The organism is Blautia sp. MSK.20.85 (genome assembly GCF_013317245.1).
GTDB lineage: Bacteria > Bacillota > Clostridia > Lachnospirales > Lachnospiraceae > Blautia_A.
The window spans coordinates 57,672-115,342 of record NZ_JAAIUN010000004.1 but is presented as its reverse complement, the minus strand read 5'-3'; the positions used below and the strand labels follow the sequence as shown (position 1 = coordinate 115,342).

59 protein-coding genes, 1 tRNA gene and 1 pseudogene (1 of these 61 only partly in view) are annotated in these 57,671 nt (G+C 44.0%); 8 read left to right on the top strand and 53 right to left on the bottom strand.

Annotation, left to right across the window (positions count from 1 at the left end; genetic code table 11):
• Positions 1–16: 16 nt before the first annotated feature.
• The 7 genes from G5B12_RS03625 to G5B12_RS03595 form a co-directional block, all read right to left on the bottom strand.
• On the bottom strand, positions 17–196 hold the full coding sequence (locus tag G5B12_RS03625; RefSeq protein ID WP_021977359.1) for a Flp1 family type IVb pilin: 180 nt from the start codon (positions 194–196) through the stop codon (positions 17–19).
• Between the two features lie 34 nt (positions 197–230).
• Positions 231–1,262 carry a type II secretion system F family protein gene (locus G5B12_RS03620; protein WP_021977358.1) on the bottom strand — a complete coding sequence of 344 codons (1,032 nt, stop codon included), beginning with the start codon at positions 1,260–1,262 and terminating at the stop codon, positions 231–233.
• Positions 1,263–1,271: 9 nt separating this feature from the next.
• Positions 1,272–2,054 carry a type II secretion system F family protein gene (locus G5B12_RS03615; protein ID WP_118071302.1) on the bottom strand — a complete coding sequence of 261 codons (783 nt, stop codon included), beginning with the start codon at positions 2,052–2,054 and terminating at the stop codon, positions 1,272–1,274.
• Entirely contained in the window at positions 2,051–3,241 is a 1,191-nt protein-coding gene (locus G5B12_RS03610) for a CpaF family protein (protein ID WP_021977356.1), read from the bottom strand. Before G5B12_RS03610 ends, G5B12_RS03615 begins: the two co-directional genes overlap by 4 nt.
• Positions 3,238–4,251: a hypothetical protein gene (locus G5B12_RS03605; protein ID WP_021977355.1), complete on the bottom strand. Its 1,014-nt coding sequence runs from the start codon at positions 4,249–4,251 to the stop codon at positions 3,238–3,240. The genes G5B12_RS03610 and G5B12_RS03605 overlap by 4 nt, the downstream gene beginning before the upstream one ends.
• The gene (locus G5B12_RS03600; RefSeq protein ID WP_021977354.1) at positions 4,248–4,754 is read right to left on the bottom strand and encodes an A24 family peptidase; all 507 of its coding nucleotides are present in this window, start codon (positions 4,752–4,754) and stop codon (positions 4,248–4,250) included. Before G5B12_RS03600 ends, G5B12_RS03605 begins: the two co-directional genes overlap by 4 nt.
• Before the next feature lie 298 nt (positions 4,755–5,052).
• Positions 5,053–5,124 (bottom strand) — tRNA-Glu (locus G5B12_RS03595).
• 225 nt (positions 5,125–5,349) lie between these two features.
• Here G5B12_RS03595 and G5B12_RS03590 point away from each other — a divergent pair.
• The 4 genes from G5B12_RS03590 to G5B12_RS03575 all read left to right on the top strand — a co-directional run bounded on the left by G5B12_RS03590 (position 5,350) and on the right by G5B12_RS03575 (position 8,263).
• The gene (locus tag G5B12_RS03590) at positions 5,350–5,976 is read left to right on the top strand and encodes an SGNH/GDSL hydrolase family protein (protein ID WP_174087756.1); all 627 of its coding nucleotides are present in this window, start codon (positions 5,350–5,352) and stop codon (positions 5,974–5,976) included.
• 4 nt (positions 5,977–5,980) lie between these two features.
• Positions 5,981–6,745 (top strand): GNAT family N-acetyltransferase, encoded by a 765-nt coding sequence (locus G5B12_RS03585; RefSeq protein WP_021977352.1) that lies wholly within the window; start codon positions 5,981–5,983, stop codon positions 6,743–6,745.
• A 127-nt stretch (positions 6,746–6,872) separates the two neighbouring features.
• Positions 6,873–7,073, top strand: coding sequence for a hypothetical protein (locus G5B12_RS03580; protein ID WP_021977351.1), 201 nt, complete (start codon positions 6,873–6,875; stop codon positions 7,071–7,073).
• 26 nt (positions 7,074–7,099) lie between these two features.
• Positions 7,100–8,263, top strand: a complete 1,164-nt coding sequence (locus G5B12_RS03575; protein ID WP_118071306.1) for a hypothetical protein — start codon at positions 7,100–7,102, stop codon at positions 8,261–8,263.
• On the opposite strand, the gene G5B12_RS03570 is transcribed toward G5B12_RS03575, so the two are convergent.
• The gene (locus G5B12_RS03570; RefSeq protein ID WP_174087755.1) at positions 8,233–9,123 is read right to left on the bottom strand and encodes an amidohydrolase family protein; all 891 of its coding nucleotides are present in this window, start codon (positions 9,121–9,123) and stop codon (positions 8,233–8,235) included. The genes G5B12_RS03575 and G5B12_RS03570 overlap by 31 nt on opposite strands.
• A 5-nt stretch (positions 9,124–9,128) precedes the next feature.
• Entirely contained in the window at positions 9,129–10,331 is a 1,203-nt protein-coding gene (locus G5B12_RS03565) for an alanyl-tRNA editing protein (protein ID WP_255493858.1), read from the bottom strand.
• A 64-nt stretch (positions 10,332–10,395) separates the two neighbouring features.
• Here G5B12_RS03565 and G5B12_RS03560 point away from each other — a divergent pair, with 64 nt between their 5' ends.
• From G5B12_RS03560 to G5B12_RS03550, 3 genes are read left to right on the top strand one after another with little or no spacing between them, the layout of a single operon-like run.
• Positions 10,396–10,953: an RNA polymerase sigma factor gene (locus G5B12_RS03560; protein WP_330597604.1), complete on the top strand. Its 558-nt coding sequence runs from the start codon at positions 10,396–10,398 to the stop codon at positions 10,951–10,953.
• Positions 10,954–11,448, top strand: a complete 495-nt coding sequence (locus tag G5B12_RS03555) for a hypothetical protein (RefSeq protein WP_021977346.1) — start codon at positions 10,954–10,956, stop codon at positions 11,446–11,448.
• A gap of 3 nt (positions 11,449–11,451) precedes the next feature.
• Positions 11,452–12,165 carry a hypothetical protein gene (locus tag G5B12_RS03550; protein ID WP_174087753.1) on the top strand — a complete coding sequence of 238 codons (714 nt, stop codon included), beginning with the start codon at positions 11,452–11,454 and terminating at the stop codon, positions 12,163–12,165.
• 56 nt (positions 12,166–12,221) lie between these two features.
• Here the strand turns inward: G5B12_RS03550 and G5B12_RS03545 are convergent, their stop codons facing one another.
• From G5B12_RS03545 to G5B12_RS03460, 18 genes and pseudogenes are all read right to left on the bottom strand, one after another.
• A complete protein-coding gene (locus G5B12_RS03545; RefSeq protein WP_174087752.1) occupies positions 12,222–13,070 on the bottom strand; it encodes a hypothetical protein in 849 nt (282 codons plus the stop codon).
• 186 nt (positions 13,071–13,256) lie between these two features.
• Complete coding sequence (gene atpC / locus G5B12_RS03540; RefSeq protein ID WP_021977343.1) at positions 13,257–13,664, bottom strand: ATP synthase F1 subunit epsilon; 408 nt, start codon at positions 13,662–13,664, stop codon at positions 13,257–13,259.
• 9 nt (positions 13,665–13,673) lie between these two features.
• Complete coding sequence (atpD, locus tag G5B12_RS03535; RefSeq protein WP_021977342.1) at positions 13,674–15,071, bottom strand: F0F1 ATP synthase subunit beta; 1,398 nt, start codon at positions 15,069–15,071, stop codon at positions 13,674–13,676.
• A 5-nt stretch (positions 15,072–15,076) separates the two neighbouring features.
• The gene (gene atpG, locus G5B12_RS03530) at positions 15,077–15,967 is read right to left on the bottom strand and encodes an ATP synthase F1 subunit gamma (protein ID WP_021977341.1); all 891 of its coding nucleotides are present in this window, start codon (positions 15,965–15,967) and stop codon (positions 15,077–15,079) included.
• 8 nt (positions 15,968–15,975) lie between these two features.
• Positions 15,976–17,484 (bottom strand): F0F1 ATP synthase subunit alpha, encoded by a 1,509-nt coding sequence (gene atpA, locus G5B12_RS03525; RefSeq protein ID WP_174087751.1) that lies wholly within the window; start codon positions 17,482–17,484, stop codon positions 15,976–15,978.
• A gap of 7 nt (positions 17,485–17,491) precedes the next feature.
• Positions 17,492–17,995 carry an ATP synthase F1 subunit delta gene (gene atpH / locus G5B12_RS03520; protein WP_015525579.1) on the bottom strand — a complete coding sequence of 168 codons (504 nt, stop codon included), beginning with the start codon at positions 17,993–17,995 and terminating at the stop codon, positions 17,492–17,494.
• The gene (gene atpF / locus G5B12_RS03515) at positions 17,976–18,476 is read right to left on the bottom strand and encodes a F0F1 ATP synthase subunit B (RefSeq protein WP_021977339.1); all 501 of its coding nucleotides are present in this window, start codon (positions 18,474–18,476) and stop codon (positions 17,976–17,978) included. Before atpF ends, atpH begins: the two co-directional genes overlap by 20 nt.
• Positions 18,477–18,526: 50 nt before the next feature.
• The gene (gene atpE / locus G5B12_RS03510; protein WP_021652814.1) at positions 18,527–18,745 is read right to left on the bottom strand and encodes an ATP synthase F0 subunit C; all 219 of its coding nucleotides are present in this window, start codon (positions 18,743–18,745) and stop codon (positions 18,527–18,529) included.
• Between the two features lie 63 nt (positions 18,746–18,808).
• Positions 18,809–19,474, bottom strand: a complete 666-nt coding sequence (locus G5B12_RS03505; protein ID WP_118062399.1) for a F0F1 ATP synthase subunit A — start codon at positions 19,472–19,474, stop codon at positions 18,809–18,811.
• A 182-nt stretch (positions 19,475–19,656) separates the two neighbouring features.
• Positions 19,657–20,661: a biotin--[acetyl-CoA-carboxylase] ligase gene (locus G5B12_RS03500; protein WP_021977337.1), complete on the bottom strand. Its 1,005-nt coding sequence runs from the start codon at positions 20,659–20,661 to the stop codon at positions 19,657–19,659.
• A 261-nt stretch (positions 20,662–20,922) separates the two neighbouring features.
• A complete protein-coding gene (locus G5B12_RS03495) occupies positions 20,923–21,909 on the bottom strand; it encodes a helix-turn-helix transcriptional regulator (RefSeq protein WP_021977336.1) in 987 nt (328 codons plus the stop codon).
• A gap of 15 nt (positions 21,910–21,924) precedes the next feature.
• The gene (locus G5B12_RS03490; protein ID WP_021977335.1) at positions 21,925–22,179 is read right to left on the bottom strand and encodes a hypothetical protein; all 255 of its coding nucleotides are present in this window, start codon (positions 22,177–22,179) and stop codon (positions 21,925–21,927) included.
• 232 nt (positions 22,180–22,411) lie between these two features.
• The gene (locus tag G5B12_RS03485; protein WP_021977334.1) at positions 22,412–23,104 is read right to left on the bottom strand and encodes an LrgB family protein; all 693 of its coding nucleotides are present in this window, start codon (positions 23,102–23,104) and stop codon (positions 22,412–22,414) included.
• Entirely contained in the window at positions 23,101–23,463 is a 363-nt protein-coding gene (locus G5B12_RS03480) for a CidA/LrgA family protein (protein ID WP_174087750.1), read from the bottom strand. Before G5B12_RS03480 ends, G5B12_RS03485 begins: the two co-directional genes overlap by 4 nt.
• A 247-nt stretch (positions 23,464–23,710) precedes the next feature.
• Entirely contained in the window at positions 23,711–24,178 is a 468-nt protein-coding gene (locus tag G5B12_RS03475; RefSeq protein ID WP_021977332.1) for a metallophosphoesterase family protein, read from the bottom strand.
• Between the two features lie 14 nt (positions 24,179–24,192).
• Positions 24,193–25,452 (bottom strand): annotated as a pseudogene (locus tag G5B12_RS03470) (endonuclease Q family protein); the annotation flags it as partial.
• A 130-nt stretch (positions 25,453–25,582) separates the two neighbouring features.
• Positions 25,583–26,356, bottom strand: a complete 774-nt coding sequence (locus G5B12_RS03465; RefSeq protein WP_021977330.1) for a hypothetical protein — start codon at positions 26,354–26,356, stop codon at positions 25,583–25,585.
• 93 nt (positions 26,357–26,449) lie between these two features.
• Complete coding sequence (locus tag G5B12_RS03460) at positions 26,450–26,845, bottom strand: hypothetical protein (RefSeq protein ID WP_118062351.1); 396 nt, start codon at positions 26,843–26,845, stop codon at positions 26,450–26,452.
• A 317-nt stretch (positions 26,846–27,162) separates the two neighbouring features.
• Between G5B12_RS03460 and G5B12_RS03455 the strand changes: the two genes are divergently transcribed.
• Positions 27,163–27,969 carry a hypothetical protein gene (locus tag G5B12_RS03455; protein WP_174087749.1) on the top strand — a complete coding sequence of 269 codons (807 nt, stop codon included), beginning with the start codon at positions 27,163–27,165 and terminating at the stop codon, positions 27,967–27,969.
• 43 nt (positions 27,970–28,012) lie between these two features.
• Here G5B12_RS03455 and G5B12_RS17790 read toward each other — a convergent pair whose 3' ends face one another.
• From G5B12_RS17790 to G5B12_RS03330, 26 genes are all read right to left on the bottom strand, one after another.
• The gene (locus G5B12_RS17790) at positions 28,013–28,147 is read right to left on the bottom strand and encodes a hypothetical protein (RefSeq protein ID WP_021977327.1); all 135 of its coding nucleotides are present in this window, start codon (positions 28,145–28,147) and stop codon (positions 28,013–28,015) included.
• 10 nt (positions 28,148–28,157) lie between these two features.
• Positions 28,158–30,188, bottom strand: a complete 2,031-nt coding sequence (locus G5B12_RS03450) for a serine/threonine-protein kinase (RefSeq protein WP_174087748.1) — start codon at positions 30,186–30,188, stop codon at positions 28,158–28,160.
• 21 nt (positions 30,189–30,209) lie between these two features.
• Complete coding sequence (locus G5B12_RS03445) at positions 30,210–32,171, bottom strand: tetratricopeptide repeat protein (RefSeq protein ID WP_174087747.1); 1,962 nt, start codon at positions 32,169–32,171, stop codon at positions 30,210–30,212.
• Entirely contained in the window at positions 32,168–33,838 is a 1,671-nt protein-coding gene (locus G5B12_RS03440) for an FHA domain-containing protein (protein ID WP_174087746.1), read from the bottom strand. The genes G5B12_RS03445 and G5B12_RS03440 overlap by 4 nt, the downstream gene beginning before the upstream one ends.
• A gap of 18 nt (positions 33,839–33,856) precedes the next feature.
• Positions 33,857–35,146, bottom strand: coding sequence for a WG repeat-containing protein (locus G5B12_RS03435; protein ID WP_021977323.1), 1,290 nt, complete (start codon positions 35,144–35,146; stop codon positions 33,857–33,859).
• 15 nt (positions 35,147–35,161) lie between these two features.
• The gene (locus G5B12_RS03430; protein WP_118071317.1) at positions 35,162–35,722 is read right to left on the bottom strand and encodes a prepilin peptidase; all 561 of its coding nucleotides are present in this window, start codon (positions 35,720–35,722) and stop codon (positions 35,162–35,164) included.
• Between the two features lie 21 nt (positions 35,723–35,743).
• Positions 35,744–36,454: a TadE/TadG family type IV pilus assembly protein gene (locus G5B12_RS03425; RefSeq protein WP_021977321.1), complete on the bottom strand. Its 711-nt coding sequence runs from the start codon at positions 36,452–36,454 to the stop codon at positions 35,744–35,746.
• An 11-nt stretch (positions 36,455–36,465) separates the two neighbouring features.
• Positions 36,466–38,973 carry a DUF5702 domain-containing protein gene (locus G5B12_RS03420; RefSeq protein ID WP_174087745.1) on the bottom strand — a complete coding sequence of 836 codons (2,508 nt, stop codon included), beginning with the start codon at positions 38,971–38,973 and terminating at the stop codon, positions 36,466–36,468.
• Between the two features lie 16 nt (positions 38,974–38,989).
• Positions 38,990–39,682 (bottom strand): TadE/TadG family type IV pilus assembly protein, encoded by a 693-nt coding sequence (locus G5B12_RS03415; RefSeq protein ID WP_021977189.1) that lies wholly within the window; start codon positions 39,680–39,682, stop codon positions 38,990–38,992.
• A gap of 3 nt (positions 39,683–39,685) precedes the next feature.
• Positions 39,686–39,904, bottom strand: a complete 219-nt coding sequence (locus G5B12_RS03410) for a Flp1 family type IVb pilin (RefSeq protein WP_174087744.1) — start codon at positions 39,902–39,904, stop codon at positions 39,686–39,688.
• A gap of 68 nt (positions 39,905–39,972) precedes the next feature.
• Positions 39,973–40,836: a type II secretion system F family protein gene (locus tag G5B12_RS17985; protein ID WP_174087743.1), complete on the bottom strand. Its 864-nt coding sequence runs from the start codon at positions 40,834–40,836 to the stop codon at positions 39,973–39,975.
• 13 nt (positions 40,837–40,849) lie between these two features.
• Positions 40,850–41,710, bottom strand: coding sequence for a type II secretion system F family protein (locus G5B12_RS03400; protein ID WP_174087742.1), 861 nt, complete (start codon positions 41,708–41,710; stop codon positions 40,850–40,852).
• Positions 41,711–41,733: 23 nt separating this feature from the next.
• Entirely contained in the window at positions 41,734–42,963 is a 1,230-nt protein-coding gene (locus G5B12_RS03395) for a CpaF family protein (protein ID WP_118062397.1), read from the bottom strand.
• Between the two features lie 38 nt (positions 42,964–43,001).
• Complete coding sequence (locus tag G5B12_RS03390) at positions 43,002–44,276, bottom strand: YARHG domain-containing protein (protein WP_021977184.1); 1,275 nt, start codon at positions 44,274–44,276, stop codon at positions 43,002–43,004.
• A gap of 162 nt (positions 44,277–44,438) precedes the next feature.
• A complete protein-coding gene (locus tag G5B12_RS03385; protein WP_244096027.1) occupies positions 44,439–45,767 on the bottom strand; it encodes an MBL fold metallo-hydrolase in 1,329 nt (442 codons plus the stop codon).
• 61 nt (positions 45,768–45,828) lie between these two features.
• Positions 45,829–46,323: a GNAT family N-acetyltransferase gene (locus G5B12_RS03380; RefSeq protein ID WP_021977182.1), complete on the bottom strand. Its 495-nt coding sequence runs from the start codon at positions 46,321–46,323 to the stop codon at positions 45,829–45,831.
• Positions 46,324–46,483: 160 nt separating this feature from the next.
• Positions 46,484–47,242, bottom strand: a complete 759-nt coding sequence (locus tag G5B12_RS03375) for an ABC transporter ATP-binding protein (protein WP_174087741.1) — start codon at positions 47,240–47,242, stop codon at positions 46,484–46,486.
• Positions 47,242–48,045 carry an ABC transporter ATP-binding protein gene (locus G5B12_RS03370; RefSeq protein WP_174087740.1) on the bottom strand — a complete coding sequence of 268 codons (804 nt, stop codon included), beginning with the start codon at positions 48,043–48,045 and terminating at the stop codon, positions 47,242–47,244. Before G5B12_RS03370 ends, G5B12_RS03375 begins: the two co-directional genes overlap by 1 nt.
• Positions 48,046–48,145: 100 nt before the next feature.
• Positions 48,146–49,702 (bottom strand): ABC transporter substrate-binding protein, encoded by a 1,557-nt coding sequence (locus G5B12_RS03365; RefSeq protein ID WP_174087739.1) that lies wholly within the window; start codon positions 49,700–49,702, stop codon positions 48,146–48,148.
• A gap of 46 nt (positions 49,703–49,748) precedes the next feature.
• Positions 49,749–50,618: a nickel transporter permease gene (gene nikC, locus G5B12_RS03360; protein ID WP_118071326.1), complete on the bottom strand. Its 870-nt coding sequence runs from the start codon at positions 50,616–50,618 to the stop codon at positions 49,749–49,751.
• The gene (gene nikB / locus G5B12_RS03355; protein ID WP_021977177.1) at positions 50,615–51,559 is read right to left on the bottom strand and encodes a nickel ABC transporter permease; all 945 of its coding nucleotides are present in this window, start codon (positions 51,557–51,559) and stop codon (positions 50,615–50,617) included. The genes nikC and nikB overlap by 4 nt, the downstream gene beginning before the upstream one ends.
• Positions 51,560–51,691: 132 nt before the next feature.
• Complete coding sequence (locus G5B12_RS17905) at positions 51,692–53,641, bottom strand: dipeptide ABC transporter ATP-binding protein (RefSeq protein WP_278278409.1); 1,950 nt, start codon at positions 53,639–53,641, stop codon at positions 51,692–51,694.
• A gap of 25 nt (positions 53,642–53,666) precedes the next feature.
• Positions 53,667–55,253, bottom strand: coding sequence for an ABC transporter substrate-binding protein (locus G5B12_RS03345; protein ID WP_174087738.1), 1,587 nt, complete (start codon positions 55,251–55,253; stop codon positions 53,667–53,669).
• A 93-nt stretch (positions 55,254–55,346) separates the two neighbouring features.
• Positions 55,347–56,264 (bottom strand): ABC transporter permease, encoded by a 918-nt coding sequence (locus G5B12_RS03340; RefSeq protein WP_118368493.1) that lies wholly within the window; start codon positions 56,262–56,264, stop codon positions 55,347–55,349.
• Positions 56,258–57,250: an ABC transporter permease gene (locus G5B12_RS03335; protein WP_174087737.1), complete on the bottom strand. Its 993-nt coding sequence runs from the start codon at positions 57,248–57,250 to the stop codon at positions 56,258–56,260. The genes G5B12_RS03340 and G5B12_RS03335 overlap by 7 nt, the downstream gene beginning before the upstream one ends.
• Before the next feature lie 416 nt (positions 57,251–57,666).
• Positions 57,667–57,671, bottom strand: partial view of a LysR family transcriptional regulator gene (locus tag G5B12_RS03330; RefSeq protein WP_174087736.1) — the 3' portion only. It continues 904 nt past the right edge of the window; 5 of the gene's 909 nt are visible here — the last part of the coding sequence; its start codon lies off the right edge, out of view; its stop codon occupies positions 57,667–57,669.

The following is a 57,671-nucleotide window of genomic DNA, read 5'->3' as shown; positions in this document are numbered from 1 at the left end:
CCGTTTTTTCTTATTCTCAGATTGCATTACTTTGTTTTGTGATTTTTGCAAGAATTTTTTTGACAAGAGCGGTAAGCTGTTCCTTAAAGATGACGACCAGACTGATCAGAACCACCAGAATCAGGATAATTTCCACAACTCCTACCGCATCTTCTTCTATCGCAAATTCTTTCACACATCTCCATATATTTTTCATTTGTCACCTCGCATTTCTGTTGCCCTGTGCTTTTTTATCCTCCATAAAAGGAAAGACCCGCAGGCAGCATAATTACTGCCATTACCACCAGCAGCATCAGTACCATTGGCAAAAGCAGTTTCGTTGCTGCCGCTTCGCCAAGTACTCTTGCTTTTCTTTTTCTTTCTTCCCATGCTTCCACAGATTCTTTTTCCAGCAGATCCGACAGATGCCTGCTTCCTTTCTGAAGATTCTGGATCAGCAGTGTTGCAAGTGTTTTATATTTTACCTGTCCACATCGCTCTCCAAATCTTCGATATGCCTCTGCCTCAGAAATTCCACTGTCCATTTCATAACATGTTGTCCGGATTTCTTCATAAGCCGCCCGCTCTTTTCCATTTTCTTTTTTTCCATAGTCCAGAGCGATCTTCTGAAATGCCTTTCTTGCAGTTAAACCAGCCTGTACCAGAAGTGTAAATTTCATGATCAGACCGGGATAATCCATCAGCATCTGCTCTTTTCTTTTTGCCTGGACAGTCTGCTTTTCCCTCTCTTTGCCAATTACCACCGCAAGTGCGGCTACCAGGCCAAGTGCGGCGATCAGATTTCCTTTCGTATCTTTCGGCTGCTCCCATTCCAGATGTTTTCCATTCCACGTATCCGGGAGATAATAATATTCCGGATCATTCTTTTTCTGGTTATACTGTGCGATCATATCCTGCAGTTCTTTCTCGCGCTGCTGTTCTTCGCTCAGTTCTTTTTCCGGCTCTGTCTCTTCTCCGGTATCTTCCGTTTCTTTCTCCGGTACCTGTACATACAGAGAACCAGATTCTTTTCCGTCTACAGATACTATGAATTTCTCTTCGTAAGCACCTGTCTCCTCTTTTTCCATACGGTAACCGGATGAATACACCGTGCCTCCTCCACTTTGTAATGTCAGGAGCATTCCGACGATGTTTCCGGCAAGTGCCACCAGGATAAAAAGTTTCTGTCCTTCCGTATTTTCTGCCCATGGCGGAAGCCGCCCCAGTTTTCCGGCAAGAACTGCCCCCAGAATAACCATAAATATCACAATATGTACCCACATCTCACACACCTACACTTCTATATCTACAATTTTCACACCCAGCCAGTATGACAACCCATAGATTCCCATACATACTGTCATTGCACAGATACCAAAAGGATTTCCATAAAGCACATCCAGAAATCCTGGCGATGTCAGTTTCAGATAACAGATGATTCCTGCCGGCATAATGCTCATAACCATCTGTTCTGCTTTTTTTGTAGCCAGTGTTGCCTCAATTTCTTTTTTAACTTCAATCTTGTCTCCAAGCATTCGTGCTACTTTCTGAAGCACCTGTGTCATATCTCCTCCTGTCCGTTTCGCGGTATAAAATACTGCCGCAAAATTTTCAATATCTTCCACTCCACTGCGCTTTCCCAGGTCCAGAAATAATTCTTCAACCGGAACGCTTAAACGCAGCTGACTTTCGATATAGCGGAATTCATCCAGAATATCACTTCCTTTTTCATAAAGTCTTGCCAGATCCTTCACTGTAGCACGTACCGCGTTTTCTGCGGAATACCCTGCCTGCACCGCCACATTCATAGACGTCAGTGCATCACGGAACTGATAATTCAGATTTCTTTTCTGGCGAACAATGCATTTCTTTTTCTGTATTTTCAGAAAAAGTACCGGCAGGGGAAGCATAAACAGCAGTACCAGCAGGCTCTGATAAAACAGATAATCGACTGCTGCGCAGATGACAGCTCCTTCCAGAAGATATTTCGCTGCTTCTTTCACCGTAAATTGATACTTCCTGTAATCTTTCCTCGTAAATTCCCATTTCTGATTCTTTCCTTTCTGCTTTTTCATAATCTGATTCCCGCCCGTTCCATTTTTTCACGATGTAAAAGTTCTCCGGCCTTTACAAGCCCTTTTCCTTCTTCCCAACGGTAAAGAGGTCTGGTCTGAATCTCTCCGTTCTGGAATCCACACACCTCTGTAACTTCCAGCAGTTTTCTGCTTCTGTCCCTCATACGTCCGAGATGTACCAGAATATCCACCCCTGATGCAATCTGTCGCCGTATTGCTTCCAGCGGAAGATCAATTCCCATCAGTGTCATTGTTTCAATTCTGGACAACATATCACGGCTGCTGTTTGCATGAAGTGTGGAAAGACTCCCATCATGGCCAGTATTCAGACTCTGCAGCATATCCATGGCCTCTCCGCCTCGTACTTCTCCGACTATTATCCGGTCCGGCCTCATTCGAAGAGCCGATTTGATCAGATCACGAATTGTTACAGATACAGCCCCTGTCATATTCGCCATCTTTGCTTCCAGACACACAAGATTGTCAATTCCTCGGATCTTAAGTTCCGCATTATCTTCAATTGTGATCAGTCGTTCATCTTTCGGGATATATTCCGCAACAGCACCAAGAAAGGTTGTTTTTCCGCTGCCTGTACCACCACCGATCACAATGGAATATCTGGCCTGCACCAGTTTTTTCAGAAATTGTGCACATTCCTCTGTAATACTACCCAAAGAAATCAGCTTTTCCATAGTTATCGGATCGTCAGGAAAACGCCGGATCGTCAGGATCGGACCATTTAACGCTACCGGATAAACAACTACATTGACACGTGCGCCGTTTTCCAGTCTTGCATCCACAATCGGCATGGATTCATTTACAACACGGTTACACCTCCCCACAATCTGCTGTATCACGTCCTCCAGCTTTTCTTTCGAGGTGAAAGTTTTATTCCATCTGGTAAGTTTTCCGGCCCTCTCCACAAAGATATTGTCCGGTCCGTTTACCATGATCTCCGTTACGCTTTCATCTTCGATCAGTTCCTGTAGAACATCCAGCTTTCGCACAGAACAGAACAGTTCCTGCCGAAGCCCCACTTTTTCTTTCAGGGAAAAAAACAACTCTTTTGACTGATTCAGTATCAGTTCATCGATCACCTCCAGGATTTCCTCATCAGACAGTTCCCTGGATACATCCAGCTGCTCCATAAGCAGATCATGTATTTCTCTGAATTTTTCTCTGTTCATGACCGCTCCTTTCTCAGAAGACTACGGATATAATCTCCCAGTTCACTCCAGACCAGCTGTTCTACATAAGTCTCGGAAGATATGTTATCCATATGAAAAGGCAAATGCACTTTTTCTGTTTTTTCCAGAATTTTTTCTTTATTCCAGATCTTCAGCAGATTTTCAAACTGCGTCATTTTGCATACAGAAACTGTATCATTCAGGACCGGCATATAAATTCTGCTGCACAGATCCAGAAGCTGAAAATTTTCATCTACATTTCCTCCCATATCCAGGATCAGCACTTCGTAGGAACTGTGCAACGTTATTTCCTGCAGAAGACGTTCCCAGTCTTCCCAGCATACCGTACGGATATCTGAAGGCATCCGCACAGGAGGTATAAAGTCCAGATTATTGATCGTCTGGATCATTCCGTTCATCCTGTGGATCAGATTCTCGTTTCCCTGTCTTACATAGTAAAAAAGATCGCTCAGATTCGTGGAAAATGATTTCCCAAGCAGTTCTTCAAATCCGGAATACTCTTCAAGATTCAAATAAAGAACAGCTCGTTCTCTGGCCAAAATCTGTCCAAGCGCAAGAGAAAACGATGTCTTCAGACATCTTCCAAGGGGTGAAAAAACACCTACGATCTCCATTGTTTTCTTCAGGGCCGGAAACGCTACCGGATTCAGCGCTTTCTCTTCTCCATAACAGGCCATTACTTCCCGTATTACATCTGCAGAAGACTGGTATTTATACACACTTGAATACTGATCCAGTTCCGGTGGGTGTACTCCCTCCGAAAGAATGATGATCTTCCCTATTCCGATCTCACGGATTTCTTTCCGCATAGCCTTATCGGAAATCAGCAGCAACTCAATATGATTTTCTTTTCCATAGGCAAGCAGACTCTCCGCTGTTGTAAATGCCTGGATTTCAAAAGGAAGATTTCTTTTCTGGTTCAGATAGTCCATGAAATTGAATGCATAATCCACCTCCAGATCACAGACTGCAAATATGTTTTTCTTCAATACACACCTCCTGCATAAAGCAATGCACTCAAAAAGATCGGCACTGTAAAATGAAAATTCTCCGGATGCTTCATTCCTTTTCTGTAATAAGGACGGATTTCGCCTGTACAGTAAAATTCATTCATATACTGATATAAATAGAGGATTCGCTGGCGGATACCGCCTGTAGAAATAAGAATTGCCAGAGAAATGCCTGCACCTGCAAGCAATGAATAAACGATACATTCTGTAACTGTCCGTGGACCCATGATTCCACCCAGAGCACACAAAATCTTAACATCTCCCGCTCCAAGCATCCGGAATATAAACAGAATTCCGAGAAGAATAAGTGGAACTGCTGCTCCTGTCAGGAATATGATCATGCCTTTCGGCCCCTTTTCCAAAAGCTGTAGTAAAAAACCTGCCATAATCGAAAAAAGTACCCAGCTATTATCCACAGCTTCCTCTCTGAGATCCATCCAGACGGCCATCGCAGAGATTACTACGGATAAAAAACCACCCAAAGATATACATGCCTCCTTCCATAAAATATATGTTTATTCAGTTATCATAAATGTGGAATTTCCCACCTGACCTGGCGGTGATCGATACCAGAAGATCTCTGGTGAAACTTATTATAGGATTCTTAAAAGCTTTTGTCCAGCATTTTCGTTCGACAAATTCTGACATTCGGACAGATCTCTGCAACACACCTCTGCGCCGGATATCCTGATGACATTTTTGATGACACCCTGGTTCTTTAACGCTTTTCAAACAACGAAAAAAGCAGTTAGAATAAGGTTTCTAACTGCTTTCAGCTAATAGCCAGTACGGGAATCGAACCCGTGTTTCCGCCGTGAGAGGGCGGCGTCTTAGCCCCTTGACCAACTGGCCATGTTCATTTGTTTCTGTCGTTTAAGTTGTTTCCCTCAACCGACTTCGTTAGTATATAACACTTCTTTTCAAAATGCAAGTACTTTTTTTAATTTTTTTAAAAAAATTTCATGTTTTTCACGTTTATTCGTTTTTTACCCATTTTCCGATATTTCATGCGCTTGACCACTGTGAGTGTAAGTGCTACTATCAAAGCACGAAATGTTACAGAAAGAAGGAACTTTTATGCCCCGTCTCCTGTGTCTTGGCGACAGCATCACAGACTGTGGCCGACTTTTTTCCGCAGATCCGTCTGGAAAAGGATATGTGAAGATTCTCTCCGGCCTCCTTCATAATGCCGGCTATGATTTTTCCATGGAAAACAGAGGAATTGATGGTTTTACCCTGGAACGGCTTCTTCAGAACATGGATTCCTGGCTGGAAGCCTCTGATCCGGATATTGTTACTGTGCTGATCGGAATCAACGATATTGGAATCATGATGAACACCCGCCGTTCGTCCGCACAACAGCAGGATTTAATGGAAATATTCGCAGCCCGGTATGAACAGCTTGCCCGAAAGCTCTCCGGCACAGGCTCCCGGAAACGGAAGCTTTTTTTCCTGGAGCCATTTGTTTTCCCATGGCCACGCTGCTACGCTTCCTGGTTCCCCCTTCTTTCTCAGATGTCCGTCCATATCCGAACAATCAGTCAAAAATACGGCGCCGTTTTTGTCCCGCTGCAAGACGACCTGAATCAGAAAGCTTCTCTGCATGGAATGTCAGCCATAACGGAAGACGGCATTCATCTTACCAGGCAGGGACACCGGATTCTGGCTGAAAAACTTTATACATTGATTACAGCAGAAAGGTAATGTTATGGAAAAAGCAATCAAAAAAATTGAAGATATGTCACTGAATGCATGGCCCTCCCATAAAATGGAACTTTATGACGGATGGATTCTACGTTTTTCTTACTTTTATACTCACAGAACCAACAGCGTGGAACAGTTTGGAACGTCCACCCTTCCATGGCGGGAAAAAATCCCCTACTGCGAGCAGGTCTATAAGCGCCTTGGAACTCCTGCGATCTTCAAGATCAGTCCACTTGTATCTCAGGATTTTGACTACATGCTGGAAAACCGTGGCTATTCCATTCAGCATGTGACCAATGTCATGACTGTAGATCTGGCCCAGGCTGTTCTGGACACGCCTGTCACCGATGTGCTCTTTACCAATGAAATTCCTGATTTCTGGATCCACAGTCTTTTTGACCTGAAAAAAACTACGAATCCGATCCACAGGAGTGTGGTTCCTTCCATGTACCGTGCAATTCTTAAAGAAACCGTCTGTGCTTCCATCACAAAAAACGGCCAGATCATTGCCACAGGGCTTGGAATTCTGGATCGTGATTATATCGGTATCTATGCGATCCATGTGCGTGAAGATTACCGCCGCAGAGGATACGCCCGTCAGATCTGCACCGGTCTACTTAATGAAGGCAAAAAAAGAGGCGCAAGCCACGCCTATCTCCAGGTGGTAAAGAACAATGATTCCGCTGAAAAGCTTTACAGTTCTCTTGGTTTCCGGTATTTTTACACTTACTGGTTCCGCGTCCAGCCTGTTGGAACACGCTTTCAGTAAATACGGGGATTTTCCAAAAATCCCTGTAGAAATCAAAAAATCTTTTTGCTATAATACTTTTAACATGTATAAAATCTTTCCTGCTTTCATATACTGATCCTTATCAATCAATAAGGAGACTGATCCCATGAATGATCCGCAGGAAAAAAACACAAAAAATCCCTATCATATTAATTACAAAAATTATCTGGATACCAATGCCTGTACTGAATGCACGGGTCTGATCAACCATGGAATAGACAGCCGTGAGCAATGGGAATCCTTCCGCCAGATCTTTGATTTTATGCCGGTACCGGAATCCCAGGACCTTACAGATAAACAGGACTGACCGTTATCCCAGGTCGGAGGACACAAATGAAAAAACTGTCTGCTGCATGTATGATTCTGGGCCTTTCCCTGTTTGTGGGCGGCTGCAGCAATGATCAGATCGATGATCACATTATTTCCCTTCAGGATAAAATTTCAGATGCCACATCTTCAGATCCCACCTCCCGGGAAGCATCGGATTCTTCCCTGGAAGAACGGGTTTATATGGATGAAATTACCGGCACACTGCAGAATTTTGACGGCACAAATATGACTATTTCCAGCGACGGAGAAACTTATGTATTTGACGTTTCCAGGACAAGACTGGAATGTAAATACGGTGTTGTATTCAGCGACCAGGTCAGCGTAATCTATCAGGGGCAGCTTTCCGGAACAGATATCAGCACCATTTCTCCGATCAAAGTAACTGACAAATATCATAACGAAACCCCTCTGGAAAATCGCACACTGAAGGGAAAAGTAAAAAAACTTACTTCCAATGCACTCGTTATCGTTACAGAAAAAGGAAATACCGTAACTTTTCCTGTCACCGGTGTCAGACAATACTATAAAAAAGGAATCAAAGCCGGCAGGTGGGTCTATGTCCATTTTCGCGGCAAATTCATTAACGAAACCATAGTTGGTGATAAACAGTACGATGGCAGTTTCACAAAAGTAATCAGTGTCTCTGATACCGATCCACTGAAAGTACCTGCGGCAACTCCCACCCCTTCTCCGGCACCGAAGAAAAAAGAACAGCATCTCCGGGCAAAAATTGTAAGTGTCAGCACCAGTACCATGACTGTTGTCCCTCAGACTACGGGGTCGGAACTGACTGTTCCACTCACTTCTGTTCCTGTATACTTTAAAGGCGGCATGGCTCCTGGTTCTTATGTAAATATTATTTATACCGGTAAATTTAATGGGGAATCCACTAACGGCATGAAAATCCGCGGAATTACAGGTGAAGATCCGGATACACTTTCTATCCGCAATATTTCTTCCACTGTAACCGGTACAATCCTCGGTACAACCGCCAATACTGTGCTGATCCAGACTTATGATGGAGTAAAAATCCTCTGCAGCCGTGAAAATGTCCAGGATCTTTCCACAAGCGGAATGGAAGAAGGTGCGGATCTCCGGGTTACCTTTAACCCTGCGAAATCACGCACCTCCAATATTTATACCTGTATTAAATTCGAAGACCCGTGACGGAAGAGAGTTCGGATTCTTTCTTCCCCCTCTTCCATCCAGGCGCATACCTCCGGTGTCTCACCCAAAATGTCAAAAAAAGCTCTGCATTCATCTTCCGTACCTTTTCCGTGAAGAACCTTAAATGCACCGGCATCACTGCCTACTGCCACATGCACTTTTTTCCTGAAAGCTTTTTTCAGATTTTCCTCGCCTGTCCGGATAATAGAGGACAGAATCTCATTTTCGAATCTTCCACAATCCATCAGATTCCGGACCGTCACAAGAGTAGGTACCCACACACTTCTGCTGTCTGCCAGCATGGAAAGCGTTTCTTCATCCATGTAATTGGCGTGTTCAATGCTGTCAACACCGGCTTCAACTGCAGCCTGCACTCCATAATTCCCATTGGTATGGCTCATCACTGCAAAGCCTTCTTCATGTGCAATATGTACCATTTCTTTTACTTCTGCCGCTGAAAGCGGAGTTCCCGTGATCTTTCCATGATCCTCAAAATCCAGAAGGCCGGTAGTCATGATCTTGATAAAATCCGCCCCTTCCTCAGCAGCTTCCAGAACCCTGCGGTGATATTCCTTCATATTCGAAAAACTTTTTCCGACAATTTTTCCATAATGCTCTTCTTTATAAATGGCAAAAACCGGCGTGCGGTAATCAATTCCATATTCACCGGCCAACTGTGCGGTTCTTCTGGAAACACCATAATGATCTCCTCCGTCTCTTACAAAACGGATTCCTCTTTTCTGATATTCCTTAAGATGACTTCGGATCAGCGCATCCTGGGGCCCGTTTTTCTGTGTCTCAACGGCTTTCCGGTAATCGTAGCCGTTAAGAAATATATGTGCATGACATTCTCCAAACATTTTCATCACTGCTCAAAAAATCTTCGAATCTCTTCCTCTGTTGCCTGTACAGATCCCTGTACAAAGAATGGCTTTCCGCCTCCCCGTCCGTTTAATTTTGCATTCATTTCTTTTGTAAATTGGCGGAGATCACCGTCTTTTTCACCCATTGCGTACTTGAAACTTCCATCTGCATTTTTGGAGAATACCGCACAGCAGCCCTGACAGGTCTGTGTTACGGCATCCGCAAGTTTCCGCACACTGTCCGCATCCATTCCGTCCATAAAGATAAGAACACTTCCGCTTCCTGCATAGCGCTCTGCCTCTTTACGGCACATGTCATCCACCATCTGGCCAACCTGTCCCTTCAGGCGGAAATTCTCTTCCTGAAGACGTTCCACTGCCTGCGCGGTCTTGTCCATCTTTGCGGAAAGTTTTACAGAAATCTGATGGTTCTGATCGTTGACCATATTCAGATAATCCAGAACACGTTTTCCACAGATCATCTCAATACGGACACCTTCACGGAATTTTTCCACAGAAAGAAGCTTCACCATACCGATCTCTCCGGTATGTGTCACATGGGTTCCGCAACATGCACAGATATCCACGCCCGGAAATTCCACAATACGCACCTGGCCGGTAAGTTCTTTTTTACTTCGGTAATCAATTTTTTCCAGTTCTTCAGCTGTAGGATATAAGATTTTCACCTCAGTGTCTTCCCAGATCTTTTCATTTGTTTTCTGCTCGATCTCGGCAAGCTGTGTCTCATCCAATGGACCATTCAGGTCTACAGTGATGGTATCGCTGCCCATATGAAAGCCCACATTATCATATCCATAGGCCTCATGAATCAGGCCGCTGACCATATGCTCACCGGAATGCTGCTGCATCAGATCAAATCTTCTTGCCCAGTCGATACGACCCTGTACTTCTGTTCCTGCTTCCAGCGGTTTATCTGTATAATGAAGAAGTTCTCCATCTTTTTCATGTACTTCTTTCACTTTCACGTCGTTCAGATATCCGGCATCACTTGGCTGTCCGCCGCCTTCCGGATAAAAGGCACTCTCGTCCAGAATAATGTGAAAGCCTTTTTTTGCTTCTCTGCACTCCAGGACTTTGGCTGTGAATTCTTTTTTATATACATCTTCATAATATAAGCGTTTTGTCTCTGTCATCTGTCTCATCCTTTCTGCATCTCTGCTTTGACGTTTTATAGTATAGACCAATTTGGGGTTCCCTGCTATAAGAATTCTATTTTTTTCAAAAAATTGCTTTTAAAACTGAAGTTTTATCTCTGTCTTACGCGTTATAATAAGTGAACGGGCTGAGAAAGGAGCTGATCACATCACACGGGAAGAATATCTGGAATATCTGATACATACATACCAAAATTTAATATTTTCCATTTGTCTGAAATCGGTGGGCAATCCTTTTGACGCCGAGGATCTGACACAGGATGTTTTTCTTTCCGCCTACAAAAATCTCTCCCGTTTTGACGGTACTTACGAAAAAGCCTGGCTCAGCAAGATCGCAGTCCACAAGTGCCTGGATCATCTGAAAGCTGCCGGCAGACGTACCATCCCTACAGAGGATACTTATTTTGAACAGCTCCATGATAAAGAATCCTCCCCGGAAGAAGCATTTCTGGACAAAGATTTCCAGAATCAGATCCGGCATTTGTGTTCAGATCTGAAAAGTCCCTACAGGGAAGTAGCCACCGCACATTTCTGCGAAGAAAAAACTGCCGCAGAGATTGCAAAAGCGCAGAACAAAAATACCAAAACAGTCCAGACGCAGATTTACCGTGCAAGATCCATGCTGAAGGCACTGCTGGAAAGGAGCGATTAGATGCATATACCACAGGATGAATTACAGAAATTTCAAAGCGGAACTATGGATACTGAAGAAATGATCCATTTTCTGGAACATATGGAGCAATGTGATTTTTGCCTCGACCAGCTGCTTCAGGAGGAAGAGACTGCTTCTGCACCTGCCCCTTCTTATCTGCAGGAAGAAATTATGAAAAAAGCTTCTTCACCGGAGGTAACTGCTTCCAGAAAAATCCGCGAAACCGCTTACTGGTTCCGGCTTCTCTGTGCAGGTTTACGTACCGCTGTTGGAATGGGTGTGGCACTGATCATGCTTTTTTCTGTATCACAGAGTGATTTTACCACTTTACGACCTTCCCGGGAAACCCGGACAAAAATCTCTTCATCTTTTAACATCGGGTCCGGACTGAACTGGATTTCTGAACAGGTAGGGTCACATCTTTACGAACATTCTCAGAATATCAGTGATAATCTGAATGATCTTACGAATAAAATTATAAACGGAGGCAAATAATTTATGAAAAAACAAAAACATGGTTTCTGGGTATTTATTTTTTCTCTGATCCCCGGTGCCGGGGAAATGTACATGGGATTCAAAAAACAGGGGATCAGCATTATGCTGCTGTTCTGGGGCTCAATCGCGCTGGCTTCCATTACCGGTCTTGGATGGCTGGCCATGTTTCTCCCCGTGATATGGTTCTACAGTTTCTTTAATGTCCATAATCTGAAATCCCTGTCAGAAGAAGAATTTTACTCTATTGATGACAATTACGTTCTTCACATGGATCAGTTTTCCGGTAATATGGGAAAGTTCCTCCAGAAGCACAGAAATGTAACTGCATGGATTCTGATCCTGTTCGGTATCTGTATCCTGTGGAGCCGTTTCACAGCTCTTCTGTACCTCATTATACCGGATAATCTGTCCCACTATGCCTATGAAATCTGCAACAGTCTTCCTCAGATTGCCATTGCTATCGGTATCATTGCTGCAGGTATTTATCTGCTCACTCAACAAAAAAAGAAACTGGAGGAAGAAAAAAATAAAGATGAGCATTATTGGGAACCGTACCGTCCATATCAGCAAATAGCTTCCCCTGATGATAATTCAGAAGCTGCTGAAAAAAATCCTGAGACATTTTCTTCTCAGGACAATATTTCTTCTGAAAATAGTATTCCTTCTGAAAATACTGTCCTTTCCGAAAATAAGGAAGATACCTCTCCCTCTGAATAATCAGTAACTTCAAAAAAAGATCCGAAGTCTTCCGACAACGGATCTTTTTATTTTCATCAGCCTGTATACATAACCCTGGAAAACTGCGGTGACCCTGCATAGCCCTGTGATTCCTTAAATGTTACTGCTTTGATCCAGCCTGTTTTGGAACCATTTTTTACACGGATATACATCTTATTCCCAGCGGTCCAGAAATTCAGAATTTTCACACCCGTATTCTTGCGGATCACAAATGCTTTACTTCCGGAAGTGGGAGTTGTGTACGCCTGTATGTTCTTTGCCGCTGCAAAAAGTCCTGTTCTCTTGTTAGCAGCATTAAGTTTTATATATTTTCCGTAATTGGATGTACGAAGTAATGTTCCTTTCTGATATTTGTATGTAAATTCTGTTGTACAATATCCAAGAGAATATGACATAGCCTCCGTTCTTACACGAACTGTATTACCACTCAGGTAAATTTTCGCTTCATTTACCGGTCGTCCATATGTTTCATTAATGAAATTTACAACCTGAACGATTTTTCCGTTACGGTACTGATAAAGTCCGTGGAATACACTGATATCATTATCCGTACCACCTCTCAGACACAGGAAAGGTTTTCCATTAGATAATGTAATAATACGAATGGACATATCCATAAAAGCTTTATTTATTGCACAGACTTTTGTATTATTTACATAAATATCTGCACCGTTCCAGCACCCATCATACTGACTTTTTTTCCGGACAACCTTAATCCTGTCTTTCTTTCCATCGCCGGTAATATCATACCTTGTCCAGGTTTTTCCCGGCTGAATTGTATACATCCTGGGTGCTGCCGCCTGCACTGGCAGTACGGAAAAGATCATGAGACCCATAAGAAATATACAGATACCCAGTAATTTTTTTGCTCTTCCTTTCTTCATTTTTTCTCCTCCTTTTTCTTTGCATACTCTGGCTTTTTTATATCAGTATAATAAAAAAGCACCTTTTGAATATTCTCTGTACAAAGCGGCTGTTCTCATTCCGCTCTGTCACATGGTCATAAACGTAACCAACTTATGATCTACGTTTATTTTACTATTCAACAGGTGCTTTCTGTAATATATTTTTTACTGCTTATGTGTTACTTTAAGACGTGTCATCGCTCTCGCAAGAGCCATCTGGTTCATATGATACTCCTGAATGCTCTGCTTCTGACGAAGCTGCTCTTCTGCACGCTCCTTGGCTTCCTGTGCACGGCGGATATCAATCTCCTCCGGGCTCTCTACGCTGAGGCAGAACAGCTTGGCACGGTTGTTGATCATCTCAACAAATCCGCTGCTCACCGCAAAAATATGCTCATTGCCCTCTGCATCCGCAAAACGCATCTCACCGGGAATGATAGCTTCTACGACATTCGCATGATGAGCAAGAAATCCCCGCTCACCATCCACTGCCGGAATAATGAGCTTCTGAGCACGTCCTGCATAAGCCAGTTTATTGCTGGCGTAAATTTCCAGGCCAAATGTCTCACTCATAGCCGCTCCTTACTGCCGGTTCTCCTCGGCTTTTGCTTTTGCAATTACGTCATCAATAGTTCCAACATTAAAGAATGCATTCTCAGGATAATCATCCATCTCGCCATCGATGATTGCCTTAAATCCACGGATGGTCTCTTTCAGTGGTACGTATTTACCTTTGATACCGGTGAAGTTCTCAGCTACATGGAATGGCTGGGAAAGGAACTTCTGGATCTTTCTTGCACGGAATACAGTCTGCTTATCTTCCTCTGAAAGCTCTTCCATACCGAGGATAGCAATGATATCCTGCAGTTCTTTATACTTCTGAAGAATCTCCTGTACTCTACGTGCTACTTCATAGTGTTCTTCACCGACAATATCTGCCTCCAGGATACGGGAAGTAGATTCCAGAGGATCTACAGCCGGATAAATACCCTGCTCAACGATCTTACGGGAAAGAACTGTTGTTGCATCCAGATGGGCAAATGTTGTTGCCGGAGCCGGGTCAGTTAAGTCATCGGCCGGTACATATACTGCCTGTACAGATGTAACAGATCCTTCCTTGGTAGATGCGATTCGTTCCTGCAGTTCACCCATCTCAGTTGCCAGTGTAGGCTGATATCCTACTGCGGATGGCATACGTCCAAGCAGAGCGGAAACCTCAGATCCTGCCTGTACAAAACGGAAGATATTATCAATGAAAAGAAGTACGTCTCTGTGTTCCTGATCACGGAAATACTCTGCCATGGTAAGTCCTGTCTCAGCAACACGCATACGTGCTCCGGGCGGCTCGTTCATCTGTCCGAACACTAAGGCTGTCTTCTCAAGAACACCTGATTCCTTCATCTCGGTCCAAAGGTCATTACCTTCACGGGAACGCTCACCGACACCGGTGAAAATAGAATATCCACCATGCTCGGTAGCGATATTCTGGATCAGCTCCTGGATAAGGACTGTCTTACCAACACCGGCACCACCGAACAGACCAATCTTACCACCTTTGGCATATGGTGCAAGAAGGTCGATAACTTTGATACCTGTCTCCAGGATCTCAACTGCCGGTTTCTGTTCTTCAAATGAAGGCGGATCACGATGGATGACCCAATGCTCTTCGCCCTCCAGAGATTCACCACCATCTACGGTATCTCCAAGAACGTTGAACAGACGACCAAGTGTTTTATCTCCAACCGGAACCTTGATGCCGCTTCCGGTAGCTGTTACTTCTCTGTCCCGCTGCAGGCCCTCACTGGCTCCCAGCATGATGCAGCGTACGATATTATTTCCAAGGTGCTGGGACACCTCCATAACGCATCTCTTACCGTTGTTCTCAACTTCAAGCGCATCCTTGATATTCGGAAGCTGTCCGTCTTCAAAAACAACGTCTACAACAGGTCCCATAACCTGTACAATCTTACCTTTATTCATAGTCATCACTTCCTTTTTTGTGCTTTAGCACCGCTGATAACCTCTGTGATCTCCTGCGTGATCGCAGCTTGACGTGCACGGTTGTACTGAATGGAAAGATCCTTCAGCATCGCCTTCGCATTATCTGTAGAGGACTGCATTGCTGTCATTCTCGCATTGTTCTCACTGGCATATGCCTCTACAAGACATCCATAGATCACACCTGTAAGGTAGTTCGGGATCATGGTATCCAGAAGTACATCCGCAGATGGAGATAACACGATCTCCTCCTGGTAAATGTCTGCCGGAACCTGACCAACTTTAAAATCAGCTTTTTTCAGCGGTAAAAGCTGCATATTCACATTTTCCATCGCCATTGCATTCTGCATCTGTGTATAGACAATGTGAATTTCATCCAGCTCTCTTTCCAAAAATGCCCGTACGATCTCTTCTGTGATAAGACGCGCTCTGTGCATGGTCGGCTTCTGTACTGTATACTGAAAACTGCCGTCCATATCCACATCTCTCTTGCCGAAATACTGACGTCCTACCATACCCAGAACATACAGTTTATGATGTCCCGGTACCTCTTCCATGAAATCTTCTGTCATTTTCTGTACATTATGATTGTATGCACCAGCCATACCTTTATCACCTGTAATGACAATGGTACCTACCTTTCTCTCTTCCTTTGGAACAAGATGACGCTCACTGAAGAAAGGATGCTGGATATCCGGCATATGACGGAGGATTCTGGCAATGGCAGCCTGCATATTATAGAAATATGGTTCTGTATCCTGCAGAATCTTCTTCGCCTTCTGCATCTTGGAAGAAGAAATCATGTACATCGCATTGGTGATCTTCATGGTGTCCTGAATGCTTTTCATACGAGTCTGTATTTCTTTTGCATTTGCCATATCAACACCTACCTGCTCTTATCTTTGAATTCTTCTGCCGCCTTTATGATTTTCTCTACAAGCTCATCAGAGAGCTGTTTTGTAGTTTCGATCTCTTTGCCGATCTCTGGATATACATTATCAAAATACTCCAGAAGGTCTTTCTGATATTTCTTGATCTCTTTCTTTTCTACGTCGACCATCAGCTTGTGAGTTGCAACACAGAGAGTAATTACCTGCTGATGAAGACTTAACGGACTGCAAAGAGGCTGTTTCAGAAGTTCCATCAGACAGCTTCCGTATTTCAGCTGTGCAGTTGTAGCCTCATCCAGATCAGAACTGAACTGGGTAAATACTTCCATTTCTCTGTACTGTGCCAGATCGATACGTACGCTACCGGAAGCTTTCTTCATAGCCTTGGTCTGTGCCGCACCACCAACACGGGATACAGAAAGACCAACATTGACTGCCGGACGCATACCTGAGAAGAACAGATCACTTTCCAGGAAAATCTGACCATCTGTGATGGAAATTACGTTTGTAGGAATATATGCAGATACATCACCGGCCTGAGTCTCAATGATCGGAAGTGCTGTGATGGATCCGCCACCTGCCTCTTCACTCAGACGGCTGGAACGCTCCAGAAGTCTGGAATGGAGGTAGAATACGTCACCAGGATAAGCTTCACGTCCCGGAGAACGCTCAAGCAGAAGTGACAGCGCACGATATGCCACTGCATGCTTGGAAAGATCATCATATACGATCAGTACGTCTTTACCCTGATACATGAAATACTCTGCAAGAGCAGTACCAGCATAAGGAGCAATATACTGAAGAGGTGCACAGTCACTGGCTGTTGCGGAGAATACGGTTGTATACTCCATTGCACCATATTTTTCAAGATTGGAAACTACCTTTGCAACAGTAGAAGCCTTCTGTCCGATAGCAACATAGATACAGATTACATCTTTACCCTTCTGGTTGATGATCGTATCTGTTGCGATGGATGTTTTACCTGTCTGTCTGTCGCCGATGATAAGCTCACGCTGTCCACGGCCAATCGGGAACATGGAATCAATAGAAAGGATTCCCGTTTCCAGAGGTACAGTTACAGACTTACGGTCGATGATTCCAGGAGCCGGGTTCTCGATCGGGCGGTATTCCTCTGCCTGGATCTCTCCCTTTCCATCAATAGGCTCACCAAGTGCGTTCACGATTCTTCCGATAAATTTATCCCCTACCGGAATACCTGCCTGCTTGCCAGTTCTGGCAACCTTGGTGCCTTCCTTGATTCCTGTATCCTTTCCGAAAAGAATACATCCCATGCTGTTGGCACGGACATCCTGTACCATACCTTTCAGACCATTCTCGAAGGTCACGACCTCACCGTACATGGCATGATCGATGCCATAAACAGTTGCGATACCATCTCCCACGGAGATGACAGTGCCTACTTCCTGGTCCTTGCTGATTTCGTCATAGTTCTTTATTTCTTCCTTGAGAATCGAAATGATTTCATCTGGATTTATTGCACCCAATTCAATTTCACCTCCGGGTTAATTTCTGTTTCAGTTTCTTATAACGTCCGATGAGGCTCCAGTCGTACTCACGATCTCCTGCCCTGAGAACAAATCCACCTACAAGGCTTTTATCCTCTGTAAGGGTAAGTTCCACTTCTCTGGCAGAAAACTGGCTACGGAGAAACTCCTTCATCTTATTTTCCTGCTCTTCGGCAGGACGTGTTACATAAAGAAGCTCTGCCTTGAGAATTCCTTTCTGTTCCCGGCTGTAAGCATCATAAGCTTCAAGGATCTCTCCGATTCTGTCAATCTTCTGATACTTACACGTTACTTTAAGAAAACTCTTCATTTCCTGCGGAAAAACCCGCTCTATTACCTGTTCTTTTTCTTTGAGGGAAACAAGTGGATTTTCAAGCATCTTACCTATCTCAGGTGTATTCTTAAAAATCCTTCCTGTTTCGCAGATTGCCTCCCCCGGGACAGAAAGACCGTATAATGCTTTTGCATAATTAATGGACGTCTCTGTCATGAGGATCACCTGCTCCTTCTAAAAACTGGTCATATAGGGACATATCCTGTGCTTCGTCGTTCTTTTTTCCCATGATTCTGGATGCTGCATCCATTGCCAGCTCAGCCACTTTGCCTTCCATCGCTTTCATAGCAGCTTCCTGCTCAGTGCTGATATCTCTTCTTGCTTTCTCAAGAATCTGACCGGCCTGATCATTAGCTCTCTTCACGATGCTGTCTGCCTGTACTTTTGCCTCGTCCTTAGCCTGCTCTACAATACTGAAGGATTCCTCCTTCGCAGATTTCAGTGCATCCTCATACTGTCCTTTCAGCTGGTTTGCTTCAGTGGTTGTCTTCTCTGCTGAAGCAAACTGCTCATCGATCATGGATTTTCTCTTCTCCATAACACCAATGATCGGGCCGAAAAGGAACTTCTTCATTAAAAGATAAAGAACGATCAGGTTTATAATAGTAAAGACAAGGTTGATATCAATTTTAATCACCTGGTCCACCTGCCTCTCTTAATCCTGAATTAGTATCTCGTCTTTACCTATTAGCCAAGCATGATGATGATCAGAAGACCGATTACGAAACCGTAAATAGCTGTTGCCTCTGCAAGAGCACATCCAAGAAGAAGTGCTTTACTGATCTTGCTCTCTGCCTCCGGCTGTCTTGCGATAGCTTCTACTGCTTTGGATGTTGCAAGACCGATACCAATACCTGCTCCGATACCTGTAAGAACTGCGATAGCTGCACCAATTGCGATTAACATAGTTTTTTCCTCCTGTAAAATACAATTTTTTTCATTTTTGAATCAAGCAGATACTCTGCTTCATTACTCAATTGCTTCCTTGATAAACAAGGATGTTAAGAATACAAATACATATGCCTGTATGAATCCGTCGAAGAAATCAAAATACAGACTGAATGGTATGGGAAGAATGGCCGGACAAACAAACTCCAGCAGCTTCATGACTACGAAACTTCCCAGAACATTACCAAACAACCGCATGCAGAGAGATGTAGGTCTGATCGCGATTTCCAGAATATTGATTGGAAGCATGATCGGAACCGGCTCCGCAAAGCTTTTCAGGAAACCTTTCAGTCCCTTCTTATGAAAGCCTGCATATTCGATCAGAATAATGCTCATCAATGCCAGCGCAATGGTTACGTTCATGTCCTTCGTTGGTGGTGTAAAACCAAACACGCCTGCGATGTTGGCTATTCCGATGTAAATTACGGTTGACATCAAATAAGGCACATACTGTTTGCCTTCTTCTCCAAGGATACCCATGAAGAAATCCTGAAGAAAACTTACTCCGGATTCCAGAAGCAGCTGCTTCTTACCCGGATTTTCCACACTGAGATTTCGAACCAGAATCAGTGACAGAACCACAAGAACCGCCATAATGACCCATGTGACTACCACACATTCCGCGATAGGTATTCCACCAAATACCGGAATGGTAAAAGCCGTCTTACTGTTCAGTTCTTCTGCCAGTGTACTTGATAAATCTCCCGTTTTTCTCCCTCCTTTTCTCCTGGCTGTGATCACTGCATTTGCCAATTGGTATGACCACGCCTTGTAGTTGACTTTATTTTACTCCGCATTTCCAGAATGTCAATATTATTTTTGCCCGTTTTGCACAAAAAAGAATTTTTTTTTTATACAAAATAAACAATTTATTTTGACTGATCCTTATCCGGCTTCCTGCGTACGGAAACTTCCCCATAGGAAAGCAAGGTCTCTGAACCATCCTGTTCTCTTACAAGAAGCCTTCCATCCGATGCTATCGCCTCGGCATATGCTTCCCTTGTACGCGCTCCGTCTGCGATCACAATCATATTTCCAGGAATGATATTATTTTCTGTATATTCTCTGGAAAGTCCCGGAGTTTCCACTTCCATAAGAAGCTGATTGGCAATCTCCGCCACAAGAATACTGCAGTTTACATGTTCTGCATCCTTCCTGCTTCCAAACAATGCACCCGCCGTTTCCTGTATGTCTTCTGGAAATCCCTCTTCCGGTACATACAGATTCAATCCGATTCCAACAACCGCAAACTCAATGTTTCCACTTTCAAAGTCTGTAACAGCCTCAGTCAGTATTCCACACACTTTCCTGTCGTGAAGATACAGGTCATTGACCCACTTAATCCCCAGATCAATCCCGCAGATTTTCTTCACTGCACGGTACACTGCAGTTGCCGCCGCCGTAGTGATCAGGAGTCCTTCCTTCAGAGTCCGGTCCGGTCTTAGAACGATACTCATATAAAGTCCTGCATTTTCAGGGGAATAAAAACTTCTGCCTCTGCGGCCCCTTCCGCTTTTCTGTCTGCGCGCCAGTATCAGTGCGCCATGACCTGCTTCTCCTGAAAATGCAGCCTCCTTGGCTGCACGGTTTGTGGAATCCAGTTCCCTGTATATTTTTACAGGTACATCCGGATGATCGAGGTAAAGCCGTATTCCTTCTTCCGATAAACGGCTGCCACCCCGGAGCACATAGCCTTTGTTTGGTCCCGCTTCTATGGTATATCCCTCTTCCCGAAGGGATTTCACAGCTTTCCAGATGGCTGCTCTTGTGCAGTTCAGTTCTGCTGCCGCCGCTTCTCCGGATATCAGCTCATTCTCGTGCTGCTCCAGAAGCTTCAGCATTCTTGCTTTTACAGTCATATCTTCACCGTCCATAATCTGCCTGAAATGGCAAAATTTGTTCCCTTCCAAGAGACGAAAGCATTATAGCACTTAAACATCGCGATGTCTATTATCTTTTTTACATATGCTGTCTATATTATTTTTATATTTCAGATATGTTTATTATATAATTTTTCTCATTTTTATCTGTTCTCATTAACTTTTTTGGGAATTATTTCTGTAGAAAACCTGTAGATTCAGGAGCAAATTTTCCTGAATCTCTGTTATATGCAGATTTTCTTTATCATATATTTATCATTTGTAATTAGAAAGACTCTTCTCAAGAAATTCCCGGTACCTGTCGCGTACATCATCGGGTGATGCAATTACCGCATCCGGGCCAAGACTGGCTATCCAGCCAAAAAACTGATCGCTGACGTTGACACGAACCAGCGTTTTGAAATGTTCATGATCCTTCCTCTGAATCATAATGTCCCTGCCAAACCGGTCCAGTACAACTCCGACCAGACGGTTATGCGCTTCCAGACATATGGTTTCCTCTTTTCCGCCAAACATCCCGAAGGTTCTGGATGTCAGCTCTCCCGCATCATAATTCTCAAAAAGTTCCCTGCCGCTGCGGGCTGCCTCTTCAAGCCGGATCTGCATAATCTTGTCCACCCGGTAGTGCTTCACTCTGCCACACTTCTCATCACAGGCGACCAGATAATAATTCTCATTCTGCCACACAAGTCCCCAGGGACTGACACGATACCGTTCTCCGTTCTTCTTCAGCCGCAGCTCCTTCTCCACTGTCCATTCACAATACTGAAATGAGATCTGCCTGTCCTCGGTAAGCGCTCTCTGAATCTCATCAATACTGTAATACACACTCTCATTCATGGTTCGCACCCGATTCTGTACAAAAACCTGGCGCCGCAGCTGTCTGGCCTCATGGACACTTGCAAGACTCTCCAGCTTCCCGATCAGCTGACGGGATTTCCCACTGGTAATAAATCTGGACGACTGTACTGCATCAACCAGAAGTTTCAGTTCAGGAAGTTCAAATTTCCGGCTGGCCACATAAAAGCCTGCCGGCTGCTCTCTGCGATTCAGAATGTCCATTCCAAAATTCCGTAATGTTTCGATATCATCGTATACAGTTTTGCGCTCTGCGCTGATTCCCAGACTGTTCAGATAGATGATCAGTTCCTTCACAGACATGGGATGTTCTTCATCTGTCCGTTCCAGAAAAACGCGCATCAGATATAAAATTTTTATTTTCTGGTTAAAAACCCTGGGCATTCCGACTCCTCCGTTCTATTTATCTGTCAGTGAGGCAACCACTGCAAAGTATAATACCATGAATGCAAGTACAACAGCAATGATATCCGCTCCCTTAAAATCAAAATTAAGGATCATCGCTCCACCGATCATGATCTCTATTGTCAGAAGCGCTCCCAGGATCATAGCCATTCCAGAAGAAAGCTTCTGCTTCCCGGTGTGTCTGTGCTCTGTCTCCATGTATCTTCCTTCTGCCAGTGCAACCTTCCTGCTGTTCTCTGTATTCCACATAAGATCCATCCTCCCTGTTATATGCCCATTTACAATCTACCGAACATATTTTCCAAACATATTTTCTGTATGTTGGTATTATAGCGCATTATAAGTCCGATAAAACGGTATGAATGTGTCTTTTTCGAACATTTGTTTATTTTGTACAAAAATATGTTCGATTTCGTGGTAAGAAAAAAAGTCTGCCGATAACAGCAGACCTTTCATACACTTTTTTTCTATGGAAGCAGGATTACATCATTCCGGCAAATACCGATGCACCTACAACCGTAAGCAGACCGGCTACTGCAATGGCAAGACTGCTCATGGCACCTTCTACAGGACCAAGCTCCATAGCTTTGGCCGTTCCGATGGCATGGGCTGAAGTTCCAAGGCCAAGGCCTCTTGCGATCGGCTCTTCTATCTTTGCGATCTTGTAGACAACTTCAGCGATCATATTTCCAAGAACTCCTGTGATAATGATCACAGCAACTGTAATCGTCACAATACCGCCAAGTTCTTCGGAAACGCCCATTCCGATAGCTGTTGTGATGGACTTCGGAAGCATGGTGACATATTCCTGATGGTTAAAACCAAACAGTTTGGACATAAGCAGAATACTGCAAAGGCCTGCCAGTGTTCCGGAAATAATCCCGGCTGCCACTGCCTTGAGATTTTTTTTCAGCAGATGGATCTGTTCATAAAGAGGTACTGCCAGGCACACGGTTGCCGGTGTCAGAAGATAGCTGATATATTTGCCACCTTCGTTATAATCATTGTAATCAATATGGAATATCAGAAGAACACCGATAACACAGATGATCGAAATCAAAAGAGGATTAAAAATCGCCATTTTGAATTTCTTTTTCAGGATAAGTCCGATCTCGTAGGCGATCAGACTTATCATCGCTCCAAAAAATGCGGAGTTTTTTATGAATTCCATCATTTTTCAGTTCCTCTCTTTCCCATTCGGATCACTCCCTGTGTCACTTTTCCTGTTACGACCATTACAATTACCGTGCTGATAAACGTCATAATAAGAACCGGTACACAGATCGGTTTCAGAGAACTCCATGCTGTGATCAGTCCTGCACCTGCCGGCACAAACATCACCGGCATGATCTCAACCAGAAAATCTGCCGCACCTTTTACCTGATCCAACTTCAGGATGCCTGTGAGCAGTGCCACCAGCATGATCACCAGCCCATAAACACTGGCCGGTACCGGAAGTGGAAGAAAGGTTTTTAAGACTTCTCCAATGACGGAAATCAGCAGGATGATGCTGAACTGCTGCACGTACTTCATACTGCATCCCTCCTGATTCATTCATGTAAAGCGAACATTCATATTCCGCTTTTTGACATACGTTTAAGCAATATTTCAAAAGTGGTAAGACCACTTTTGGTTTTAAACGTTTTCTAATTATACGCTACAAATCCTAAATTACAAGGATTGTATCCCATAAAATACAAAAAATCCTTTTATACATCAGCGTATTCCAGTAATTTCCGGAAACATCTCTGCATAAAAGGATCTGTAAATAACGTTCTGATCATTTTTCGGAATTCTCTGTCAAAATGATTTTTTCTACCTGATACCGTCCGTCTTCAACAGTCATAACGGCCATAGTAACTTCACCTCCAAAGCGACTTCTGCCGCAGCTTCCCGGATTAAGCCACAGACGATCATCAATGATCTTTTCAAAATATTTATGGGTATGTCCGAAGATCACCACCTGGGTATCATCCAGATCCCAGGTCACGTCTTTTTTGTTGTGGACCATGAAAAATTTCACCCCGCCAATTGTAAAGTTTAAACTGATACGGAGATTTTCTGCCCAGTCTTTGTCATTATTTCCACGTACTACGTAAAGATTTCCCATGGAACGTAACACATTCAAGATTTCATCTTTATTTACATCTCCGGCGTGAAGAATGTATTTACAGTCTTTTAAGATTTCCAGGACCTCCGGTCGGAGAAGGCCATGAGTGTCTGAGATAATACCTATTTTTTCTTTCATATTTTCCTCCGTCAGAATAATTCTATCTTTCCGTATTCTCCGTCAAAGCCAGGTTTTCGCACAACTTCTCCTGCACGCAGCCGCCGGATTCCTTCTGCCAGAGCCTCTCCTCCAACTGTCCTGATATCCTCCTGTGGCACCTCTCTTAATATGGAAAATTCTGCCCCAAGTTTCTTAAGCAACATTTCATACCGGCCCTGCACTTTTTTGCTTGCTGTGGAAAATCCCACGCAGGCAGAAATCACTTCCGGCAACGGCACCAGACTTTCGTAAGGACGTCCGCTTTCCGGCATGGCAGCCGCACCTTCATCCCTGTCTGAAAGCTGTAAGATCCTGTGATCCACGCCCATTGTCAACTTCTTTCCGCATACCGGGCAGATGCCGTTATATTTTTCTGCTTCACGCGGGCTTAAACACACGCCGCATTTTCGATGGCCGTCATAATGATACTTTCCCTCTTCCGGAAAAAATTCGATCGTACCTTCAAGTCCAGTTCCTTTCTGAACTGCATTAAACAGGCCCTGATAGGAAAGCTCGATATCCAGAAGGTCTGCCTCTCTTCCCAGTTTGGAAGGTGAATGAGCATCCGAGTGGGATACCAGCTGATATCTGTCCAGCGCGGAAATCTGCCAGTTCATCACCGGGTCTGAAGATAATCCCGTCTCCAGCGCATGAATATATGGTGTCAGTTCCTCGAAGCACTCTTCTATGGTATCAAATCCGGATTTTGCCCCAAACAGAGAAAAATGTGGTGTCCAGATGTGTGCCGGGATATACATGCCTTTCTCGCTGATCTCCAGCATAATTTCCAGAAGGTCACGACAGGGCAGCCCCAGGATAGGGCGTCCGTCTGAATGGATATTCCCAATTTTTTCCAGCCTTGCGGCAAAAGCATCTGCTTCCCGAAATCCCGGGAGCAGGATCAGACTGTGCACCTTCCTGGTTTTTCCATCCTTTTTATAAATGGAACTGATTTCTCCGGACAATACAAATCTGGGAGATTTTCCAGGATAATGTGCCGCCTCTGGCAAAACGAATTCATCTTTCAACCGGAAAAGCCCCGGTTCCGCAGGAATCAGTTTATCCTTTAATTCCTGCCGCCAGAGAGGATGTGTCATATCTCCGGTTCCAAGAAGTGTGATCCCTTTCTTCCGTGCCCAGAGATCCAGCATCTCCGGTGTTCCGTCCTTGCTTGTCGCCATGGAATATCTGGAATGTATGTGTAAATCTGCGATCTGCTTCAAAATTTTTCCTCCTGTATGCCATTTGTACATCTTATATTATAATTTCCTCTGTTTCATATGTACATCCTCTTTTCTGTTTATTCTCAATGGCAAAAAATACAGGCAAAAGAATCTATTGTATTCTTCGCCTGTATTAATAATAGTCAGATATACACAAAAACTACCCTATTTGCTTTACTTTTAATCTGTAGAACTCATTCTTACTTCCATTATCTAATAGTATATAAATTTTCTGACCTTTTTTTAAGGTTCCTCTGTATAATGTTGCCCAGCCCTGATTACTTCTCATTGTAGTCGCTGAAATAAGTCTGGCTCCATAATACGCTTTTACAGTCTGATATTTATTGTCCTTAATTTCAACGCAGTAAAATTTATATTTCCCGGTTTTAGGAGCAGTAAAACACCACCAGTCTTTATCATCCTGCTGGCTCAAGCCACTATACGTCTTATTACATAAAATCTTCGTTGCGGTGTTTCTTGAATTGTTATTTTCTTTTTCAAAATTTTCAGGATTTTTTGTAATTACTTTCAATCTATAATAAGCATATGTGTTAGAAGAATTTGTGTCAGTTAAAGAAATATTAACCCGAGTTCCCTTTTTAAAAGAATATGCCGCGGACGTAAACGGTCTGCCATAATATACAGATTGTTCTTCGTATAATTTATATCCAACTTTCATTTTTGTCGATGGCAAATACCAGGAACTGGAAGATGATTCAATACCATTTTCAATATATTTAATTGGTATAACCGTATAATAAAAATATCCTGAATTAGGAACAATAACCGTATAATTCTTTGTCTCATTCCCAAGAATCACATCATAACTCTTATTCGTCGTAATCGTACGGCTAGCTGCATACGTTGTTTTCGAAATACAGAACAACATACAAACCATTAACAACATACCTGCGATTGAAAGTTTTTTCTTCATTTCATTTCCTCCTTTTTATATTGCATATATTTATATTATAATTTTTCATTCTGCATCTGTAAAGCTCATAACCCAGTCAAAAACCTGAAAAAATCACAGATACGCTTTCGCATTGCGACGTTCCATATAAAGATCCCAGGTATCCAGTGCCATAGGGCCAAATGGGAACAGAAGTCCCACTCCCAGGACAAATCCACCTGCGATCACAGCGATCACCAGATCAAACAGTGTAAACGGTGTGAGCAGCCATCCCCATTTGAACGCAGTTAAAGCAATCTTCAGAAGTTTCACAACTGCGCCTGTTGCTACCAGCAAAATCAGTCCTGAAATAAGATAAATATTCTGCATGATCTGTATTCCCGTTCCGGTTATTCCTTCAATCAGAATCGTAATAAGAAAAATTGCCGCAGGTATGATCGTTGCGATCATTTTTACTTTAAATTTTACCTCTGTGTTCTGTAAGAAATTTTTTGCTGACATAGTATCCATATTCTTTTCCTCCTGTGTTAAATATTATTTTTTTAATAAGTATATTTTTCCGCTTAAAACCTGTCCTCTTTCCTCCTTTCACTATACAGACGACTAAGAATACCGGCAGGTTTTAAAAAAATGAAAAATTTTTTAAAAATTTTTTTTATTGAGAACTCTTGAAAATCCACAGGAAGAAGTCCTTAATAAAATCAACCGCTTAAAAGACTGTTCTCCTCCGGAACCGTCTTACATAAATTTATAAACATAACTTCTGAAATACTATAGAAACCAGAGTGGATAAGCTTATCCACCTGTCAGACAAGGAGGACCCTAAAATGAGAATATGGAAAAAAAGAATTACAGGATTTCTGATCGCCATGTGTGCGTTCTGCATCACAGCCGGTGTGGGAACTACACAGAATGTACAGGCAGCCACCAAAGCTACTTATACGATCAAAAAAATCCAGGAAAAGAAAACCTATAAGAGTTCCAGTGCCACATATTCCTACGAGCTGCCACAGTTAAAAGGAAACAGCACTGCAGTTAAACGGATCAACCAATCCTTAAAATCTTCCTACAACAATGATCTTTCTCTGAAAAAAACACTTTTTAAGGAATTCAACGATTACAAAAAGAACGGTACATTAAACAAAAGAAGTATGAGACTTTATGTAAGTACCAAATGCACCTGCGATTACAACAAGGATGGATACATCCGATTCGCATACCGTTTTGCATGGCACGGCTGCGGTTCTTATGATGCCAATAAGGCAACCGTTATTTACCGTCTGAAAGATGGCAAACGTGTTTCCAGTATTCCGGCTTCTGCTACAGATAAGAAAGCATTAAATCTGGTCAAAGGTATCTGGTACACACCAGACGGAGATAAAGTTGTTTTCTCCGGAAAGGAAGTAAATTATTATTTCTCCGACTCCGAAAATGAACCATACTGGATTTTTGATATCGATGAGATCATCAAAACCAGTTACGGCTATTATTTCAAAATAGAATTAAGTCATAACTGCTATTTCGGATATCGTCTGAATCTGAAAGATACCAGTTCTATGACCCGAATCGGAAACGGTAACCCCTACAGTTCTGCCGGATATGTAAAATCCAGCAGTCTCAGCAGAACAAAATAAAATATATAATAAGGCGTGTGAATTTTTTTCACACGCCTCTTTTTTATAAATCCTCTCCGATTTCTTCCATCATTTTTTTTCTCTGCTTTCTGAAAATCCCCGGAAGCAGAAACAAAAGGACCATGCCTGCTATAATTCCCATGATCCCTATGATCATCATGATCGTTCCTATCTCCATTTCTTTCTCCTTATGATGCAGACAACCAGCCGTTTGCTACTGCCTGCTCGTACAGATCCTGAAGATTATCCATCTCCATATCATTGGCATTGTTATCCGGCTGTGACTGATAAAGTTCCTTTGCTTTCAGATAGTATTCCTGGAATTTTGTGTAATCTCTGCCTTCATTATCAGCCTGAGACTGCTTTGCAACTTCCAGATATGCCAGCGCCTTATAGGTCTTATAATTATCACCATACTTCTCCAGCATCTGGTTCAGTACCGTTTCCTCCTGATCGTACTGCTGCATATTCTGATATAAAACAGACAGATTATAATCTGTATCATAAGTTCCCATGCCCTGACTCTGGATCTGCTCAAAAACCTTCGCGGCCTCCTGATAATAGGACATATCTGAGGTATCATTTCCAAGATCACTGTATGTCTGCGCCAGCTGTTCAAGGATTCCGATATTGTATTCTTTTGGAAGCTCTTTACGGGCCTTCTCCAGAATCTGGATCTTTTCATCCGATCCGCTCACACCGTCATCCTGCCCGTCAATGCATTTGCACTCCATAATGTAGGCACGCATTCGGAGATAATCGTCATCTGTTTTCTGGATACAATCTGCAAAGATATCCTTTGCACCGGAATAGTCCCCATTATTATATGAGATTTCTCCTTCAACATAATCAATATCTATGGAATCCAGGCCATTCTCACGTGCCGTCTCCAGCGCTTTTTCCGCTTCCTCCATATTTCCGGTGTATGCCATCGCAATGGCATAATCTCTGTAGTAAGCACTGTTATCCGGCTTGATATCAATGGCTTTTTTGTAGCATTCTGCCGCATTCTCATAATTTTCCATTCTCTCATAGGAATTTCCGAGAAGGTAATAAATATCATTCAGAGACGATCCGCTTTTCAGGATCGCATCATTGGAAAGGATCACTTTATTGATAAAATCAATACTGTCACCATACTGCTGCTGCTTGTTCAGCGCCAGCGCCTTCTGATAATAGGCATCCAGCCTGTCCGGAATAAGATCCGTGGCTTTTTCATAATATGTTTCAAAATTCTGATAATCTCCGGAGCTGATACACTGCGCTTCCTGACGTACATAAGATTCATAGTTTTTCTGTTTCCCAACATCCCGTTTGAAATATCCACTGATCGTCAGCGCTGCACTTCCGATCATCAGAGCTGCAACCAGAACATAGGCCATGTGCTGTTTTGCGCAGAGATCTTTATACCTCTTGTCCTTTGTCTGGATATTCTTCAGATCATTCAGAAGCTCTTCCGCACTCTGATATCGCCTGTTCGGGTCCGGCTCCAGGCATTTCATGATAATATGTGCAAAGATATCATTGATCTTTATGCCGGTAAGCCTGATATCACTGACATTTCCGTTTTCATCCGGTTTCGGCTTCCTGCCGGTCATGATGTGGTATAAAGTTGCTCCCAGACTGTAAATATCCGCTCTGGCATCTATGGTTTTCCAGAGTGAATGGTCCAGTTCGTTCTGGTTGTAATGCAGTGCCTCGATCTGTTCCGGAGCCGCATATCCATTGGTATATCCGGTTACCCAGGCAGTATCTCCATCCAGCGTGGCAGAAATGTTAAAATCTATCAGACAGATATTTCCTTCCGGTGTCAGCATGATATTCCCAGGTTTCAGGTCACTGTGGATGATCGGTGGTTTCTGGCTGTGCAGATAGCCCAGTGTTGCAGCTATCTGCTTTGCCCAGATAATGACTGATTTCTCTTCAAAAACAGTTCCGGAATCCAGATAATCCTTAAATGAATTCCCCGGGATAAAATCCATAACTGTATACACATCCCCGTCCGCCTCAAAAAAGTCAAGAACCTGAGGCAGACAGGAATGTCTGAGGTTTTTCAGTACATCAACTTCCGCTCTGTTGTTCAGAAAATCTTTGATCTCTGTTTTTATTTTTTTCAGTACTACATATTTTCCAAGGTTTATCTGATAAGCCTTGTAGATTTCACCGCTGTTTCCAGCTCCAATCTTACCTATAACCCGATAAGTATGTGGAATTGGCATATATTCAAACCTCTTTTTATCTTATTTTACGCTAAAATCCATGCTGCTGCTTCCTGGCTGCATTCCCACATTGATCACTGCCAGGTCCTGGACTCCTGTTTCTTTTGCGGAAAGACCGGTATTGATCGGATTTGGTACTCCTGCTGTATCCTGCATCGGATTATTGAGAAGATCCATTCCGGCTAACATATCTGCGCTTTCAGCAACCCAGGATCCGCTTAATCCCATTTTGGAAATCTCGCTGATAAAGGCATCCTTTCCGCCCTCCTGTGGAGTCGTTCCATTCAGGTAAAGCTGTGTGCCGTTTACCAGTGCCGCATTTCCTGTCTGGCTTACTGTTCCGTCACTGTTAACTGTATAAAGGGCGATAGCCAGCCTTGCTTCCGGCATTGCATTTTCGCCGCTCATTCCGGAATAATAGCCTGCGATTCCGATATCAACAGAAGTTCCATTATCTTTTACAAAGCATTCCTGTGTTCCGCTGTATGTGATTCCCTCGACTGGATCACCAAATCCCGGATCTGCTGATTCACTGGCAATCTGCTGTGCCTCTCCGTTTTCTGCCCTGTAAAGTTCAAACTGCAGTTTTCCTCCGGAAATAGAAATCACCAGAAGTTCCGGTCTTCCATCACTGTTAAAATCTCTCTGATCTGTTGCAAGAACGCCATTTACAGATGCCATGCTGGTACTGTCTGTGTAGGAAATGCTTCCTCCTGTATATTTGGAGATTTCCACCTGTGCTACATATGCAGCCAGTACAGCATCGTCATCTGCAGTTTCTGCGGTATTGCTATCTGTCTGCTCTGTACCTGTCTCATCCGTTTGTGAGGTCTCTGTTGTCTCCGTATAAGTCTCTGCCGGACCAGGTGTCGGTATTGCCGGATCATCAGCTGTTTCTGTATCCGGTTCGCTGTAATTTCCATCCTGGTTTTCATCAGAAGTTTCCGCTGGATCTTCATATGCATTATCATCTGTATCTTCATTGGAGGCTTCACCCGGATTGTCGTATGAGTTCTCATCCTGTTCTCCGTTGGAAACTTCTGAACCTCCGGATGGGAGTTCATCCTGACCATATACATCCTCATTGGTCGCTTCTGTTGTTCCTGCTTCATCTGACGGATTATCATATGTTTCCGAATCCGGATCTTCCGGATAGTCTGAACTGTCATATGGATTTTCTGTATCTTCCGCATAATCAGAAGCATCCGTGGAATCCGTATCATCTGTTGAATCTCCATCATCTGTTGAATCCGTATCATCCGCGGCGTTCTGATCTGCCCCGTCTTCTGATTCCGTGTTATCCCGATCTGGAGCACTTGTCGGATCAGTCTGATCTCCAGGATGCGGTGCCGCAGTTACTTCACCAACTTTTCCAGAATCCAGACCTGCACCACCCGCACTGTTATTGCTTCCGTCATCCAGTTCATTCGGATCTGTTGTCGGCGTTGGCGTTGCCGTTGGATTTATAATATTAATAATAAGAGTGATATATTTTGTTGTATCCTGTTCTTCTTTTTCAGTCTCTTCTACCTGAGAAGTTTTTCCCTGTTCTTTAAAAATGCTCTTTGTATTTTCAAAAGCGTTCTGATAATCGTTTACACGGGAATTCCATGCAGCGGAATCCTTTTTCACAGAAGATGTGGAAACATTTTTCATATTTTCGCCGGTCTTTTTCAGCATATCCAGTGCCTTTTCCGGCTGTTTCTTTCCATTGTATACTTTTGCAAGTCCCAGAGTCGCATCTGTGGATTTTTTATCAATCTTCAAAGCATCATTAAATGCAACTTCTGCTTTGTCGTATTCTCCTGCATCCAGATATTTGGAGCCCAGGTTCAGATTTTCCTGTAACTGGCTTGCAGTTGCCTTTTTAGGTGTGACAAAAATCACAACTGCCAGAATCACGAGTACGCAGACAATTCCTGCGATCATCGGAACTAATATCTGCGGTGATAATTTTTTTCCGGAATTATTGTTTGGATTCATTTCACATCCCCCTTTCGGAAAATAAACTCTTCATCAGACAGGCGGATCTGATCTCCGTCATTGAGAAGCAGTTTCTGGCCTGGCATTGCTCTGTTTCCGTTCAGGTATGTATAGTTGCTGGAATCCTTATCTTCCAGGTAATATTTACCTTCTTCAAAATGGATCGCACAGTGTTCCCTGCTGATGGTCGGGTTATTGCGGATGCAGATATCTACCATAAGTGCACGCTTACCGATCTTGCAGATCTCCGTCGTGATATGGAACTTCTCCTGTGTATGCAAACGGATCAATGTAGCATTTGGTTTAACTCTTGCTTTCAGAAGTATCGTTGCTTCACTTCCGTCATCCCTCAGCATTACAGTTGCGTCATTGCCGTCATCATCGTCTGATGCAAAACCGGTTCCCGGATTCGGAGTAAAACTTTTTCTCTGTTCTTCGCCAAAACCTGACGTTGGATTCGGAGTGTAGCCTCTTCCCTGAGCTCCGTCATTCCCTGGCATTGGATCTGGGTTATAGCCCCCTGCCGGTTTGTCCCAGAAACCTGGTGTTGGATCTGGCTCATAACCTCCTGCCGGGTCCTCTCCAAAACCTGACGCCGGATCTGGTTCATAACCTCTTCCCGGGTCCTCTCCGAAACCTGACGCCGGATCTGGTTCATAACCTCTTCCCGGTGCTTCTCCGAAGCCTGGCGCCGGATCTGGCTCATAGCCTCTTCCCGGTGTCTCTCCAAAACCTGGCGCCGGATCTGGCTCATAGCCTCTTCCCGGGTCCTCTCCAAAACCTGACGCCAGATCTGGTTCATAACCTCTTCCCGATGTCTCTCCGAAACCTGGCGCCGGATCTGGTTCATAACCTCTTCCCGGTGTCTCTCCGAAACCTGACGCCGGATCTGGCTCATAACCTCTTCCCGGGTCCTCTCCGAAGCCTTCCCCTGGTGAAGGATATGTTTTTCTGTTTTCTTCTGGCGGATTATCCCAGCCTCCCTCATTTGGAGTATTCGCCCAGATATTCTCCGGTCTCTGTGGTGGCATTTCCGGCGGCATTGGTGGCATTTCCTGTGGAAATGGAATTTCTTCCTGTACCTCCTGTTTTTTCTCCATTCGATGGAACAGTCCCTTCAACAACGCCTTCTTTTTCTTCGGTTTCTTTTCTTCAACGTCACCATCCATATCTACAAAACCGCCACCCGGTGTAGGAGGAACCAGTGGGCCACCTTCATCATAATTGGCAGTCTGTCCGGTCTGCTCATGACTAAATCCGTCTGCTCCGCCGCCAAATCCACCGGACTCTGATCTCAGCGGAATGCAAACGACCTTTACTTCTTCTGTTCGTGTATCCACATAGATATTCTGCATCTCTGATACGATTTCCTGCTTTGGAACACCCAGTTCTTCAAAGAAAGTAAGCACATAATTCACCTTCTGCTGAATTTCGATCTGCTTTTCCTGAGGTGCTTCGCTCATCCATGCCATTATGTTCATGGTTCCGGCTATATCATATGTAAAAATAAAACCATTGCCATCCTGATTCGCATTTGCCGGCAACAGAAACTGATTTGCGGTTCCCTGTGTCAAAATGCTCCACGTTTTTTCGTCCAGGACCTCTCCCGGCTTGGATCTGTAGGAAAATCTTGTGTGTCCGTCTTTGAAATCATACTCAAAATTCATACTCTTTATCTCCTTTTCTTAGTATATATCCAGCTGGATCAGTTTCCATTTTCCTTCTGACAGTACTGGTGCAATTCCACTGCTGTTAAAATTCTTGGCATCTGCAAATTGCGGATTTACCACAAAATCACCATTGCTCTTAATAAATCCCCAACTTTCATCCGACTGAACTGCCGCATATCCAATGGCAGAAAAGCTTCTTGCTTTTTCAAACATACAGTCCAGAACTTTTTCTCCTTCTGATGAAACAAATCCCCATTTTCCAGCCTGCTGAACTGCTGCGGGATTTTTGGAAATAAACGGAGAAACTGCTTCATAATTTTCGCCGATCTGTACACCGGAACTGTTAAGCAGCTGATACTGCTCACCGGTTTTTACAAATACGACACCATTTCTGGAGCAGAAGCCCCAGGCATCCCTGACTACATCGTCAAATCCGAAATCTGTAATAATCTTCAGGTCCTTATCAATAAGAGCCCACTTTTCATCTTTTTTTACTGCTGCAATACCATTAAGCATAGGTGTCGCCGCATCATATTCAAATTCCGTCTTTTCATTGAAATCTTCATCCAGGAATCCATATTTCCCGTTCTTTTTTGCAGGAAGTACCCCTTCATTGAAGGTTCCCAGATATTCATAAGTCTCGTCCGGCTGTCGCCGCTTATAACCGTTTGTATCTATATAATACCATTCGCCGTCTTTCTCAACCGGCGCGAAACCGTTTTCACCAAACATTCCGATATATTGATATTCCGCACGGATCACAGAATTTCCATCTTCATCCAGGATACCCACATCTTCTCCGGATGTGATCCTCATATAATGGTTGCAGGTTTCTGAAATATTATCGTATTCATCTCCGATAAACTGGAAATCTCCTGCCAGAGAATCCAGCTTTGCCTTCAGCGCGCCACTGTTTTTTTTCTTCTTGATGTGTTTTTTCAGAAGGGCAATGGCGTCCTGTTTCTCATCCTGCTCCACGTAATAATCTGCCAGTGTCAGGATTGCCTGTTCATTATCTCCGTCAAGAGAGATCGCACTGTTGCATGCATCCACAAAACCGGAATCATCTCCCATATTTCTGTAATCTTCCGCGATCTTCATATAGATATTTCGGTTATCTCCATCATACTCCAATGCTTTCTTATATTCCAGGATTGCATCGTAATAAATTCCTTTTTCTTCATTTTTCTGAGCCTGCTGGAGACATTTTTTATATTCCATCGGTTTTTCCACTGCAGAAGTAAATGTTGTATACCATGCTCCCACAAGCAGACCGGTCATCATCAGAACCATTAATTTTTTCATACGCACCTCTACGAATCAAAAGCCAAGTAACAAAATCAGGATCGTTCCCACAGAAAAAAACGGAGCAAGAGGAATGGAATCCTTCATGTTCAGTTTTTTGAGGATCAGCTGTACGATCGAATAAAGTGCCGCAAGCGATAAACTCACAACAATGTCAAACCATATCAGAGAGCCTCCAAGATACCATCCCAGCACGGCTGCCAGCTTCACATCTCCCATTCCGACACTTTTTCTGGAAAAGATCCTGGCCAGAAAAAAGATCAGAAATCCCAGCAGCATTCCACCTCCTGCTGATTTCAGGATATCCAGCCAGTAAGAAGGCTTCACTGTAATTTCTCCTGCCAGTATCACTGCCCTTATGACAAACATGAAAAGCAGAAGCTTATTGGGTATAATGGTTTTCTGCTGATCGATAAATCCGAGAAAAACCATAAAAACCGTCAATATCATATATCGGACTGCTTTCAGCCAGTGATAGCCATATTTGCTGAAAAAAAATATCTCGGCTAAAACAAGTGCTGCTATGATCAGAAGGATATATTTTTTTTCTTTTATAAGACTTTTTATATGTTCCATTTTTTCTCCTTGGTCAATCCGTCAGCTGCCTGCCCATACGCGGGTTGAAGCGCAGACACGGTAATGTCTTGTTCCCAGATCAAAGAACGGGAATTCCGTTTTGATATCATAATCCACAACGATCTTTATGTCATTGGTACCTTTTGCACACCAGGAACTTTTGCTGAATTTCATATTGGAAACTCCCAGTTTTTCCAGATATTCGTCTGCATCCTGTCCTCCGGAAGCCACACTCAGCTGCTGCTTCACACAGGATTTTGCAACGACTCCTGTCATATAACTGGCAAGCTTGTTCCATGCGCCGTTTTTCACATAGTTCAGAACACCGTTCACAAACTCCTTGGGATTTTTCTTATATTCTTTCAGCTGATCATATGTAGCTTTTCCCGCCTTTCCGGCATCTGCCACATCCTGTATGGTTCCCTGTCCGTTTGTAACACTTTTGGCTGTATTCTCGATCACTTCCAGATTGGATTTAATGTCCTCCATCTGTTTTGAGAATTCTTCTGATTTTGTATTAAGTCCTTTATATGCGTCCAGAACGCCTGTCTTTTCCAGTATGTAACTGTATTCCGCAACCTCTTTCGCTGCCTGATCCACAGAATACTGGATCAGTACCTGTGCCCTCACACAGGAGATCAGACTGAATATGCACATAAACGCGAACAGGAACATGGGAATAAACAGTGCTGCCTCCACAGTGATCGAACCATTTTCTTTTCTGTCTGACATTGCCCCTCCTGTTAATAAGCCAAAACACTCTTGTAATCTATGATTCTCCTGCCATCATCTGTACTCTTTCCTTTTCCCAGAAATTCCGGAACTTTCGGAAGGAATGTGGTTGATGTCTGTACCTTCGCGTTCAGCGTCAGCATGGTATATTTCTGACTTAGCGTTGAGCCGGTGTTCAGCTGGATACAGTCTGCCGCACGGACGGAGAGATCCTTTTTACCATTCTCATCTGCAAGCTTAACCAGAACAAATAATTTCATGTAATCTTTGTAAGTGAACTTAAGGCCATCCGCTTTTCCCGGCCATACTGCCGACTCTTCTCCGTTAACCAGCGCTACGGTTTCCGTTGCTGCCATTCTCAGCGCATTACAGAAAAGATATCCATATTTTACAACCGGATAAAGCCATGGCTGCCCGGTTGCTCCGCATACAACCGTTGCCACTGTATCTGCTTCTGCATTCAGAGTTGAATCCATAAAAACATATAAACTGTCAATGGCAAGCCTTGTTCCATAGAGCTGTGCTACTGCCAGTGTTTTGTTCTTGCCGGTAAAAGCATTTCCATAAAGGATATATTCAATTTCCCCATTCCAGATCACATGTTCGGAAAGTTTGTCATTGCTGAGCGACGTATCTTCGTCTTTGGTCGTGATACAGTTAAACATTTCTGTGGTGTATTCCATGAGATATGCCTGTTCCATTATCCCGCCGGACAGATTGTCCAGGCAGGTCAGAACACTGTTCAGAAGATCCACATTATCCTTGGAACTTTCTACTGCTTTTTTATCTGCACTTACATCTACTTCTGCCGGACTGTCTCCCGTTGCACTTGCTGATGTTTTGGCGATTCCGCTCGGATACTTGGAAGGATACCCTTCTTTTTCTGAAAGGTTTTGCTCTTTTCCGGAATTATTCAGAGAGTCTTTCGTCTGTGTATAATTTCCGCTGGCCTCTTTTGCCGCTTCTCTGTTCTGCGCTCTGGTATCTTCCTGCGTCGTGTCACTGTCTTCATTTTTTACACCGGAAAGGGTGGTCTGATAAAAGGTTGTATCCTCAGGATTATAAAAAGATCCTCCCCTGAACTGTTCATTTAACAGACTTCCACCGATTTCCTCCTCATGCTGGGCCCAGAATGTTTCTGTAGCTGCTGTGCCGCCCATACTTCTTATATATGATGCCTCTTCCTCATCCACAGAAAGTTTTTCAAAATTTCCCGTTACCTTTTTGAATTTCTTTATCATTTCTTTAAAGGCTTTCGCTGTATCTATATTATTCTGAATCGTTTCTTTCAGTTCTTTAAGATCTGTTTCATTAATTTCAATATCTTCTCCGGCACTTTCCTCAACCGTTTCTCCGGCTGCGATCAGATCTTCTTTTGCCTTGTTATATGCTTCTTTTTTAGAAGCAACCTTCCTCCAGCATTTCAGCACGTCATCCAGCGCTGAGTTGGCTTTTTTCCCATTATCTATGATCTCATCCGCTTTTTTCTCCAAAGCCTTAATGCAGGCCTGATATGTTTTGGCCGCATCAGAATAGATTTTATTCATACTGCTGATATTTCCGTTGATCACAGATTTGATGGAATTAAATGTCTGTATTTCTTCTGAAGTAAATCTTTCACTGATTTCAGCTCTCACTTCCGGATCAGCTTCTGCTACCTGATACACAGCAAGTAAAGTTACCATATTTTTATACATCTGATCATCAAATGTAGTATTCCCGCTGTCCCAGCTGAATGGATAATTCAGATATTCTTCAATCACATCATACGTCAACTGATCAGGTGCTTCCTCCGGAAACGGTGCATCAATCTCTTCGTTCAGATATTTCTGCAGTGATTTCGCAGCCAGACGAAATACTGTTTTTTTCTGATATTCCTCCGCAAAACCAGTATCTGTATTTGACAACTGATCTACCGCACCCGTCTGTGCTTCCACAGCTTCCTTTGCCTCCTGTATAGGCTCGCTGAGTTCTGACGCTTTCAGGGCGTATTCTGACTTTGCTTTTACATATTTCTGCTGTTTTTTTACATTGTTGAAAGGAAGCTTCTTGATCTTCCCCACAATATCATCCGCCATATAGACAGGTCCCCGGAATTTCATATATTCCATAACCTGCTGACGGAAAACATCGTTTTCTGCCAGGGATGAAGATGCCACCCCTTTTGCCTCAAAGCCAGTTTCTTCCAGCTGTATCAGTGAACTTAAGCCATCGCTGCTTTCACCTGTCAGATTTTTTGCGTTGATGGATTCTTTGAACATCTGCTCCAGCTTCTGCTGTTCGTCCGGTGAATCCGGAGTTTTTGCCATGGCTGTCAGTCCATATGTATCCTTCAGTTTCTTATCATACTGTGCCAGTGCCGCATTCATGGTCAGATCTCCGGCACCGGATACTACTGTCTTTGACGCAAAAAGGCGGGAAGCATCTACAATAATTCCGCTAAACATCAAGACCGGTACCAATATCAACGTCAGAAGTACGCAGATCGATCCTCTCTGTTTCCCGCAAAATAACTGCATACACTTCCCTCCCCAGTTAAAACAAAAAATTTTTCACCTTATCAAAGGTTTCTCCCAGTTTCTGAGCCTTTCCGTCCAGTCCCAGCTTTTTCAGGAAAAAGTTTCCCATGTCCCAGGCCAGATCCACATTTCTCACAAAGTCCGTGCTGTTGATTGCCGGCTGATATGCCGCCGTATAGATCGTCAGGCTGTCCCGTAGTCCCAGATACTTCAGTATCCCGGGCGTGGAAACAACATACCTGAGTTCTGCCTGTACCGACTTGGACAAAAAGGAACTGTTGACCTTTACATAGGCTTCTGTGCGCCCCATGGAAAACAATGCACTGTTTTTCTGAAGCGCCTGCTGGTAATCTGCTGCCCGCCTGGCAAGCTTACTGTCCACTCCCCATCGGTAGATCTTCGAAGCACTGCCTTTATATGCAGCATAGTAAGATTTCGTCTGTGATTCCGACGGACCGTTTTCCCAGTCAAAATCCACCTTGCTGTTTTTCAGAGGATTTTCATCTGTAAAACTGTCATAGCCAGGGTAAGACGCTTCTCTCGCCAGCTCTGTAGCTGCTCTTTCTACCTGAAAGAAAAAGTAGCTCTCCTGCAACTTGAATAATCCGAAATAGAGCACCACCATGACAATGCCAATGGTGATGGGAAAATAGATGGCGGCTTCTACCATGATGGCGCCTGTTTCGGAGTTATTGTTTTCCCTGTTCATATTTTAGTTATTATCTACAAAATTTGTCAGTTTACCAAATACATTTTCTACAACATTGCCTATATTAGTATTAAATGTAGCCGCCACGCCAACAACAATAAGAATAATCAGAACAATCGCAACAATCTCAGCAATTCCCTCCTCTTCATTCTTAAACTCTTCCACAAAATTGCGGATTTTGTTTCCTGCGCTGATCCAAAGTAAATTAAGTTTTCTAGTCATACTCTTGTCCTCCATTTTCGTTTGCATTGTGCAATATTTTTATAATAATCGGCTTATGCCGTTTATTATCATACCTGTTGCATTACCGGAACCATAACCATAATCAGAATTCCGATAAGAATCAGCATCATCGGCAAAAGCAATTGTGTATTTGCTTTCTCACCTTTCTGCTTCACTTGACTTTTTTTGACCTCCCACATTTCATCAGAAAGATCTTTCATGAAATAAGCAAGTTCCTCGTTACCTTTATTCAGATTCTGTATGATCAGAGAAGTAAACTTACGTATCTCCTTCACATTACATCGTTCTGCAAAATTTCTGTATGCGTCAATTTCTGCAACACCATTTTCCATTTCGAGATTAGTATTCTGCATTTCCTGGTAAAGTACCCTCTCTCCTGTTATGGAGACTCTTTTCCATGCATCCCTGAGCACCATTCCTGAATTAACCAACAAAGTTAATTTTGATAAGACCTGTGGAAGATCCAGTAAGATTTCCTGTCTTCTTGCCGTCAGCTTATCAAAAAGTGCAAGATCCAGGTATAAAATCAAAAGCCCTCCCACAATTAATCCCATAAATAACAGACCTTTGTTGTTTGACATTGCAGAAAGAAGCATTACAACTATAACAATCGTATATGTATACGTTGTTTTTGCCCCAAGAAGCATATAATAGTAATACTCCGCATATTTTTTCCCTTTGATCTCGGCAACTTCACGTATTTTAGCCTGTGCAGCTCTTGTCTTTGTACTGATATGCAGAATTCTCATAACCGAAAATCCCACACACAAAAGCTCACTCATCTGAAATTCTTTTGCGAAAGAACTGTCTGTATATTTCTGATATTTTTTCCCACCGGTTATGGCCAGATATATCCAGATCAGTGTAAATGGTGTTGCCAGTGCAAGTAAAATCAACTGAAAATAATCCACTGCTTTTCTCTCCCTATATCTTGATATCTACAATTTTTCTTCCCATATAGTAAGCAACTCCGAAAAGAATAAGTACTCCAATCTTTACTATTACATTTAATGGTGTATTCTGCACAATGGACATATTTCCCATTCCATTCAACATTAACATAAGCAATACCGGCAGGATAATCATAATATTCAAATCGTTCTTATTCGCCGTAAGTAAAGTCCGAATCTCCATTTCCATCTCGATCTTATCATTAATGATCTCTCTGGTCTCACCAACCACTCGTCTCATATCACCACCATAGCGGTTGGTCACCTCAAAGATCGTGGCAAAACTTTCGATATCGTCCAGATGGCTTCGTGCCGCAAAATTACTCAGCATCTCTTCAACGCTCTGACCGTTGTAAATACCATCTACGATCAGTTTCAGTTCTTTTACAATATCTGCTTTTTCTCCATAGATTCCGATCAGATCTCCGCAGGCATCCAAAAAAGCTCCCTGGGTATTTTTACCTGCGGAATAGGATGCGGAAAGAGATTCCATCATATCACGGAACTGGTACAGAAGATTTTTCATTCTTTTGTCTTTCAGATAATCCCGGTATTTCCGGATTCCCGGAACAACAAGGAGCAGCTCTACGATCAGGGAAAAAATCACATTTCTGAAAAATACCATACTGAAGAAAAATCCCACGATTCCGCCCAATAGCGCACCTGTTGCGGTTTCCACCGGATTCAGACGATAAATATAATAATCCTCCGCTGTTCCGAAAACAGGTTTTACAGGTATATATTTGGGAGCTTTAACCTTCTTCTGTTTTATTTTCTGAGGTTTTACTTTCTTTTGTTTTACAGTTTTTGTTTTTGGTTTTTTTTCTTTTTTCATAATCTTCCTTTTGGCCTGATGATCTACAGGCCTGAATGCATTCCGGAAAGCCGCAGTTTATAATCATTATACAAAGGATTTCCTGTGCGTACCAGTCGTCCCTGCACTTTTTCCAGCGTACTTCCCTGGGTTTCCTTGAATACAAATAATGGATTCAGCTGGATTTCTCCGTTTTTACAGCCCAGAACTTCTGTGATCTCCATGGTTCGTCTGGATTTATCACGCAGTCTGGAAAGATGGATGATGATATCCAGTGCGGAGGAAATCTGCTGGCGGATAGCCGGAAGTGGCAGGCCTGCATTTCCCTGCAGCACCATGGTTTCCAGACGGCTCAGCATATCTCTGGTCGAGTTGGCATGGCCCGTAGAAAGACTTCCGTCATGGCCTGTGTTCATTGCCTGCAGCATATCCAGTGCTTCCGCGCCTCGAACCTCTCCAACAATGATCCTCTCCGGTCGCATTCGCAGTGCGGATTTGATAAGATCACGAATGGTTACCTCACCTTTTCCGGAAGTGTTGGCATTTCTTGTTTCCAGACTTACGATATTATCAATATTTGCGATCTGAAGCTCCGCAGAGTCCTCGATCGTTATGATACGTTCATCCCGTGGAATGAAATTCGACATGGCGTTGAGAAACGTTGTTTTTCCGGAGCCTGTACCCCCACTGATAAAGATATTATACTTGGCTCTTACCAGTTTTCCCAGAAAATCCGCTGCTTCCGGTGTAATGGAACCATATTTCAAAAGCTGGTCTACCGTCATCGGAGTTCTGGAAAACTTTCGGATGGTCACAATGGGGCCCGACAGGGAAAGCGGCGGCAGGACCACGTTTACACGGGAGCCGTCTGCCAGTCGTGTATCTACGATCGGATTGGCTTCATTGACCTCTTTTCCAACAGACCCTACCATCTTTTGAATGATATTTCTCAGCTCATTTTCGCTGGCAAATTTTTTGTTCAGAGCTTCCAGTCTTCCTGCACGCTCCACAAAAATGTGGAATGGTCCGTTGATCATGATCTCTGTAATACTGTCATCTGCAAGGATCTCATCCAGGATTCCCATTCCACGGATGGAACTGAATACCAGACGTACGATCCTGGAGCGCTCCTGAGGGCTTATCCTGTAATTCACCAGCTTATGGTCTACAATATCCGCAATTCTTCTTCGCAGCTGTTCATCGTTTGCCTTACTCAAAGTCGCCGCATCTGCTATAAGAAAACGCCGGATCTCATTGACAAGACGTCCTGTCATCTCTTCTGAAAGCATAATATCACCTCATTTTCACCGGATCAGTATGTGTATCCATGTTCCTGTTCTACCTCAAGGATCAACTTGGCGTTTGCTTTTTCATATTCATTAAAGATCGTATCCTGCATGGCATCGAACTGGTCTGGATCGTATTGCGGTACATACCATGATTTCGCATTGAAATAATCCTGGAACATCTGGTCTTGGAATCTTCTTCCATGTCTCGCGTAAATCTCATTTCTTGCATACGCCAGCTGGTCTTTGGAAAGGCCTTCCAGCTGATCCCTGGTCAGATATGCGGAATTGCTCTCCGGAAAAATATAATCTCCTGAGCCTGCAGTTGTTGCCGTTGAAGAAGATCCGGATGTTGTACCTGCTGTAGAGTTCTGAGAACTCTGTGTACTGCTGTTTGTGCTTTCTTCCGGCATGGTATATTCCTGTACCGGCGCATTTCGAAGTGCCTCCAGATCTTTATCTGCCTGGCTCTGGGAAGCAGACTGCTGTGTCTGCTGGGACTGCTGACTTTGTGTATTCGCAGACTGTGTGTTTTTCTGTGTACTTTTTTTTGATGGCTGCACCGTTGACTGTTTTTTCTGTGCAGATGAGCTCTGGGGTTTCTGCTCATTTGTGATCTGCAGCTCCTGTGCATCTGTTGCAGCTGACGGTGTAGGTGTCGCAATTTTTACACTTTTCTGTGTACTGCTGTTTTTTGTTGTGGACTGATTGGATGCTGTTGTATTCTGTTTCTCTTCTGTATCAGCTTTTGCTGTTTTGGTGCTGTTCTGTGAGGTTTCAGCCTTTGGTGCCTGTGTGATATTCACTACAATATCCGAGGCGCTTCCTCCGGAATTTTTTCCGAGGAGAAGAGCAAGTACGACAACTGTTATCACGAGGATTCCAACTGTACATCCAATACTGATCAGCCATTTTTTCTGATCGCCCTTGTTTCCTCTGTTATCTGGCACTTCCGGCAGTCCGTCATCCCAGATCAGATTGTCATCCTGCTGGTTCTGACCGGTGCGCCTGTTGTAAGTCCCATTATAAGTTCCGTTTCCTCTGTTATTATGTGAGCGGTTATAGGTTCCGTTTCCTCCGTTATTATACGGCTGATCATAAGTTCCGTATGTCCCATTTCCGCCATCATTATAGGTACCCGTTCCACTGTAAGTACCGTTTCTGCGATTACCTCTTCCATTATATGTATCTTCACTGCCATAGTCATTCTGACCGCCGCCCGTTTCCAGCGGCGCTCCGCAGTTGTCGCAGAATCTGGCTGTTTTATCTTTTATTTCTGCACCGCATCTTCCGCAATACATACATTCCCGCTCCTTCCTCTGGATTGATATTAGATCTTAATTGTCCAATTTGTTTGAATTTATCTGGTATTGCGATAAATCTTTTCTTTTCCAAAAATTTTATTACATTTACACAATTCTTTCAATATGTGACACCTAGTGTGCCCCCTTTTTTTTTACAGATCAGATATCTTTATAATATGATGGTGAAATTACATCGTACTCTCTGCAGGAACATCCATTTTCATAACTGTCGCAGCAGTCACAGTTGGAACAGTACATATGAGCATCATTAATATAAAACAGGCCGCCATACTGCATGGAAGTTCTCTGGTTCTTGGATTTCTTCTTGCTGTTATCGTAGTACGCCCCGTTGGGGATCATCATGTTTTCCGGGGAAAAACCGCTGAAATCGAAGAAATGAGATTCTGTTCCATGATGAGGTACCTTGATGCACCAGTAATGTTCGTGAAGCTGGATCTTTCCGTCATAATTCTCTGCGATCATCTTCATATACTGTGGCTGTACATCTCCGGTGAACAGAAGGTTCAGTTCGCCGTCAATGGTGTTCTGGAATGCCAGGCTGATCTTGTGGCGGAACTGTCGCAGGGAATGGCCCTGTTTTTCCGCACTCTCCAGAAGTGCCTGAAATTCTTCTGTTGCCTGTAATTCACGGAATTTCTTTTCCAGTTTTTCCGGGTTGAGACGACGTACTCTCTCTTTTTCGGTTTCTTCCGGATCTTCTGCTGCATCTTCTATTGCTGCGCCTGCATCTTCATTTGCAAGCACCAGTTTTTCCTGTGTATATTCTTCGTTTTCCCCGCTGTACTCTCTCGGGTCTTTCAAAGAGCTCTCTGGCCCATCTGTATCTTCTGGCACAGACAGTGGCTCCGATTTCTCCTCTGCTTCCAGTGTCTCCTCTGTCATGGACAGAAACAGCTCTCTTACTTCCTCCGCAATGTTCACAAGCTCTGTCATTGCGTTTTCGTGATTCTCGATCAGAGAATTAAATACCTCCTCTGTCTCCCGGCTGACTTCACTGACATCCGGCCAGAGTGCTGTATATTTTCCTTCAAATTCTGAACCTCTGGATAAAAGATCGATCTTTACCTTTCTGGCACAAAGGGCTTCTGCCAGGGCAAAAAGGCTGACACGTCTTCCCGGAAGGCTGGCTTTTTTTGTCACATCCGCAAGGAGCAGAAGTGCCAGTGTGTATTTCATTTCCGGCCCGGAAAACACATCCGGAAGATAGATTTTTTCAAATTCGTAGGCATCTCTTCGATAACGCATCATATAAAGAAGTCCGGAAACATGATCTGGATGAAAATGTGTCAGAAGCAGATTTTTTTTGCGGATGGTGGTAAGATCTGAAATGATCACGTCAAAGACTTCTCTTCGCGGCCGTCCCTCAATCTTGCTGTTGGCTGCCCCGAAATCCACAAGCAGGCTGCTTTTTCTGTCACGAATGCAGAAACAGTCCCCGAATCCTACATTGTACATTCGTATTCTCATTTATTTTTCCTCTGGTTTCTTATTCAGCTGTCTTTTTTTCTTCTGTTCCTGTCATTATTTCTCAGAACCAGATCTGCATATCATACCAGGTTGCTCCACCATGGCAGGAATCTGCAACTCCCAGTTTCTTCATTCCATGACTCTCATAAAATGGGATCATATGTTCCTTGCAGGTAAGGATCAGAGCTTTTTTTCCACGTTCTTTCGCAAGATCCTTGAAGTATTCCACAAGTTCTCCTGCAATCCCCTGATGACGGTATTCCGGGATCACATTCAGCCCGAATACGGTCTGGATCTCTCCGTCTTTTTTGTGAAGGGTGATATCATGATAAAACTCATCCGGAAGTACCGGTTTATCTGTAGTTCCTCCGTTGATAAATCCTACAATCTGATCGTCCTTTACTGCTACTACAAAATTCTCCGGGAATGCTCCCATACGGTTCACAACGTCCTCATGACTTGCTGCCTCCGCAGGCGGGAAACAGATTGCCTCGATTTCTGCCAGACGGTCTGCCTCCTTTGGATCTGCAAGTCTGATCTGTAAATTTTCTGCCATTTTTTGTGGTCTCCTCTATATTATTTATTCCGTTTTCATCCGGTTTTGATTCTTTTTTAATTATATCGGGTGAGGGAAACTGCGTCAACGTGTAACATACAAAAAAGCCCTCAGTATTCGCACTACTGAGGGCTTCATTCTTTCGTCTTTGTATGCGGCATCACAGCACTGACTCGATCAGCCGCTTCGTATACTCCGTCTTCGGATTTTCAATGATCTCTTCCGGTGTTCCTTCTTCTTCCACATGTCCGTCATGCATCACGATCACCCGGTCGCAGAACATCTGAACAAGGGCCAGGTCGTGGCAGATAAAAAGGAAGGACAGCTGTTTTTCTTTTTTAAGCTTCATGAGAAGCTCCATGATCTGTTTCTGTACCGTCACATCCAGGGCACTGGTTGCCTCATCACAGATCAGAACTTTGGGTTCTAAAGCCAGGGCTCTGGCAATGGCCGCTCTCTGGCACTCCCCTCCGCTGACCTGATGAGGATAACGGTCTGCATATTCCGGAGTCAGGCCGCAGGTAAGAAGAAGTTTTTCCACACGGTTCCTGGTTTCCTTCTTACTTATCCCCATATTCCGGAGACTTTCCCCCATTCCGTCCCCAATGGTGCACCTGGGATCAAAGGATCCTGCCGGTGTCTGAAATACCATCTGAAGTTCCCGGTAAGTTTCCCGGAGAGCTTTTCCCTTCGCATGTGTGATATCTTTTCCCAGGAAAAAAATCTTTCCATCTGTAATATCCGTCAGATGCGTGATCATTTTTGCCACTGTACTTTTTCCGGAACCGGATTCGCCCACGATACCAAGAACTTCTCCCGCGTTCAGAAAAAAGCTCACATCTTCCACAGCCGTGAAGGATTTTTTCCCGGATAAAAATGTCTTTTTCAGATTCTGCACTTCCAGGATTTTTTCTGCCATCATCTGCCTCCATTTCCGGTGCCTGCACGTTTCAGGCGAAGTACCGAACGCATAAGTTCTTTTGTATAAGGATCTGTCGGAGCTGTCAGGACCTGAGCTGTTTTTCCATATTCTCTCACTTCTCCGTTTTTCAGTACCAGAACCTGATCTGCTATTTTTTCTACTACGCCGATGTTGTGTGTGACAACGACCATGGCTGTTTCATACTCCCGGCGCATCAGCAGCATTTCCTCAACCACCTGTTTCTGTACTGTTACATCCAACGCGCTGGTAGGCTCATCTGCCAGAAGAAGTGATGGATTCTGCAGCATGGAAATGCAGATTCCCACCCGCTGGTTCATACCACCGGACAGTTCAAAAGGATAGCTCTTTAAAACACGCCCTCCATCTTTGAGCCCGATCTTCGCCATCATTTCCAACGCACGTCTGTCGCATTCATGGCGGCTGATCTTTTCGTGTTCACGGAGACTTTCATAAATCTGGTCACCTACGGTACGGATGGGGCAAAGAGCTGCTCCTGAATCCTGAAAGATCATGGCGATCTCCGGTCCCAGAAGTGTGCGGAGTTCTTTTTCCTGCATATCCACTACATTTTTTCCTTTGTACCAGATATCTCCTTCTGTCACCATGCCTTCGTTTCCCAGAAGTCCCATGACTGCCTTGATGATGGTGCTTTTTCCGCTTCCGGACTCTCCTACCACTCCCAGGATCTCTCCCCTGTTCAGTTCCAGATTTATATCCTGTACAACGTTTTCTCCATTATAGCAGATCGTTACATGTTCAAATTTCAACAATGGTTCCATCTTAACTCCTCGTTTTTTCCCGACAGATACCGCAGACATTTATATTACATTCTGCTGTACATTTATCTTCGTTTGGGCTCACATTCTTCTGTCCCTGTCATTATTTCACTTCCAGATCCGCCGTGATCTCATAATAATCGCAGGGATGCGCAGCCAGCCCTGACACATTTGCCTTCGATACAAGCCCCATATTCAGATGGGAAACAAAGAAATACGCATCATCATCCAGGATCGTCTGCTGTGCTTCAATGGCAAGTTTACTTCTCTCATCAGTATCAAAAGTCTCATGCATCTTCGTTACGATATCATCCAGCGCAGCATTGCTGTATTTACCATAATTCTTGGCAGCGTCAGATACAACCGTACTTGTGAAAAAATACTCCGGATCACCGGTAGGTGCAGTTGTAAGCGAGCTTACATATACATCAAATTCTCCGTTCTTCGCATACGTCGCATGATCTGCTGTATTGTTAACATTGACCTCAATTCCGATGTCCTTTAAAGTGGACTGTGCATATTCTGCAAGCTTAGGCTGTTCCAGACGGGTTGGATAGGTCAGCCATGTGATGGACAGCTTCTTTCCGTCCTTATCTGCATAGCCATCTCCATCCGTATCTGTCCATCCGGATTCTTCCAGAAGCTTTTTCGCCTCTTCCGGATCATAGGACGGTGCCTTTACTGCATCGTTTCCATAGGAAAAGCTGCTTGGGAAGGCTCCCACTGCCGGAACACCTCGTCCTTCCATGATCACACTGCAGAAACCGTCCTTATCGATTCCCATCTCAATGGCTTTTCTCACATTCTGATCCTGCATCAGTTCAGACTTCATATTAAACTGTCCGAAGAAACATCGGCTTGTTGCTACAGAGCTGATCTGATAGTCCGGATTTCCGTCAAAAAGCGCATAGTTGTCATACTGAAGTCCATAAGTTCCCTGTATATCGCCTGTCTGTAATGCTGCAGTCAGGGCACTTCCGTCTGAGAAGGATTTTACGATAACGTTGTCTACCTTTACATCTCCGCCCCAGTAATCCTCATTTTTTACCAACTTGATCTCTGTTGGAGATACCTCTGTTGCAACATAAGGGCCTGTTCCTGCCACATTTGCAGAGCCGCCCTCTCCCTGTACGCCATAATCCATATCAATGATAGCACCATATGGATCACCGAGATAATTGATCAGTGCCGGACATGGTTCGGAAGTATGGATCGTTACTGTCATTCCATCTGCTTCGATCTTATCGATCTTCATATCGTAAGGTGCACGGTCATGGTTTGCGATCAGATCTTCCAGACATTCCTTTACCGCTTCTCCGTCCACGGTTCTTCCGCTGGAAAATTTCACACCATCACGAAGGGTGATCTTTACTGTATTATCGTCTGTAAATTCATAGTCTGTAGCAAGCCACGGCTCTACCTCCATGTTGTCATTGTACTTAAACAGTGTTTCTCCTACGCCATAACGAAGACAGCTCCATCCGGAATAATTGTCGTGAGGGTTTAATCCTGCATCTCCCATTTCTTCACTATATCCGGTAGTTCCGTAAACAAAGGTAGTTCCTTCACTCTTTTCTTTGCTTTTTGCTGCTGCCGAAACTCCTGTCATGCTCATGACCATTGCCGCTGCAAGCACTGCTGCCAGAATCTTTTTCTTCATAATCTCCGCTCTCACTTTCTCTGTTATGCTTATTTATAAGTGCCTGTTATCCTCTTCTCCTGTTTCGTTCCTTCGGATCCATATAATCACGGATCGTATCTCCCAGAAGATTAAAGATCATTACTGTAACAAAAATCGCCAGTCCCGGCGCAAGTACCATCCACGGTGAAATCTGCAGCATACTTCTTCCATCGTTGATCATACTTCCCCATTCTGCCATTGGAGGCTTTACCCCAAGCCCGAGAAAGGAAAGTCCTGCCAGCTCCATCATCATGGTTCCAATATCAAGAACTGACGTAACAAGTATGGGGCCTGCAATATTTGGAAGGATATGTTTGAGCAGAAGCTTTCCTGTACTGCTCCCGGAAAGCTTTGCCGCCATAAGATATGCAGAGTCCTTCTGAGTCAGAGTAAGCCCTCTGGCAAGTCTTGCAAACTTCGGCCAGCTGATCACTGCCAGGGCAATGATCGCATTCTGGATACCGCCTCCCAGAACACCTGCTACTGCCAGGGCAAATACCAGTCCCGGAAAAGCCAGGAACAGATCGGAGATACGCATCAGAACAGTATCGGCTTTGCCGCCCTTCCAGCCACAGAAAATACCAATAGCCGTTCCCACCACAGTGATCACTGCAACTAGGAGCAGCGTTGCATAAATACTGGTCGTACTTCCTATGATCACACGGGAAAGCATATCTCTTCCATAACGGTCTGTCCCGAGCAGATGCTCCGGTCCCGGCGGTTTCTGGGCAAGTGCCAGATCCTGGGCATAAGGATCATAAGGGCAGAGATATTTTGCAAATGCCGCTACAAACAGAAGCAATGCTGTAAGCACAAGAAAAAAGACAAGCTTTGCTTTTGTATGATTTTTCCGGATCTTCTGCTTCCGGACTGTGATATTATTTTTTCCACTCATGCTCTGTCACCTCCAAGTCGTACTCTCGGATCCAGATAGTGGTAAATAATATCTGTCACCAGATTTACCAGAACATAAATAACCGCCATCCAGGCCACATAAGCCTGGATGATCGGATAGTCACGCATGGTGATCGCATCTACCGCCAGTTTTCCGACACCATCCCACATAAAGATATTTTCCACAATGGCAGTTCCTCCCAGAAGATTGCCGATGGACAGAGCCAGCAGTGTGATGATCGTCAGCATGGAAGCCTTCATTACACTCTTCCAGATGATCACACGACTGCGGATCCCTCTTGCCCGGGCTCCGGTCACATAATCCTTATTCAGTTCTTCCAGAACCGTGGCACGCACCTGTCTGGTATATTTTGCGGCCATGGAGATTGCCAGTGTCAGTGTTGGCAAAATAATACTCTGTCCGAGATCTGTATTTGTGACTACCGGTAAAACGCCCAGCCTGATGGACAGAAAATACATCAGGACCATGGCAGCAAAAAAATTCGGCATGGAATTGCCGATAAAGCTTAAAAATCTTATCAGATAATCTACCCATTTGTTGTGCTTTACTGCTGACAGGATTCCCAGCGGGATCGCAAGAACAATCGTAAGAAGGATCGATGACAGAGTCAGCATCATCGTTGCCGGAAGCTTTGAAATAAAGGTTTCATAGACATCTCTGTGAGACACATAGCTCTCTCCCATATCTCCGGTTACCATTCCCGCAAACCAGGCAGCATATTGTACAAGGAATGGTTTATCAAGGCCATATTCTGCCTTTGCATTATCAATGACCTCCTGAGATACTGCAGAGCCTGCATTTTCATACATATAAGTTACTGCATCTCCGCCGGCAAGCCGCATCATGGCAAAAGAAAGAAATGTGATCCCGATCAGGACCGGGATCAGCTGCAGCAACCGTTTTATTATATATTTTCCCATATTTTCCTCTCCGCACTTTGTTTCTCAGTATTTCGAATAACAAAAGTTTAACAACACGGCTGTTCTGCCACAACCCCGGCGGGGGGATTTTACATATTCCATTTTGTCATGCATATGCATTCCATCATGTTCTTATATTCTCACACAGTGACATGCGGATAATTCTTTCCAGCCCTCTCCAAGAGACTGTGGCTCTTCATACTCGATCAGCCTCCGTTTTCTCTCTTCCAGCGGATCCGGGATATGGATCGCAGAAAGCAGGGACTGTGTATAAGGATGCTGCGGATTTTCAAAAAGCTCTTTTGTAGGTGCCATTTCTACCAGTTTTCCGTTTTTCATCACACCGGTTGTATCACTTAAAAAACGTACCATGGACAGATCATGGGCAATAAAAAGAAACGAGAATCTTTTTTCCTGCTGAAGCTTTTTAAAAAGCATGACGATCTGTGCCTGGATAGAAATATCCAACGATGCGATCGGTTCATCTGCAATGATAAGACGCGGTTCCATGAGAAGGCTTCTTCCTATGGCAACTCTCTGTCTCTGTCCGCCGGAAAGCTCTCCCGGCTTTTTCGACAGAATGCTTTCATCCAATCCTGTCTCCTTCAGGATTTCCCGAAGCCTGTTCTCCAGCATTTCTCTGTCACGGATCCTGCGGCTGATCTTTACAGGCTCCAGCATGATCTGCCGTATGCTCATTCGGGGATTCAGTGCAGCGCCCGAATCCTGAAAGATCATCTGGATCTCAGTCTGCATTTTCTTCCGCATTCCGAAAGGATCCTTTTTATCCGGCACTCTTTCTCCCTGATAAAAGATCTCCCCGCCTGTGGGCCGGTAGATTCCTGCAAGCGTTCTGGCTGTCGTGGATTTCCCGCAGCCGGTCTCACCCACCAGTGCCATGATCTCACCTTCCCGGATACTGAAGGAAACATCATCCACTGCATGGATCGTATAATCGGAACGGATACGGAAATGCTGCTTCAGATTTCTGGCTTCGATCAGTACAGGCGCCTGTTTCTGTTCTGTTTTCTGTAAAAATGACGTTTCCTTTTTATCCGGTTTCTGTTTACGGCCGCTGTTTTCCTGTAATCTGTCCTTCAAAATGGAAGGCTTTTCTATTTTCGGAGCTCTTTCATCCAGAAGCCATGTGGCTGCATAATGCGTATCACTGACTTTAAACATCGGAGGAGTCTGTTCATAATCGATTGCCAGCGCCTGAGGATTCCGAACGGCAAACGCATCTCCCGGCGGAGGATTCAAAAGAGAGGGCGGCATTCCGGGGATCGGATTCAGCTCCCCTTTTTCACCTGCAAATACAGGCAGAGAAGACAGAAGTCCCCAGGTATAAGGATGCCGGGGATCATAATAAACCTCTTCCGCTGTCCCGATCTCAATGATCTTTCCTGCATACATAACTGCAACTCTGTCTGCGATCCTTGCAACAGCTCCCAGATCATGAGATATAAACACAATACTGATCCCTGTTTTTTCTCTCAGCTCAAGAAGCAGATCCAGAATCTTTGCTTCCACGGTTGCATCCAGTGCTGTAGTCGCCTCATCGGCAAATAATATTTCCGGATCACAGGCCAGTGCAATAGCCAGCACACAACGCTGACGCATTCCTCCGGAAAAAAAATGAGGCTGCAGTCCATAGCGCTGTTCTGCATCCGGAATCCCTACCAGCTTCAGCATTTCTACAGCTCTTTTTTTCGCCTCATCCCCGGATACTTTCTGATTTTTGATAATAGCCTCTGTGATCTGTTTGCCAACCGGGATCGTCGGATTCAGCGTCAGCATAGGATCCTGGAACACCATGCTTACCTTACTTCCGCACAGCTTTTCCATTTTTTTTCTTTTATAGGCTGTGATATTCTCTCCGCAGAGACTGATCTCTCCGCTTTTTACATGTGCATTCGGTGGCAGAAGCTTCATCACGCTACGGCACATAACGGTTTTTCCACATCCGGACTCACCTACGATACAAAGTATCTCTCCTTTTTTTACTGTGAGATCAACATTCCGGACGGCCTGTACCTCGCCGTCCGGTGTGTCAAAGCTTACCGAATAGTTTTTTAATTCCAAAACGGTTTCCTGCATGATCTTTTCCTTATTTTGTAATGGTCCAGTCTTCAATATTCCACATAACACCTACGGAATGATGTCCCAGAACACGTGTGGTATCCAGTCCGTCAAGTCCGGAAACGCCTACATAATCTCCCTGAAGATAAGCAACCAGAAGGATTCCAGGTGCCTTGGCATATGCCTTTTCGAATTCACTATATGCTTCTTTTCTGGCTTTCTCAGTCTCACCGTGACGGCCTTCCTCAAGATATTTATCCACATCTGCATTGGAATAATGCATGTTGTTTCCACTTGCGTCGGTTACAAAGTTTACATATGCCATATCCGGGTCAAACTGTGTTGCATAGCCGGCAAGAAATCCATTGTATCCTGCATCCCAGTCAAATTTGGTAACAAGCTTTACTTCCATTTCCACACCAGCCTGCTTCAGCATATCAGACATGACATTGGCAATATCCACACGCTCTTCTTCGTAATCACGTACCTGGATGGTAAAGTGGAATTTCTGTCCGTTTCTCTCATAGATCCCATCATCACCTTTTTTCCATCCCAGCTCTTCCATCTTCTTTGCAAAGGTATCCAGATCATAGGAGTAGATATTGGCTTCCTTATCTGTTCCGAGAGGGTTTCTCTGGATCGGGCTGTATGCCGGCTCTCCCTGTCCTGCAAGAACACCTGCAATAATGGAATCCTTATCCAGCGCATAATTCAGAACGCCGATAGAATCTCCGTTTTCCTTCCAGAAATCTGTGCTCATATCCATGGCTGCTCCACGGTAATCTGCTGTGGTGAACTCCCAGTAATTATATCCGTCCTTATCCTTGAACTGAGAAGCATAGTTGGAATTCAGCCATGCAAGATCCGCCTCACCGGACTGGAGCATGGTTGCCTTTGTAGTCTCATCCGATACTGTACGATATACAACGGTTTCAATATTCGGAACCTTTCCGTAATAATCTTCATTTCGTTTCAGTGTGATCATTCCACCGGTAGCATCCCAGTCTTCAAATTTATAACGGCCTGTTCCCACCGGATTCTGGTTAAAGGATGTGGTATTCACGTCCTCTCCTTCCAGAAGATGCTCAGGAAGGATTCCCATGGTAAAGTAATCCAGCATGGCAGCATCATACTGATCCAGTGTAAAGATCACAGTCTGATCATTCGGTGCCTCAATGCTTGTAATGTCCTGATAGTTGCTGGTGATACTGGCTCCCAGGGTTTCATCCTCTGTAAGCTCCTTATAGGTGTATACAACATCCTCTGCATTGAAATCTTCTCCATCATGCCACTTAACACCATCTCGAAGCTTAAAAGTATAGGTATTGGTAGCCTTGTCAAAGGTATAGCTCTCTGCAAGATCCTCTACCGGCTTTCCATTGGCATCATATTTCATCAGTCCTGAAAAAATAAGATCCGGAAGTTCATCATGGTTATTCAGAAGGGGATTGATCGTACTTTCTGACTCACCTGCATATACCAGAGTTTTGTTTTCTTCTGCCGCAGCTACGGTTACCGCACTGCCTGCTGTTGCTCCTGTGCATGCTGCTGTCACTGCTGCCAATGTTATCGCCGCATATTTTCTTCCATAGTTGATTCCTGTTCTCTTTTTCATTCTGTTTTCCTCATCTTTCCTTATTTTCAAACCGGTTATCTACACCTCGGAATGTTTTATCACGGTTTGCGTCCAAATTTTTTTCTGACTGCATCAGAGATTGCTGTAATGGTTATTTACCTCACTTCTCACAAAGCTTCCCATACTGGTAATGCACATTAAAGTAATGACCAGAAAAACTCCTGGGATCACGATCACCCACCAGGTATTCATGATCAGTGCTTTATTTGCCAGTGAAAGCATACTTCCCCAGGAGACTACATCTGCCGGAAGCCCGAGGCCAAGAAAACTTAATGTAGATTCCATGGTAATACAGCTGCTTATCGAAGAGATCACCACAAACATGATCGCCGAAACAAAATTCGGGATCAGATGGTGATACATCACATATCCAAAACTTCCTCCGCAGAGTCTTGCATACATCACATAATCACTGTTCCTTATCTGCCGCACTTCACTTCTTACAATACGTGCCAGTGCAAACCACCCGGTAATACCGATGATCACAGATATGCTGATCACATCATTGGCCTGAAGGACCGCAGACAGGATCAGGATCAGCAGAAGGGTCGGAATACTTCCGCACATTTCCGTAAACCGCATCAGAACTGAATCCACCTTTGGACCTGCTGTTCCGCTGATGCATCCGTAGGTAACACCGATCACAGTAATGATCGCAGCACCCAGAAGTCCGATCACCAGAGAAACCCTTCCTCCATACCAGATCAGTGAATAAATATCTCTTCCAAGCGAATCCGTTCCAAAGATAAATTCCTTTCCCGGCGGTGTATTCAGATTCTGGAGATAAAAACCTGAGGGATCATGATTTGCAACAACATTTGCAAATACACAGCCCAAAACGATCAGAAAAAGCAGGACCATGGAAAATACCGGTTTCCCCTTCAGCTTTTCCCGAAATGTTTTTTTTCGCTTTTCAGATCCTTGCTGCTTCCACCCGGCACCAACTACCTGAAAAAGCTCAGCTTCTGAAAGCTTCCGGTCAGCTACCATACCCTCACCTCCGAATCCTTCATTCTTGGATCGATCTCTTCATTGACAGTCTGTGCAACAAAGCTGCTTAAAAATACGATAAATCCCGTGATCAGCACATCAATCATCAGCAGGTTATAATCGTGATATTTTGCAGATTCCACTGCAAGGTTTCCAATTCCCGCATAATTGAAAACAGCTTCCACAGTTACAGTCCCACCGGTTACATGGGGTACCGAAACTGCCATGATACTCACGATCGTCGGCAATACATTTCGAAGACAATGCTTCCACAGGATCTTTCTTTTGGAAAGTCCCTTGGATCTGGCAAGAAGTACATAGTCCTTCCGCACCTCATCCAGAAATTTGTTACGTATCATATATGCGTAATACCAGAGATGGCTGAAGATCATTACTACCAGCGGAAGGATCATATGCTTCATACGATTGCCGATACTATCTGCCATTCCCACATCATAGGCACCGCTGCTTGGGAACCATCCAAGATTTACACTGAAGATCAGGATCAGTACCACACCAAGCCAGAAAGCCGGCACATAATAGGCTGCTGTTCCGATCTTGCAGATCAGCCGATCGATCCACTGATCCTCATGGAGCGTACAGAATATGGCGATCAGAACTGCCAGTATAAAGATCACAATATAAGCAATTCCTCCCAGCACCAGAGTATTTCCGATCAGCGGTTTGATCACATTCATAACCGGCTGCCTGTATTTCAGCGACAATCCGAAGTCACCATGAACTGCATTGGTAAACCATCTTACATACTGTACCCCGATCCCCTGATCCAGTCCCAGTCTCGTTCTGGCTGCAGCCACTTCCTCGCTGGTCATCATTTCCAGGGAATCTCCGTAAAAGGACTGCAGGGGATCTCCCGGTGCCAGTCTCGCCAGCCAGAACACCACCACAGACAGCAGAAACATAACCACAGCAAGCAGAAGGATCCGCTTCAGGATCCGGATGACGAGTTTATTTTCTTTGTTCATAATTTTCCTTTCCCACTGCCCTTTACAGTTCAGACAGACATTCGCATTCCGTTCTGCTGCATGCTCATGAACACAAATCGTGGAGCGATTAGTGTTCATATTTCAAAAGCAGTTATGGCATCCAAAACCATAACTGCTTTTGAAAGGGTCGTGTTATTATTCGACAAAACATTTGTATGCACAAATAGGAGTGCGCGGAGGTTATGTGCATCACAGTGCTTTTATATTCAGCACGCGGAGTGTGCTGCTGATATTATTTTATCATTTAACAACTTTCGGACAACCCCGGTACGGGGATATTGGGCAGTCGGGTTTGGCATGGATGTGTATTCCATATAAAAAACGGGACTTTTCTGTATCAGGAACCTGTGTCCCGTGCAGAAAAATCCCGTCTGGTCTTTTGCTTTATTCTTTTATCACT

Excerpts from the sequence above, each read along its gene's own strand:
- G5B12_RS03625 (WP_021977359.1), bottom strand. The coding sequence starts at position 196 with ATGAAAAATATATGGAGATGTGTGAAAGAATTTGCGATAGAAGAAGAT.
- G5B12_RS03620 (WP_021977358.1), bottom strand. The coding sequence starts at position 1,262 with ATGTGGGTACATATTGTGATATTTATGGTTATTCTGGGGGCAGTTCTT.
- G5B12_RS03615 (WP_118071302.1), bottom strand. The coding sequence starts at position 2,054 with ATGAAAAAGCAGAAAGGAAAGAATCAGAAATGGGAATTTACGAGGAAA.
- G5B12_RS03610 (WP_021977356.1), bottom strand. The coding sequence starts at position 3,241 with ATGAACAGAGAAAAATTCAGAGAAATACATGATCTGCTTATGGAGCAG.
- G5B12_RS03590 (WP_174087756.1), top strand. The coding sequence starts at position 5,350 with ATGCCCCGTCTCCTGTGTCTTGGCGACAGCATCACAGACTGTGGCCGA.
- G5B12_RS03585 (WP_021977352.1), top strand. The coding sequence starts at position 5,981 with ATGGAAAAAGCAATCAAAAAAATTGAAGATATGTCACTGAATGCATGG.
- G5B12_RS03580 (WP_021977351.1), top strand. The coding sequence starts at position 6,873 with ATGAATGATCCGCAGGAAAAAAACACAAAAAATCCCTATCATATTAAT.
- G5B12_RS03575 (WP_118071306.1), top strand. The coding sequence starts at position 7,100 with ATGAAAAAACTGTCTGCTGCATGTATGATTCTGGGCCTTTCCCTGTTT.
- G5B12_RS03570 (WP_174087755.1), bottom strand. The coding sequence starts at position 9,123 with ATGTTTGGAGAATGTCATGCACATATATTTCTTAACGGCTACGATTAC.
- G5B12_RS03555 (WP_021977346.1), top strand. The coding sequence starts at position 10,954 with ATGCATATACCACAGGATGAATTACAGAAATTTCAAAGCGGAACTATG.
- G5B12_RS03550 (WP_174087753.1), top strand. The coding sequence starts at position 11,452 with ATGAAAAAACAAAAACATGGTTTCTGGGTATTTATTTTTTCTCTGATC.
- G5B12_RS03545 (WP_174087752.1), bottom strand. The coding sequence starts at position 13,070 with ATGAAGAAAGGAAGAGCAAAAAAATTACTGGGTATCTGTATATTTCTT.
- atpC (WP_021977343.1), bottom strand. The coding sequence starts at position 13,664 with ATGAGTGAGACATTTGGCCTGGAAATTTACGCCAGCAATAAACTGGCT.
- atpD (WP_021977342.1), bottom strand. The coding sequence starts at position 15,071 with ATGAATAAAGGTAAGATTGTACAGGTTATGGGACCTGTTGTAGACGTT.
- atpG (WP_021977341.1), bottom strand. The coding sequence starts at position 15,967 with ATGGCAAATGCAAAAGAAATACAGACTCGTATGAAAAGCATTCAGGAC.
- atpH (WP_015525579.1), bottom strand. The coding sequence starts at position 17,995 with ATGACAGAGACGTCCATTAATTATGCAAAAGCATTATACGGTCTTTCT.
- atpE (WP_021652814.1), bottom strand. The coding sequence starts at position 18,745 with ATGTTAATCGCAATTGGTGCAGCTATCGCAGTTCTTACAGGTATCGGA.
- G5B12_RS03500 (WP_021977337.1), bottom strand. The coding sequence starts at position 20,661 with ATGGACGGTGAAGATATGACTGTAAAAGCAAGAATGCTGAAGCTTCTG.
- G5B12_RS03495 (WP_021977336.1), bottom strand. The coding sequence starts at position 21,909 with ATGCCCAGGGTTTTTAACCAGAAAATAAAAATTTTATATCTGATGCGC.
- G5B12_RS03490 (WP_021977335.1), bottom strand. The coding sequence starts at position 22,179 with ATGTGGAATACAGAGAACAGCAGGAAGGTTGCACTGGCAGAAGGAAGA.
- G5B12_RS03485 (WP_021977334.1), bottom strand. The coding sequence starts at position 23,104 with ATGATGGAATTCATAAAAAACTCCGCATTTTTTGGAGCGATGATAAGT.
- G5B12_RS03480 (WP_174087750.1), bottom strand. The coding sequence starts at position 23,463 with ATGAAGTACGTGCAGCAGTTCAGCATCATCCTGCTGATTTCCGTCATT.
- G5B12_RS03475 (WP_021977332.1), bottom strand. The coding sequence starts at position 24,178 with ATGAAAGAAAAAATAGGTATTATCTCAGACACTCATGGCCTTCTCCGA.
- G5B12_RS03465 (WP_021977330.1), bottom strand. The coding sequence starts at position 26,356 with ATGAAGAAAAAACTTTCAATCGCAGGTATGTTGTTAATGGTTTGTATG.
- G5B12_RS03460 (WP_118062351.1), bottom strand. The coding sequence starts at position 26,845 with ATGGATACTATGTCAGCAAAAAATTTCTTACAGAACACAGAGGTAAAA.
- G5B12_RS03455 (WP_174087749.1), top strand. The coding sequence starts at position 27,163 with ATGAGAATATGGAAAAAAAGAATTACAGGATTTCTGATCGCCATGTGT.
- G5B12_RS17790 (WP_021977327.1), bottom strand. The coding sequence starts at position 28,147 with ATGGAGATAGGAACGATCATGATGATCATAGGGATCATGGGAATTATA.
- G5B12_RS03450 (WP_174087748.1), bottom strand. The coding sequence starts at position 30,188 with ATGCCAATTCCACATACTTATCGGGTTATAGGTAAGATTGGAGCTGGA.
- G5B12_RS03445 (WP_174087747.1), bottom strand. The coding sequence starts at position 32,171 with ATGAATCCAAACAATAATTCCGGAAAAAAATTATCACCGCAGATATTA.
- G5B12_RS03440 (WP_174087746.1), bottom strand. The coding sequence starts at position 33,838 with ATGAATTTTGAGTATGATTTCAAAGACGGACACACAAGATTTTCCTAC.
- G5B12_RS03435 (WP_021977323.1), bottom strand. The coding sequence starts at position 35,146 with ATGAAAAAATTAATGGTTCTGATGATGACCGGTCTGCTTGTGGGAGCA.
- G5B12_RS03430 (WP_118071317.1), bottom strand. The coding sequence starts at position 35,722 with ATGGAACATATAAAAAGTCTTATAAAAGAAAAAAAATATATCCTTCTG.
- G5B12_RS03425 (WP_021977321.1), bottom strand. The coding sequence starts at position 36,454 with ATGTCAGACAGAAAAGAAAATGGTTCGATCACTGTGGAGGCAGCACTG.
- G5B12_RS03420 (WP_174087745.1), bottom strand. The coding sequence starts at position 38,973 with ATGCAGTTATTTTGCGGGAAACAGAGAGGATCGATCTGCGTACTTCTG.
- G5B12_RS03415 (WP_021977189.1), bottom strand. The coding sequence starts at position 39,682 with ATGAACAGGGAAAACAATAACTCCGAAACAGGCGCCATCATGGTAGAA.
- G5B12_RS03410 (WP_174087744.1), bottom strand. The coding sequence starts at position 39,904 with ATGACTAGAAAACTTAATTTACTTTGGATCAGCGCAGGAAACAAAATC.
- G5B12_RS03400 (WP_174087742.1), bottom strand. The coding sequence starts at position 41,710 with ATGAAAAAAGAAAAAAAACCAAAAACAAAAACTGTAAAACAAAAGAAA.
- G5B12_RS03395 (WP_118062397.1), bottom strand. The coding sequence starts at position 42,963 with ATGACAGGACGTCTTGTCAATGAGATCCGGCGTTTTCTTATAGCAGAT.
- G5B12_RS03390 (WP_021977184.1), bottom strand. The coding sequence starts at position 44,276 with ATGTATTGCGGAAGATGCGGTGCAGAAATAAAAGATAAAACAGCCAGA.
- G5B12_RS03385 (WP_244096027.1), bottom strand. The coding sequence starts at position 45,767 with ATGAGAATACGAATGTACAATGTAGGATTCGGGGACTGTTTCTGCATT.
- G5B12_RS03380 (WP_021977182.1), bottom strand. The coding sequence starts at position 46,323 with ATGGCAGAAAATTTACAGATCAGACTTGCAGATCCAAAGGAGGCAGAC.
- G5B12_RS03375 (WP_174087741.1), bottom strand. The coding sequence starts at position 47,242 with ATGGCAGAAAAAATCCTGGAAGTGCAGAATCTGAAAAAGACATTTTTA.
- G5B12_RS03370 (WP_174087740.1), bottom strand. The coding sequence starts at position 48,045 with ATGGAACCATTGTTGAAATTTGAACATGTAACGATCTGCTATAATGGA.
- G5B12_RS03365 (WP_174087739.1), bottom strand. The coding sequence starts at position 49,702 with ATGAAGAAAAAGATTCTGGCAGCAGTGCTTGCAGCGGCAATGGTCATG.
- nikC (WP_118071326.1), bottom strand. The coding sequence starts at position 50,618 with ATGAGTGGAAAAAATAATATCACAGTCCGGAAGCAGAAGATCCGGAAA.
- nikB (WP_021977177.1), bottom strand. The coding sequence starts at position 51,559 with ATGGGAAAATATATAATAAAACGGTTGCTGCAGCTGATCCCGGTCCTG.
- G5B12_RS03345 (WP_174087738.1), bottom strand. The coding sequence starts at position 55,253 with ATGAAAAAGAGAACAGGAATCAACTATGGAAGAAAATATGCGGCGATA.
- G5B12_RS03340 (WP_118368493.1), bottom strand. The coding sequence starts at position 56,264 with ATGGTAGCTGACCGGAAGCTTTCAGAAGCTGAGCTTTTTCAGGTAGTT.
- G5B12_RS03335 (WP_174087737.1), bottom strand. The coding sequence starts at position 57,250 with ATGAACAAAGAAAATAAACTCGTCATCCGGATCCTGAAGCGGATCCTT.